The organism is Mesorhizobium sp. BH1-1-4, from assembly GCF_020165665.1.
Lineage (GTDB): Bacteria > Pseudomonadota > Alphaproteobacteria > Rhizobiales > Rhizobiaceae > Mesorhizobium.
Window position 1 is genome coordinate 110577 of record NZ_JAIUIN010000008.1, and the last position, 57329, is coordinate 167905.

The following is a 57329-nucleotide window of genomic DNA, read 5'->3' on the forward strand; positions in this document are numbered from 1 at the left end:
AGGGCACGCGCTACACGGCCACCGCCATCCATCGCGACGAGGCGACCCGCGACAGCCATGAAGAGATGGGTTTCTTGGATGGCTGGGGCACGGTGGCCGATCAGCTTGCGCAATATGTGAAGACGATTTGAGCCGCCGCATGATGGCCGGGTATGGCCCCGGCCATCATGCTTGGTTTGCCGACATGGAGCCCAAAGAGCAGGCTCCCGGCCGGTGAGATTCGCCAGATCAATAGTAAAAACGCTCTTCCGTGATCTTGCCGTTCTTGACCGTGTACAGGCCGACTTCATCCATGGTGACCCGCTCGCCGGTGGCCTTGGGCGTTACGTCGAACTTGAAGCGCACGGCGAACTGGTCGCCGTTGACATAAGGGCCCTCGACCGAGCCACCGTGGACTTCGTGGTTTTCTTGCCACCATTGGCCCTTTTGCTTGAGAGCCTCTTTGCCATGGGCCACGGCCATTGGTCCTTCCATGGCTTCGTAGCTGACGATATCGTCGGCGTTGTACTTCTCGCCAGCACCGGCGTGATCGCCCTGCTGGAGCAGCTCGGTGAAATCCTTGGCAATTTCCGCGATTGGCATGTGTTCCTCCTGTTCAGACGCACTCGAAGTAGGGAAGCGCTTGCCGGTCCGCCAGCTTTGCCCTGATGACAGCTGACAAGGCGTGTCAGGACGATAGATATAGCGTGGCCGTGTGACGACGATTGAGGGAGCGCTGGCGCCGACCTCGGTTGCAGACGCAAGCCAATTCCGCAATGTTAGCGTATGTGCAACCTCTACAACATCACGACCACGCAAGAGGCGATCCGACAATGGACGCGCGCAATGCGCGATACCAGCGGCAACCTTGAACCTTCCATCGATACCTATCCCAATCAACCAGGCGTGGTTGTTCGCAACACTGTGGCTGGGGAGCGTGAACTGGCGAAGCTGCTTTGGGGACTACCAACGCCGCCTGAGCGCATGAAGGGCAAGGCAGACTACGGCACGACCAACGTACGCAATCCTCAATATTCGCACTGGCAACAGTTTGTTGGTGTCGAGAACAGGTGCGTCGTGCCGGTGACAAGCTTTGCCGAGCCCAGCCCCGCACCTAACGACAAAGACCCGGAAACCGGCATCCAGCGCAATTACTGGTTTGCCCGCGATCAAAGCCGGCCGCTGTTCTTTTTTGCCGGTTTCTGGACCCGCTGGCTAGGTGTGCGAAAGGTCAAGGATGGTCCTGGCGACTTCGAACTGTTCGCCTTCATGACGACCAAGCCCAACGCCCTCATCGCGCCAATTCATGGGAAGGCCATGCCGGTAATCCTGACCACGCCGGAAGAGACCGAAGCTTGGCTGACCGCACCTTGGTCGGAGGCACGGCATTTGCAGCGAACAGCACCCGATGACGCTCTGGTGATCGTGGATAAACCTGCAACGCAGATCAAGTTCCCAAAGCAGACGCCAGTTCAAGGATCCCTTTTCTAGGCTTCCTTCAATCGTCGTCTCGCCAGATCACACGGCGAACCATGCGGATTTCGACGAGGCGCCTGACGCGAATCTTCAAGCGTTCAGCGGCACTCGGCAGGACAATGCCCGCGTCAAGCTCGCGACCTTTGCAGCGCTCGCACCGCATATGCCGTTCCACGTCCCAAAAAGGTATGTCACCGACCAGCTTTGCGAGATCGCCGGGCAGATAGTGTCGAGTGATGTTGCAATTCCTGCATCGAACGCGAATTAGCTGCCCGACATCGTGCGCCAAGCGTAGGGTTTGCACATTTCGGCGCGGTCGGGTGCTTAATTCGGGCATCGGACAGACTAGGAATATGTTCCTTGCGGAGTCAATTCACACTTAAGCCCGTGGTCCCTCGGTCCACATATCGATCAAGGCCTGGTCGTTCGCAGCCCTCCAGCAACTTTGCGAGTTTGGAAGAAATTAGCTCGGCAGCATGGGGCAGTTGGCGCCACGGCGCAGGCTGATATGCGCCACATCGCCCGCGCTGAACTGAACGCCCTCGGCCTGGCGCGGCGCGTCGGCCGGCGATTCTACTAATTTTGCGGAAACCCGTCATGATCGCCGAGACCGACGAGCGAGATATGGATGTGGTCTTCCGGAACAAGCCAGCCTTGCAACCCCAGCTCCCGCTCGAGGGCGACAGCCTTGCACGCCAGGGGGCCGGCGATAGCGCTCTCGGCCAGTATGGCGAAGAATATCCGGTCGTCAAAATGTCGCTCGGACTAATCCCATCGGTAAAACATCTGGCCGTTCTTGGCGGTTCCAACGCAGGTTGCCTACTCATCACTACTCTCGATCGGGCAAGTTGCATCCGGTCGAGAAGTATAGAACATAACGGGAACAAATCAAGCAGAAAATAGGCCGGCTTTGGCGAGGTCGCGCATCAGATGGCTGGCGCCGTAAGTCCAGTGGGGGCAGTCAGGCGACAGCCGCACGCGGTTGACCAGCGCGCCGAATTTCTCCGACGAGATGGTGACGATGTCGCCGACCTTGTGCGTAAACCCCTGGCCCTTTTCGCCGCGATCCTTCGACGGCACGAACATCGTGCCGAGATAGAGAGCCAGCCCGTCCGGATACTGGTGATGCGGCCCCATGGCGGCGGCAACCAGTTCCTCCGGCGAGCGGCTGATCTCGGCCATCGAGCTCGCCCCCTCCAGTGAAAACCCATCCTCGCCCTCGACCTTGAGGCGCACGACGGCCTGCTTCACGTCGGTGATGGAGAACGTGTCGTCGAACAGCCGGATGAAAGGGCCAAGCGAGGCCGAGGCATTGTTGTCCTTGGCCTTGCCGAGCAGCAGCGCCGAACGCCCTTCGACATCGCGCAGATTGACGTCGTTGCCGATGGTGGCGCCGACGATCCGGCCGCTCGAGGCGGCGATCATGGCGATCTCCGGCTCCGGATTGTTCCAGGTCGACACCGGATGCAGGCCGACATCGGCGCCGAAGCCGACCGAGGCCATCGGCTGGCACTTGGTGAAGATTTCGGCATCCGGTCCGATGCCCACTTCCAGATATTGCGACCAGGCGCCGCGCGAAATCAGCTTGGCCTTGATCTCCATCGCCTCGGGCGAACCGGGCTTGAGCTTGGACAGGTCATGGCCGATCAGGCCGGCAATGTCGGCGCGGATGGCGTCGGCTTTTTCCGCCGAGCCGCGCGCCTGTTCCTCGATCACCCGTTCGAGCAGGCTGACGACGAAGGTGACGCCCGATGCCTTGATCGCCTGCAGGTCGACCGGGGAAAGGAGAGAGGGTTTTGCGCTGTCGCGCGTGGCTTCGAAACTGTTGGCCGCGATGTCGTCGATCGAACCGATCGGCGTACCCTTGGCCGAGCGCACATGGCCGGCCGGATCGGCCAATTCGCAGACGTCACGCACGGTCGGCGCAGCGCTCGACGTGATGTCGAAGACAGTGCCGTCGCGCACCGTGACCACCACGGGATGAGAGACATCGCCACTCCTGGCGCGGCCGACAAACAGGCCCTCGGTGGGCAGAAGCGTCGGATTGGTCATGGCAGCGGTCCTCTGATCATCGAAAAAATGCGGCTTGCCGGATCGGCGCGGCACTTTCACCGGATTTCGGTCAAAGGTCTATCCCATCGATAGTGGTCCAGAGCTTGGTGCCGCGCTTCGGTCGCCGCCTCGCCGTCAAACATAAATTGGCTTGACAGTTTCACGAATATGAAAAAATCTAACTGGATTTCAAATTTTCAGGCAGGTCATGTCGGCCATCATTTCAGCCCGAACGCCAGAGGCCCGGTCTTCATCGGGTTTCCGGGCTGCCATGTTGCTGCCCGGCGCGCTGGTCACCTTCCTGCTGGTCCTGTTCGCGCTTGGCCTCGTGCTGTTTCTCGCTTTCCGCGGCAATGACGGCTCGCTGCTCGGCGTCGGGCTGACCGGCGAAAACTTCCTCACCGTGGCCACCGATCCGCTCTACTGGACGGTGACATTGCGCTCGCTGGTCATTGCTGGCCTGGTGACGCTGGCCACCGTCGTCACCGCCTATCCCGTCGCTTACTACCTGGCCTTTCACGCCGGCCGCCGGCGCGGTTTGCTGCTGTTCCTGGTGACGCTGCCGTTCTGGACCAGCTATCTCCTGCGCGTCTTCGCCTGGAAGATCGTGCTCGCCTATAACGGTGTCTTGAATTCGGCGCTGATCGAAAGCGGCATCTGGTCCGAGCCGACGCTGGCCTTCCTCAACACCGGCCGCAGTTGTCGTCACGCTCGCCCATGCCTATGCGCCGTTCGCCATCCTGCCGATCTACGTGGCGCTGGACACGATCCCGAAATCCCTGCTCGAGGCCGCTTCCGATCTCGGCGCAAAACCCTTTACCGCGTTCCGCCGCGTCGTATTGCCGAATTCGATGCCAGGGGTGCTGGCCGCTGCCCTCGTCGTCTTCGTGCCGACGGTCGGCGACTATGTCACGCCGGCCATGGTCGGCGGCCCGGCCAGCACCATGATCGGCTCGCTGATCCAGTCGCAGTTCGGCAAGGCCAATGACTGGCCGTTCGGCGCCGCGCTTTCGGTCTGCGTCATGCTGGTGATCCTGCTCGTGGTGCTGGTCGCGCGCGGCGCCGACCGCCGGTTTGGCAGCCGCACATGAACGCAGGGTGCGCCAGCATGAAACGGGATGGCCGCTGGCTCGGCCTCTATGTGCTTGCCTATCTGGTCTTCCTCTATCTGCCGGTGCTGCTGATCCCGCTGTTTTCCTTCAACGATTCCATCCAGGCCGCGTTTCCCCTGCAGGGCTTCACGCTGCAATGGTATGCCACGCTCCATGGCAATCCGGCACTGTCGGGTGCGCTCGTCAACAGTCTCGTCATCGGCGCCATCGCGGCCTCGGGCGCCACGCTGTGCGGCATCACCGTGTCCTACATGGATCTCTATGGCCGCTCGCCGCTTGCCGCCACGATCAGCGCCATCGCACGGCTGCCGATCCTCATTCCCGGCGTCATCGTCGGCATATCGCTGCTGATCCTGGTCAACCTCGTCGGCCTCGGGCCATCGCGTGTCGCCATCGTGCTCGGCCATATACTGGTCGCGCTGCCGACCACCGTTGTCGTCATGCGCAGCCGTTTCGCCGCCATCCCGGAGACCGTTCGCGAGGCGGCGCTCGACCTTGGCGCTTCCGACTGGACGACGTTCCGGCGCGTCATGCTGCCGCTCAGCCTGCCTGCCGTGCTGTCGGCCTTCATGCTCGCCTTCCTGATTTCGTTCGACGAGTTCATCGTCGTCTTCTTCCTCGCGGGCACCGAGCCGACACTGCCGCTCTACATATGGAGCCAGCTGCGCTTCCCCCGCTCGCTGCCGACCGTCATGGCCTTGGGGACGGCGATCCTGGCAGTTTCCTTCATCATCGCCGGCACCGCCGAGATCCTGCGCCATCGCGGGCTTGGCGCCACGCGACGCAATCCAGCCTGAACCAAAACACACAGAGAGGAGAACGAAAATGGCATTCCACCTGAAATCGCTAACCGGACACAAGGCCAGGGCCGGCCTCGCGGCCCTAGCGCTCGCACTGTCGTCGACCGTGGCGCTCGCCGCCGAGAAGCTGCAATACTTCACCTGGTCGGGCTACGAACTGCCCGATTTCAACAAGAGCTTCCTTGCCGCGCACCCCGATGGCGTCGAGGCTTCGATCTTCGGTGACGACGACGATGCCTTCACCAAGGTCAAGGCTGGCTTCCGGCCTGATATCGCCCATCCCTGCTATGACAAGGTGGCGCGCTGGAACAAGGAAGGCCTGCTGCAGCCGATCGACACCAAGCGCATCAAGAACTGGGATTCGATCTTCCCGGTGTTCAAGAACCTGCCAGATCTGCAGGCCGGCGACGGCAAGGTCTGGATGGTGCCGTGGGACTGGGGCAACACCTCGATCCTCTACCGCACCGATCTGGTGAAGAACCCGGAAACCAGTTGGAACCTCCTGTGGGACAAGCAATATGCCGGCCGCATGGCGACCATCGACGCGGTGCACGACACGCCGATCGTCGCCGCGCTTCTGGCCGGCGTGAACCCGTTCGACATGACGGCCGAGCAGATGGACAAGGTGGCGGCGAAACTGCGCGAGCAACGCCCGCTGCTGTCGAGCTACACCACCGACATGACCTCGGTCGAGCAGGCGCTGGCCAGCGGCCAGCTGGTCGCCGCCATGACCTGGAACGCATCGGCCACGTCGCTGAAGAAGCAGGGCGTGCCGGTCGAGTTCATGAAGCCGAAGGAGGGCATGCTGACCTGGGCCTGCGGCTTCGTCATGCTGAAGGACGCCAAGAATGTCGATCTCGCCTACGACTTCATCAACAGCCGGCTGGATGCCGACTCCGGCAAATACCTGATCCAGTCCTATGGCTATGGCAGCTCGCTCTCGACCGCTTTCGCCGGCGTGCCGAAGGACGAGTTGGAAAAGCTGCAACTGCCCTCCGACCCGGAGGTGATGCTGAAAAGCACGATCTTCACCGGCCCGATGAAACAGAATGACGATATGGCGAAGATGTTCGAGAAGGTGAAGGCTGGCGGGTAAGCTGAGACAGAGTCGGGTTAATTGCGGAAGTCGGCGCCGCCCCTCATCGCCCTGCCGGGCACTTCTCCCCGTATAGGACGGGGAGAAGTGGCTGGCCGCAATGTCGGCTCGCTTCTTGCGGCGTTGGCGATTGGCGAAACGAGGGACACAGTGCCCCTCGCCCCGTCACTATGCGGGGAGAGGATGCCGGCAGGCAAGTGAGGGGCAGCGCTGACGTCGCGGCAAGGTTCGGCCCGATTTTGCAGCTGACTTCAGTCAGGCCCGAGCCGCAAATATCGCAACGAGGACTTGCACATGGACATGCTCGACGAAGCCGCCGAAAAACCCAAGGACGACGCCGACATTCGCGTCGGCCGGCGCGTGCGGGCGCTCAGGCTGGAGCGCCGTCTGTCGCTGGCCGATCTCTCGGCAAAAGCCGGCATATCGATCGGCGCGCTTAGTCAGATCGAGCGCGGCATGTCCTCGCTGCGCGTCAAGGTGATCTGGCCGCTGGCGGCTGCCCTCGACATCGAGCCGTCGGCGCTGATCGCCGACGGCAATGACGCTGTCAACGATCTCTATTGCGTGCGCGCCGACAAGCGGCGGTCGATCCCGGTCAAGTCGGAAGGCATCGCCAAGGCGCTGCTGTCGCCGCCCGGCGCCACGCTGACAGGCATGCTGGTGACGGTCGAGGCTGGCGGCGGTACGGCGGAAGCCTATGCGCATGCCGGCCACGAGTTCGGCTTCGTGCTTTCGGGCGAGGTCGAACTGGTGGTGGATTCGACAAAATACGGATTGAAGAGCGGCGACAGTTTTGCCTTCAAGAGCACGCTTTTGCACGCCTTCCGCAATCCCGGCGCGGAGCAGTGCCAGATCCTCTGGGTCAACACGACCAAACCCTCCGAGGTTCGCGATGGCGCTTGATCCCCTCGTGCGGCTGCGGGCGGTGTCGAAAGTATTTCCGGGCGGCATCGTCGGGCTCGATGCCGTCGATCTCGACATCGTCGGCGGCGAATTCCTGACCCTTCTGGGCCCGTCCGGTTGCGGCAAGACCACCAGCCTGCGCGTCATCGCCGGCTTTGAAAGCCCGTCGAGCGGCGAGGTGCTGCTCGACGGCCGCGACATCACCGCGCTCCGGCCATTCGACCGGCCGGTCAACACCGTGTTCCAGGACTATGCCCTGTTTCCCCATATGAACGTTGCCGAAAATGTCGGCTTCGGCCTGTCGCTGCGCAAGCTGACCGGCGGCGAACAGGCAAGGCGCGTCGCCGAGGCTCTCGACATGGTCGGCCTTGCCGACAAGCTGCGCGCCCGCGTCTCCGAATTGTCGGGCGGCCAGCGCCAGCGCGTCGCGCTTGCGCGTGCCATCGTCTGCGAGCCGCGCGTGCTCTTGCTCGACGAGCCGCTGTCGGCGCTCGACGCGCATCTGCGCGAACAGATGCAGGTCGAACTGAAGCGGCTGCAGTCGCGGCTTGGCACCACCTTCGTCATGGTCACCCACGACCAGACCGAGGCGCTGTCGATCTCCGACCGCATCGTTGTCATGAACAAGGGCGGCATCGAGCAGATCGCGCCGCCGGCGACGCTTTACGACCGGCCCGCGACGAAGTTCGTGGCAAGTTTCATCGGCACCATGAACCTGCTGCAGTCGCGCTTTGTCGGCCGCGATGGCGAGCGCCTGAGGTTCACCGCCGGCGCCCTGCCGCTGGAAGCTGTTCCCGACACCGCCGATCAGCCCCAGGAGGGCGAGGTCCGCACCATAGGCGTGCGCCCCGAGGATCTGCTGGCGGCCGCCGAGGCCGCGCCCGGCACGGCGCCGGCGCGGGTCAACAGCATCGTCTTCCATGGCCGCACGTTGCGCCTGCATGCCGAATTGGGGCAAGGCATGCCCGTCGTCATCGACGCGCCGCGCCAGGCCGAGGGCGTTCAGTTCAGCGCGGGCGACGTGGCGCATATCAGCCTGCGCCGTGGCGCCAACTGCCCCATGCTGCCCAGCTAACTGCCGAAAGCATAGGGATCGCACCTGCTCTAAGCGGTTCTTCGGGGGCTTTCGCCCCAGGTGACCGCCCAAACATGATCGGGACAGTCCGCCGGGCTGAGCCTCGGCGACAATCATCCGACCGCCCGGGAAAAATCATCCCAACTGATGCGATCTGATGGGGTCGTTGATGGCGTCGCGTCAGGCGCCAACTACATCTGCAGATGGAGGCTTGCCATTCGTCGAAAAAGGGGATGCTCTTGAGGCTCCGAGCGGCGCTGGCAAAAGACGCGGGTCCGGCCGAAGCCGGAACAAGGGACGGATCATCTTCAACCGGGAGGAAATCAAATGCTGACAAGACTGAGACTTGTGCTCTACGGCCTGCTTATCGCGCTGACCGTCATTCCGGCAGCCGCGCAGGCCAAGACGTTCTACTGGATCTCACATGGCGGGCCGGCCGACCCGGTCTGGACCTACTTCCTTGCCGGCGCCAAGCAATGGGCCAAGGACACCGGCAACACCGTCAACACCTCGTTCCACAATGGCGACGTCGCCTCGCAGCAGGAAGCGGTTCGCGCCGCCCTCTCCGCCAAGGCCGACGGCATCGTCACCACCAGCCCCGATCCGGGCAGCCTTGTCGAGATCGTCAAGGAAGCGCGCGCGGCCAACATCCCGATCATCAACTTCAACACGCCCGATCCCAAGGCCAATTTCAACGCCTATGTCGGCGGCGACAACGTCACCTTCGGCAAGCACTGGGCGCAGTATCTGGTCGACAAGGGCCTGGTGAAGAAGGGCGATTTCGTCTGGATGCCGGTCGAAATCCCCGGCGCCACCTACGGCGTGCAGGAAGAGGAAGGCATCAAGAGCGTCTTTGGACCGCTCGGCATCACCTATGAAGTGACCGAGGCGACGCTCGACCAGGCCGAGGTGATCAACCGCATGGTCGACTACCTCACCGCCCACAAGGGCAAGGTCAACGCCATCATCGGCCTCGGCGACCTCGTCACCGGTTCGATCAAGCGTGTCTTCGACCAGGTCGGCGTCAAGCCGGGCGAAATCCCGGTCGTCGGCTGGGGCAACTCGCTCGACACCACCCAGGAAGTGCTGAACGGCTATGTCAATGCCGGCCAGTGGCAGGATCCGCAGGCGACCAGCTATGTCGCGTTGTCGCTCGCCAACATGGCGGCCAGCGGCATTCCTCCGGGCTTCAACGTCATCACCGGCGCGCTCTACGAGAAGGACACCGCGGCGGTCTACGACAAGATCCTGTCCGGCAAGTAATCCGCGATCCCTGGCGCCGCGCATTTTGGCGTGGCGCCAGACATCTCCCTGCGCCGCGACATGTCCGCCCGATGCGGTGGAGAGTGCGGCCCGCTCCAACCATGTCGCGGGTTCCCAGTGGAAAATCATTCGCCCATCCAACGCCTGATCGCGCGGCCGGAATTCGGACCCTTCGTGCTGCTCATCGCCGAGATCGCCGTTTTCTGGGGTTTCAACCACGACTTCCTGTCGCCGCAGAACATCTCCAACACGCTGGCCTTCACCGTCGAACTCGGCCTGATCGCGCTGGCGATGACGCTGCTGATGACGTCGGGCGAATTCGACCTTTCGGTTGGGTCCCTGTTCGGCTTCTCGCCGGTGCTGATGTGGACGCTGTTCAATGCCGGCGTCACCTCGCTGGAAATGGGCTTCGTCGTCGCGCTGCTGGTTGCGGCCTTGATCGGCCTGGTCAATGGCTGGTTCGTCACGCAGCTCAAGATCCCTTCCTTCCTGGTGACGCTCGGCATGCTGTTGGTGGTGCGCGGCAGTGCGCTTTTCATCACCGACGGATTTCCGCAGCGCACCTGGAGCGCCGAGGGCAGCTGGCTGGCGGAGGCGCTGGTCGGCGACTTCTTCATCGGGCCCTTCCGCATCTACATGTCACTGTTCTGGTTCATCGCCGCGGCGATCGCGCTCGGCTATGTCCTGACGCAAAGCCGGACCGGCAACTGGATCCAGGCGGCCGGCGGCAATCCCAACGCGGCGCGCGCCCGCGGTGTCAACGTCAACCGCGTCAAGGTCGGCCTGTTCGTCCTGTCGTCGGTCATGGCCTCGCTTGCCGGCGTCATCTCCTCGCTGCGCACGTCCGCCGCCAACCCCAACAGCGGCACCGGTTACGAGCTCGAGGTGATCGCCATGGTGGTGATCGGCGGCACGGCGCTGACCGGCGGGCGCGGCACCATCATCGGCACCGTGCTCGGCATCCTGATCCTGCGCGTGATGCGCAACGGCATCGTGCTGATCGGCGTGCCCGGGCTTGCCTACAACATCTTCATCGGCGCCATCATCCTTGGCATGATGGCGTTGCATTCATGGCTGGAACGCCGGCACCAGGCGGGGACTTGAACCATGGCCGAGCCATTGATCCGCATGCACAACATCCGCAAGTCCTATGGCCGCGTACAGGCGCTGGTGGATGCCAATTTCCATGTCAACGAGCGGGAGATCGTCGGCCTGCTGGGCGACAATGGCGCCGGCAAATCGACGTTGATCAAGGTCCTCTCCGGCGCCGTGCCGCTGACCAGCGGCGACATCTTCATCCGCGGCAAGAAGGTCACCTTGCGCAGCACTAGCGACGCCATCGCCCATGGCATCGAGACCATCTACCAGGACTCCGCCCTGGTCACGCAATTGTCGATCGCGCGCAACCTGTTCCTGGGACGTGAGCCGATCAAGCCGCCGCGCTTCCTCAACCGCATGGACCAGGAGGCGATGAACACGGTCGCCCGCGACCTGCTCAAGCAGGTCGGCATTTCCAAGAACATCCCGCCGACGACGCCGATCGGCTCGCTCTCCGGCGGCGAGCGCCAGGCGGTGGCGATCGCGCGCGCCATGCATTTCGACAGCGACCTGATCATCCTCGACGAGCCGACCAACAATCTCGGCGTCGCCGAAACGCAAGGGGTGCTGAGCTTCGTGCGCAACGCGCGTGATTCCGGCCATTCCTGCATCTTCATCGCGCACAACATCCACCATGTCTTCCAGGTGGTCGACCGCATCGTCGTCATGCGCAGGGGTAAGGTGGTCGCCGACGACATCGATCCGAAGACGACGACCGTGACGGAAGTCGAGCGCATCATCACCGGCATGTCGGACAAGGACATTCGCGACGCCCTCGCCGACGGCAAGCCGGGGCACTGAGGGAGCATCGACGCATAGGGTCGCGGCATGAAGGCCACCGTCTCCGACATCGCCAGGAATTGCGGGCTGTCGACCGCGACGGTCGACAGGGTGCTCAACAATCGGCCCGGAGCGAGCGCGGCCAACCGGCAACGTGTCATGGAGGCCGCCAAGCAGCTCGGCTATCTGCCGGTCGCCGACCAGGTAACGCTGCCCTCGAAGCCCGCAAACCTCGAATTCTTCCTGCCGATCGGCTCCAACGCCTTCATGCACGATCTGGCGAAGCACATCGAGGACTACGCCTCACGCCTGCCGCTTGTGGCGTCCTGCCGGATCCACAATCTAGCCGGCATCTCGCCCAATGCCCTGCAGACGGCGGTCGAAAAACTGTCGCTGCGGGCCAATGGCGTCGGTGTCATCGCCGTCGATCATCCCAGGACACGCAACATCCTGCGCGACGTGGTCGAGGCCGGCATCCGCCTGGTGACGCTGGTGTCCGATATTCCGACAGCGCCGCGCTCCGCCTATGTCGGCATCGACAACCGCGTGGCGGGACGGACGGCGGCGCTTTTGATGGGACGCTTCCTCGGCGGCCGCGAGGGGCGGCTGGCGATGGTGGTCGGCTCGCGCTCCTATCGCGGCCATGAAGAGCGCGAGATGGGATTCCGCTCGGTGCTTGGCGAGGAATTTCCCAACCTCACCGTCAGCAGCGCCGTCGAGATCAATGACGAGCCTGACGCCAGCTATGCGGAGACCATGAAGGCGTTGCGCAACGAACCGGAACTGCTCGGCATCTATTGCGTCGGCGCCGGGCGCTCCGGCATTGCCAAGGCGATCAGGGAAGCAAGGCCCAACCGCAAGCCGGTGTTCATCTGCCACGACCTGACCAGGGAAACGCGCGGCTATCTCGTCGACGACCTCGCCGACGTCGTCATCGACCAGAACGCCAGGCTGATCGCGGAACAGTCGGTCATCCAGCTGCTCGGCTCGATCGCATCGTCGGCGCCCTACCTGACGCGCAAATTCATCGAGCCGCGACTGATTTTCAGGGAAAATGTGCCGGCCCAGTGAGACCGGGTGGCCTGGGCAGAGCCGCGTTTCCCATATTTGTATGATAATTGGCACGGCAAATCTGCACAGCAGCTATGCACAATTCATTGTTGCCGAATCATTGGGCAACTCGTAGGTTCTGGTTGTCGGCCATCTACTCCTCCCAGATGCGATGCCGACGCTGAATGGGGTGCACCTCCTCCCGCGCCACATTCGAAATCGAGCCCGCTGCCACCTCCTCCCGGCAGCGGGCTTTTTTCGTCTGGGCATAATCACGAGCGCCGCCGGCACATAGCTCCGCCAGTCCTCGACCACGGGATCGCGCGGCCGTCGGCAGTCGGGCAAATATCAGCCTGCCGCGGTTCCCCTGAAGGAAACGATCAGCCCTTCGGCCATACGCACGAACTGCGTGCTCGGACCCTCGGCACCGACGGTCTGCACGCTGACCCGCGCGCCCTCGAACAGCAGCGACAGCGTATCGGCGAGAAGTTCGGCCTGGCTGATGCCGGCATCCCGGCAGAGGCCGACCAGGCGTTCGCGCTGGGCTTCCTTGAGTTCCTTGATCACGCGCCTTGCCGGATGATCGGGCTCGGTCAGTTCGGCGGCGGCATTGGCCATGTCGCAGCCACGGCCGTCGGTGTTGAGCATGGCGGCGGCCTTGCGGACCCAGGCATGAAGTTGAGCGAGTTTGTCGCCCGGATGCTCGGCCTCGAACGCCTCCCACATCGAGCCAGCCTTCAACGCGTTGGCACGCAGGCATTCGACGATCAGTTCGTCCTTGGACTCAAAGTGACGATAGAGCGTCATCTTGTTCGTGCCGGCGGCCTCGGTGATGGCGTCGACGCCGACGCCCTTGATGCCGTGCTTGTGGAACATGTCGCGTGCCGTCTCCAGGATCCGATCCCGGGGACGAGAGCGCTCCACGACGCCGTCTGTCATCATGATCTCCTTTCGTTTCCAAAAAACCCTCGGCCACCTCTTGACTAGGGTGTTACCGGTCTGTAACTTCCAGCATGTTACTTACTGGTAACACCTATAGCGTCCGTCGTCAATAACAAGGTCGTGAACTGGTCCTACCAGATCGAGATGGACGAAAAGATTGCCAATCATGCGGCCTCGGCCGGTGACGAGATGAAAAACGGTTCGCGAGCATGGGCTGCGAATCGACAGACAAGGAGCCGGCCAATGCCACAGCGCCGCGATCTTACCATAGATGAGGCCGTCCGGGATCCGATGATCCGGCTGGTCATGAAAGCAGATGGGGTCGACCCCCGCGCCTTCGAGAAAATGTTGCGCTCGCTCGCCGATGGGCAGCGTCGCGAAGTGCCGTTGCTGCGTTCACGGGAAGTCTCCCGTGACGGGCAGGGCCAGTTGTCCAGGGTCGCCAGCGCCTTCGGGCGGGCAAGAGCGGCCGGAGAGGCGTGCGTGTCGTGGTAAACTTCTTCATCCATCGTCCGATCTTCGCCTCGGCGATCGCCATCATCATGGTGCTCGCCGGGACGATTTGTTATTTCCTGCTGCCCGTCTCGCAGTTTCCCGACATCACGCCGCCCCAAGTCGTGGTCAGCGCCCACTATCCAGGCGCCAGCGCGCAAGTGGTGGCCGATACGGTGACAACGCCGCTGGAGCAGCAGATCAACGGCGTGCAGGGCATGACCTACATGTCGTCGACAAGCTCCAATGACGGCTCGTCGACCATCACCATCACCTTCGATGTCGGCTATTCCTTGAGCACCGCCGCCGTCGACGTCCAGAACCGCGTCTCGCAGGCCGCCTCCTCGCTGCCGGCGATCGTCAACCAGGGCGGCGTGACGATCAAGAAGCAGAACCCGAACTTCGTTCTCATCGTCAACCTGACCTCGCCGGACCATTCCGTCGATCCGGTGGCACTCTCCAACCTTGCCTATCTGCAGGTGGTGGATCCGCTGAAGCGACTGCCGGGCGTCGGCGACGTGCAGATCTTCGGCGAACGGCGCTATTCGATGCGCGTCTGGCTCGATCCCGACAAGCTCGCCAATCTCGGCATCACAGCCGTCGATGTGCAAAATGCCATCGCCGAGCAGAACGTCCAGGTGGCGGCCGGCAAGATCGGCCAGTCGCCGGCGCCTGCCGGCACCGCCTTCGAAATGCAGGTCAATGCCGTCGGGCGGTTGAGCGACCCCAAGGAATTCGGCGACATCGTCGTGCGTGCCAACACCGATACGGGTTCGCTGGTACGGTTGCGCGACGTCGCCCGTATCGAACTCGGCGCGCTGCAATATTCGTCGTCGGCCTTCTTCGGCAAGGACCCGACCGTGGTGCTCGCCGTCTATCAGATGCCCGGCTCCAACGCGCTCGATCTGCAGCAGCGCGTCAAGGACAAGATGCAGGAACTGTCGGCGCGTTTTCCCAAGGGCGTCGACTATGCGATGCACTACGATACGACGCGCTTCGTCTCGGCCTCGATGCATGACGTGCTGATCACGCTCGGCGAAGCCCTGGTGCTCGTCGTGGCGGTGGTGTTCATCTTCCTGCAGAGCTGGCGCACGACCATCATCCCGACCATCGCCATCCCGGTGTCGCTGGTGGCGACGCTGGTCGTCATGGAGATGATGGGTTTCTCGCTCAACATGCTCTCGCTGCTTGGCATGGTGCTGGCGATCGGCCTTGTCGTCGACGACGCCATCGTCGTGGTCGAGAATGTCGAACGACAGCTCGAGGCCGGACTGAAACCACTGGCGGCGACAAAAGCCGCCATGGCCGAAGTCACCGGTCCGATCATCGCCACGACAGCGGTGCTGATGGCCGTGTTCGTGCCGGTTGCCTTCATTCCCGGTGTTTCCGGAAAGCTCTACAACCAGTTCGCGCTGACGGTGGCGATCTCCGTCGGCATCTCGGCCTTCAATTCGCTGACGCTCAGCCCGGCGCTGAGTGCCGCCTTCCTGCGCCATCGCGGCGAGACGCAGTTTGTTCTGTTCCGCTGGTTCAATACGGGCTTCGACAGGCTGTCACATGCCTACGCCCATGGCGTGCGCTTTCTCATCCGGCTGCGCTGGATCATGCTCGGCCTGTTCGCGGCCGGCCTGGTCGCCACCTACTTCGTCTGGCAAAAGCTGCCCTCGACCTTCCTTCCGGTCGAGGACCAGGGTTATTTCTTCGTCGTCATCCAGTTGCCGGACGGCGCCTCGCTGGAGCGCACCGATGCGGTGGCCCAGAAGGCGCGCGATATCCTGCAGGCGACGCCCGGTGTCGACATCGTCGGCTCGATCAGCGGCCTGAACTTCCTGACCAGCGCGGCGCAGTCGAACTCGGCGGTCGAGTTCGCCATTCTCAAGCCATGGGAGGAGCGTGGTCCCGACCAGAGCGCATCGAAGCTCGTCGCCGACGTGCGCGGCAAGCTGATGCAGATTCCGGAAGCCTTCGCGCTCTCCTTCGATCCGCCTTCCATCCCCGGCATCGGCACCACGGGCGGCTTCGAATTCGTTGTCGAGGACCTTACCGGCCGCGGCAGCACGGCCCTCAACGACGCCACGCAAGCGGTGATCGCCGAGGCGCGCAAGCAACCGGAAATCAATCCGCAGCAGCTGTTCTCGCCGTTCTCGACCTCGACGCCGCAGTTCAACTACGATCTCGACCGTGCCAAGGCGAAGCTGCTCGGCCTCAACCTGCCCGACGTCTTCAACACGCTGCAGATCTATCTCGGCTCGCTCTACGTGAACGACTTCAACCTGTTCGGCCGCACCTTCCGGGTGACCATCCAGGCCGACAAGGATTCACGCGCGGGTGCCGCCGATATCTCACGGCTCTATGTACGCAATGCTTCCGGAGGAATGGTGCCGCTCAGCACGCTGGGCAAGCTGGTTCCGTTCGTCGGCCCGGAAACCGTGCCGCACTACAACAACAACGCCTCGGCCACCATCAATGGCGGCGCCGCGCCCGGTTATTCGTCCGGACAGGCGGTCGCCGCGATGGAACGGGCCGCCGCCACCGCACTGCCCAGGGATTTCGGCTTCGAATGGACCGGCATCACCTTCCAGGAGCTCAAGGCGGGCTCGATCGCGTCGGTTGTCTTCGGCCTCGCCATCGTCTTCGTCTTCCTGATCCTGGCGGCGCAGTATGAGAGCTGGGCGATGCCGTTCATGGTGCTCCTGGCGGTGCCGCTCGCCCTGTTCGGCGCGTTCGCCGCGCTTTGGGTACGCGGCATGCAGATCGACGTCTATTCGCAGATCGGCTTCGTCATGCTGATCGGCCTGGCGGCCAAGAACGCCATCCTGATCGTCGAGTTCGCACGACGGCGGCGCGAAGAAGGCCTCAGCATCGTCGAGGCGTCGATGGAAGCCGCGCGGCTGAGGCTGCGGCCGATCCTGATGACCGCGTTTGCTTTCATCCTCGGCGTGGTGCCGCTGATGATCGCCACCGGCGCGGGTGCGGCAAGCCGTCAGTCGATCGGCACCACCGTGTTTGGCGGCATGGTGGCGGCGACCATACTGTCGCTGGTGTTCGTGCCGGTCTTCTACGCGGTTATCGAACAGCTGCGCGAACGGCGCGGCGGCGACGAGCCCGCTTCTCAACATACTGAACCAACTGCCGAAACCGCCTTCCCTCCCCTGGCGCAAGCGGCTGAATAAGATTGGAGAATCACTATGCGTAAATGGAAAATCGCGTTGGGAACGGCTGTCGCGCTGGGTGCGATCTCGGTGGCCAGCGTCCACCTGCTCGACATGGGCAATCTCAGACTTAGCGCCGGCACGGCCGGAGCGGCGACGCCGGCTCCAGCCGCGTTCGTGATGCCGGTGCCGGTGGCGAGCGTCGTCAAGAAGACGATCCCGATCTACCTCGACTACGCCGCGCGGACCGAGCCGATCCGCAGCATCACGCTGCAGGCGCGCGTCCCCGGCTACCTGCAGGAACAGACGGCGCAAGATGGCGCCGATGTGCGGCAGGGCGACATGCTCTACAAGATCTCGCCCGATGACTTCCAGGCGGCGCTCGACCAGGCGAAGGCACAGGTTCAGCGCGATACGGCGACGCTCGATTATGCGCGTTCCAATCTCGGCCGCGGTACCGAGCTCGCCAAGAGCGGTTACCTGGACAAGGACAGCTTCGACCAGCGCACCTCGACCTTGCGCGAGGCGCAGGCGTCGCTGGCGCTCAACCAGGCTGCCGTGCGCACTGCCGAACTCAATCTGAGCTACGCTGAAATCCACGCGCCGTTCCCCGGACGCCTGGGCCGCAACCAGGCTTCGGTTGGAACGCTGGTCAGCGTTGCCGGCACCGTGCTCAACACACTGGTGCAGCTCGACCCGATCTACGTCACCTTCAATCCGAGCGAGACGGATCTGGCTCAGATCGAAGAGGCGCGCGCCGCCGGTCCGATCGAGGTCGAGGTCCTGCTTCCGGGTGAAACCGAAGCCCACCAAAAGGGCGAACTTACCTTCATGGACAACACGGTCGATCACTCGACCGGGACGATCACCGTACGCGCCACCATCGGCAACGCCAAGTTCACACTCTTGCCCGGCCAGTATGTCCGCGTGCGGCTGCACGTCAAACAACAGCCCGATGCGCTGATGGTGCCGCAGGTCGCACTGGGCTCGAGCCAGCTCGGCAAATATGTCTATGTCGTCGGCAAGGGCAATACGGTCGACCAGCGGCTGGTTTCGCTGGGGCCGACCAATGGCGACATGATCGCCATCCTCAGCGGCGTCGCCGAAGGCGACCAAGTGATCACAGGCAATCTGCAGAAGATCGGCCCCGGAATGCCGATCTCGCCTCTCCCACAGAAACCGGCCACCTGACTCCCCCGCAGGCCCGGTTTCCGCGCGGCGCCCTCGACCTTTTCTCAGGTCGCGGGCGCCGTTTTCACGAGCAGGCCAAGCAGAGCGGCGACGTCGGCACGGTCGGCCTTTGCCGGCGGCATGAAGGCGCAATAGGGATGCCCCAGGCGCACCGAGACGGAAGAGAGCGCAATCAGCCGGCCCGCATCCAGATCGGCCTGGGCCATCACCCGCTGCCCAAGGGCAATGCCTAGGCCCAGCCGCGCCGAGGCCACCGCCAAGCTTGACAGGCCGACGCGGCGCCCCTGCGACGGGTCGGGCCACCGGTTGGATCCGGATGCCGCGAACCAATCGGCCCAGCTCGGGTGCGAGGCATAGTTCGGTCCCCAGTTGGTGTGGATGAACAGGCTCTCATGCAAATCGGTAAGAGCCGCATCGCCTTTGCCGTGCCGATGCCAGAATTCCGGCGCGCAGACCGGCAGCACATCGTCATGGACGAGGCGGACCATCCGCAGGCCGGGATAGTGATAGTCGCCATAGCTGATGCGCAGGTCGACGTTCTGGCGCATCAGGTCGACCGGGTCATCCTCGGCGCGCACGTCGATCGCCATGTGCGGGAAGGCATCCAGGAGGAGAGCCAGCCTCGGCGCCAGCCATAGCTCGGCCAGCGAGAACGGCACGCTGACGACAAGCCGCGTCCTCAGGCCGCCTTCAAGCATGCGCTGGCCGATGGCGGCAATGTCGCCAAGCGCCCGCGCCGTCTGCGGATAGATGGCGTGGCCGGCGTCGGTCAGCGCGATGCGATTGCCCGTGCGCACGAACAGCTGCTTGCCGAACCAGTTTTCGAGATTGCGTATCTGCTGGCTGACCGCCGCCGAGGAGACGCCAAGCTCGCTCGCGGCCAAGGTGAAGCTGCCGGCGCGGGCGGCGACCTCGAAGGCCTTGATCGCATTCAATGGCGGCAGCCGGTCCATATCAGGCCTTCAGAAGTTTTTCTTGGCCAATCCTAATAATTTTATCCGTTGAGAGAAAGAATTTTTGCCGTCTTCTGTGCCCAGCCTTTGGGCCCCGACTGGAGCACACGCCATGAAAGACATTCTCGACCTCGACCGCTATCCGCTCGACCGCGAAGGCAGCCCCGAATGGGATCGCCTCGTCGAGCAGTCCATCGCGGCGCTCGCAGCCGATGGCATGTTCAATCTCGAAGGCTTTTTGCGACCCGGCGTCGCCGAACAGGCGGTGCGGGAAATCAAGCCGGTCATGGACACGCGGTCGCATGTCCACAAGCGCATGCACAACATCTACTTCAAGCCCAGCATTCCCGAATTGGCGCCAGACCACCCCGCGCTGCGCAAGGTGGAAACCATCAGCCACACCGTCTGTGCCGACCAGATTCCCGGCAGCACGGTGATGGCGATCTACGAGTACCAACCGCTGGTGCGTTTCCTCGCCGCGACGACGGGCAAGGCGAAGCTGCATGTCATGCAGGATCCGCTGGCACGGACGAATGTGATGGCCTACCGCGCCGGCGAAGCGCTGAACTGGCACTTCGACCGCTCGGAATTCACCACCACGCTGCTCCTGCAACAGGCGGAGCGCGGCGGCGATCTCGAATACCGCACCGATCTCAGATCGGATGAGGATCCAAACTACGATGGCGTCGCCAGGCTGCTCGAAGGGCGTGACCCCGAAGCCAGGGTCCTGCGCATGAGGCCCGGCACCCTGAACGTGTTTCGCGGCAAGAACACCGCGCACCGCGTCACCACGGTCGGAGGCGAACGCGAACGGATGATCGCGGTGTTCTCCTACTATGAGAAGCCGGGCGTGATGTTCAGCGCGGAAGAGCGTGTCGGGTTCTACGGCCGCGCGGCTTGACCAGCCCGACGGCATCCGACGGGCTGCCCGGTGACGATGAAAATCCAAAAAACCCCTTGTTAGATTGTCGACAATCTGATTGTCTTGTCTTCTGGTCTCGCTGGAGTGGGTCGGATGGTGAAGACGGAATTCAGCCCGATTGCCGATACGACGCGCCGCGCCGAGATCGTCGCGCTGTTGCGGCGCGCGATCCTGACCGGACAATTGGAGCCCGGACAGAAACTCAACGAGCTCCGGATTTCCGAACAGATGCGGGTCAGCCGCGCGCCGCTGCGCGAGGCGATGCGCGAGTTGGTGCAGGAGGGCATCCTGACCAGCATCCCCTATGCCGGCACCTTCGTCATCAATGTCACGGCCAAGGACATCGACGATGCCTATTCGCTCAACAAGGTGCTGGACGAATTCGCCATCGAACGGATGTGGAAGCTGCGCGACCAGCGTTTCCTGGACGAGCTCGACCGGCGCCACGAGGCGGTGAAGCAGGCGACGCGCGAGCGCGACACCACAAGGCAGATCGAAACCGCGCTGCAACTGCATGGTCTGATCCATGAATGGGCCGACAATTCGGTGCTCCTGGAGACCTGGCAAAGGCTGACCAGCCGCTTGCAGATGTACTTCGCCCTGCACCAGCAGGCGCGCAAGGAAGCCGTGCCGGCCGAAGATGTCCACGAGACCTATGTGGCGCTGCTCAAGGGCCACGACATGCGTGCCGCCCAGCGCCATGCCCGCGAGCATATCGACCTCGATTTCGAAGAGCTTCTTGCCTATGCGCGCGGCCTCGAACGGCGCCCGTCGAAAGGCGCCTGATCCCTCCCTCATCGCGGACAATGGATACCGACGTGCAGATCGAAACCATCAAAGCCTATCATGTCGTGCAGCCCTTCGTGGACGGCCCCTACCGCATGTCCAAGGGACGCGTGGCCGACTGCTTCGACGCAGTGATCGTCTCCATCACCTCCGACAGCGGCGTCACCGGCTGGGGTGAAATGGCGCCGCTCGGCAATTTCTATTCGGCCGCCTTCCCGGCCGGCGCGCGGGCCGGCGTGCCGGAGATCGCGCCGCACCTCATCGGCCAGAACCCGTGCGGGCTGGCCAGCATCGGCCGGCTGATGGACACCGTGTTCAAGGGCCATCCCTATGTCAAATCGGCGCTCGACATGGCCTGCTGGGATCTGGCCGCGCGCGCGGCCGGCGTGCCGCTGGTGACGCTGCTCGGCGGCAAGGAAAGCGACATGGCGGAGACCTACCGGGTCGTCACCCACGGCACACTCGATCAGATGGCGGTTTTGGCCAAGCGGATCATTGCCGAAGGCTGCCGCCGCCTGCAGGTCAAGGTCGGCGGCAATGTGCATGACGATATCGAGCGCGTAACGACGGTGGCCTCGGCTGTGCCGAAAGGCACGGTGATCTTCTGCGACGCCAATGCCGGCTGGACGCCGTATCAGGCGCGGCAGTTCGCCGATGCAACGCGCGGCATCGACTACACGTTCGAGCAGCCCTGTACGACGCTCGACGAGAACATGTCGGTGCGCCGCATGCTCGACAAGCCAATGGTGTTGGATGAATCCGTCACCTCGCTCGGCGAGATGCTGGAAATCCACCGCCGCGGTGCCGCCGATGGATTGACGTTGAAGATTTCGCGACTGGGCGGCGTCACGCAGACACGGCTTATCCGCGACGTCGCCGTCGATCTCGGCTTCATGATCACGGTCGAGGACACCGGTGGCGCGGAGATCGATACGGCCGCGATGGCGCATCTGTCGCTGTCGACGCCGGCGGAGCGCCGGCTGCACGCCATCGCCTTCCACGAATGGGTGACGGTGCGCACGGCCAGGAATGCACCACCGGTGACCGGCAGCCACATGGGCATCCCCGACGGCCCCGGCCTTGGCATCGATGTCGATCCGAGCCTGCTCGGCGAACCCTTCTTCGAGATCGGCCGAACATGAAGATCAAACGCATCAAGGCAACGCCGATCAACTACCGGCTGGAAGCGCCATACGTCTGGGTGTTCGGCGAACTCGACGGTTTTTCACCGACCATTGTCGAAGTCGAGACCGAGGACGGGCTCACCGGCATCGGCGAGGCGCCGACGGCTGGAGCCGCCGCCGTCATCAACGACATTCTGGCACCGAGGCTCGCGGGCCGCGATGCCTTCGACATAGCCGGCGCCGAGGAAGTCTGCCTGCCCTTCTGGAGCGGCGTGCAATCGATCAACGACCGCACGCGCATCATGGCCTTCGGCGCCATCGAAATGGCGCTGTGGGACCTGCGCGGCAAGGCATGGAAGCAGCCGCTCTACCAATTGCTCGGCGGCGCCGTGCGCAAGGACATCCCGTTCACCGACTATTTCTCGCTGCGCGGCGACGGGGCCAAGGTGACGGGTGAGAAGACGCCGGAAGCGGTCGCCGACTACTGTGTCGAACTCCATGAGCGTCACGGCACGACCTTCTTCGAAGGCAAGTTCTCGACACCGGACCCGAAGGTGTCGATGAAGATGGTCGAGCTCATCCGCAAGAAGCTCGGCGACGATGCGATGATCCGCATCGATTCCAACCAGGCCTATTCGCTGGCGACCGCCAGGCAGTTGGCGCGGCCGCTGGAAGAGCTCGGCGTGCGCAACTGGGAAGACCCGGTGGCGACCATCGAGGAGATGCGGGAGCTGCGGCGCCACACCTCGATCCCGTTCTCGACCCACAACATCGATATCGCCCGCGCCACGGAGCTGAAAGTGCCTGACGCCTTTGTCGGCAACCCGACGACGCATGGCGGCATCAATCGCATGCTGCGCTTCGTCGGCGCCTGCGAGCATGCCGGCATCGACTATTGGTGCTACAGCGGCGACACCGGCGTCGGCAGCGCCTGCTACTTGCATCTGTGCGCCGCGCTGGGCTGGATCCGGGAGCCCAACCAGTCGCTGTTTCGCATGCAGCCTATGGATATCATCGAGGAAGGCCCGTTTGCGCCCAGGAACAACACCGTGCCGGTCCCCGAAGGCCACGGCCTCGGCGTGACGCTGTCGCAGGAGCGTCTTGCCGCCTGTCATCGCGATTTCGTCGAAAACGGCCCCTGCAACAAATATCACGATCCGGAAAAACCCGGGACTTACCGCAGACTGCCGCTGAAATAGGAGGGATGTCGAAAAGCAAGCAGGATTTATCGGGAAAAAGGCGACTACGGGTCGCCTGTCCGACAGACAATTCATCAAGAAAATCTGACTTTTCCGTCCCAACGAGCGGATGGACCGGTCGGAGCCGCATGCTACAGTCCATCGACCGATACCGATGAGGCCCGGGGACAGGAGAACTCCACGGAACTCGTCGATTAACTGCACTCGCCAACCACAACAACTGGGGAAAGGGCTTAGACCCATGAAGAATTACCGCATTCTCGATTTGCTGCGGCGTGGCCGCTCGCCGCTCGAAAATCATCTCATCGACGGCCTCGTCGACGGCCGCGTCAGCCGCCGCGACTTCATCCGCCACGGCAGCCTGCTCGGCCTGTCGCTGCCGCTTCTGGGCGGCATCACCACGGCCGCAGGCCTTGGCGCCATGCCGTCGCTCGCCCGCGCCGGGGCGCCTGGCGCCACCATCCGCGTCGGCAGCAGCGTGCCGGCCGCGACGATCGATCCCGTGACCATAGCGGACGCCGGCGGCCTGCTTGTCATGCAGCAGGTAGCTGAATTCCTCTGCGTCGACGGCCCCGACCTCGTGCTCAAGCCGGCACTGGCCGAAAGCTGGAAGCCGAACGACAATGGCACGGTGTGGACCTTCAAGCTGCGCAAGGGCGTGAAATTCCACTCGGGGGGCGAGATGAAGGCCGACGACGTCGTCGCCAGCATCGACCGCCTTGCCGATCCGGCGAATTCGTCCAACGCGCTTTCGGTGTTAACCGGCATCCTGCAGAAGGGCGCCTCCAAGAAGGTCGACGACTATACGGTCGAGTTCCACCTCGATGCGCCGAACGGCAACTTCCCCTACATGCTGTCGTCCGACAACTACAACGCCGTCATCATCCCGGCGACCTACAAGGGCGACTACGAAAAGAGCTTCGACGGCACCGGGCCGTTCAAGATCGAGAAATACACCGCCAAGGTCGGTGCGTCCTTCGTCCGCAACGAGGACTATTGGGGCGAGAAAGCGTTGCCGGATCGCACCGAATTCACCTTCTTCGCCGACATGCAGCCGCAGATCCTGGCGCTGCAGGGCGGGCAGATCGACATCATCAACCAGATGCCGGTTCTGTCGGGCGTGGCGCTGCTCAACGACCCCAATGTCGACATCATCAGCCTGAAGTCGTCCGCCCACCAGCAACTGCATATGCGCTGCGACGACGGCCCGTTGAAGGACGCGCGCGTGCGCCGCGCCATCGCGCTCTGCCTCGACCGCGACAAGCTGGCCGCCGGCCTGATGAAGGGACGCTCGGCGCTCGGCAATGACAGCCCGTTCGCCGCGGTCTATCCCTCGACCGACACAACCATACCGCAGCGCAAGCAGGACATCGCCCAGGCCAAGCAGCTCATGGAAGCAGCCGGCGTCGGCCAGGGCTTCAAGGTGACGCTGACCACCGAGCGCTACCTCGAGATCCCCGAATACGCCCAGCTCATCCAGAACTGGGTCAAGGAGATCGGCGTCGAGCTCGAGCTGAACATTCTCGACCAGGGCGCCTATTACGGCGATGCGGTGTTCGGTAAATCGAACTGGCTGGATTCGGTGATGGGCATCACCGACTACGGCCACCGCGGCGTGCCGAACGTCTACCTTGCCGCGCCGCTGAAGAGCGAAGGCACCTGGAACGCGGCGCACTTCAAGAACAAGGACTACGACGCGCTGGCGACCAGCTATATCGCGGCACTCGACCTCGAGGCGCAGAAGGCCGACGCTGGCAAGATCCAGAAGCTTCTGCTCGAGGAAACGCCTGTCATCTTCGGCTATTTCTACGACTACCTGACGGCGACGGCCAAGGGCGTGACCGGGGTGCAGCCGACAGCGATGTCGCAGCTGTTCCTCGAAAAGGCATCGAAGGCGTAAGTGGGCCGAAACTAGCCCATCCCGCGACGGCCAGCCCCACCGGGGCTGGCCCTTTCGCGGCCGGCCAAGGCAAGGTGCTTCGCACCCGCCTGACGCCGAGCCTCGCAGTGCGGGACGAGCTATCGTTTACCCGTCCCATGGAGTCCGAGACGCTGCTCACCACCATGCATTGGGGGACCTACGAAGTCCGCGCCGAGAACGGCAAGCTTGTCGGCATCGAGCCGTGGAGCGGCGACCCCGATCCTTCGCCGATCGGCAAGTCCATGCTCGACACGGTACAGGGCGATCTGCGCGTGTCCCGCCCGGCCATCAGGCGCGGCTGGCTTGAGGGTGACAGGTCCAAACCCACGGGCAGGCGCGGCGGCGAGGCTTTTGTCGAAATCCCTTGGGAAACCGCGCTCGATATCGTGGCGGCGGAACTGGAGCGTGTCCGCGTCGAGTACGGAAATGCCGCGATCTATGCCGGTTCCTATGGATGGGCGAGCGCGGGGCGATTCCATCACGCGCAAAGCCAGGTCCATCGCTTCCTCAACACGATTGGCGGCTATACGAGCTCGGTGCTCAGCTATTCCTACGGCGCGGCCGAGGTCATCCTGCCGCATGTGCTTGGCGGGACGGACGGCCTGACGGGCAATCATTCCACCTGGGACGGGATCGAACGACATAGCGAACTGATCGTCGCCTTCGGCGGCCTGCCCTGGCGCAACGCGCAGATCCAGGGTGGCGGCGCGGCGCGTCACGAGGCGGCGGCGGCCTTGCGCAACGCGGTCGGCAACGGCGCCCGGCTGATCAATGTTTCACCGGTGCGCGACGACGCGCCGCGCGGCGTCGAGACCGAATGGCTGCGGCTGCGGCCGAACAGCGATACCGCCCTGATGCTGGCCCTTTGTCACGTCCTCATCAGCGAAGGCCGCCATGACGAGGCGTTCCTGGCGCGCTACTGCACGGGCTTCGAGGCGGTGCGGGCCTATGTCCTGGGTGAAACCGACGGCCAGCCGAAGAACCCGGCATGGGCTGGCGCCCTGAGCGGCGTGGCAGAGGACAGGATCGTCGCGCTTGCCAGGGAGATGGCCGCCAAACGCACGATGCTGATGGTCAGCTGGTCGCTGCAGCGCGCCGACCATGGCGAGCAGCCCTACTGGGCGGCGATCACGCTTGCGGCACTGCTCGGACAGATCGGATTGCCGGGTGCCGGATTTGGCTTCGGCTATTCGTCGACAAACGGCGCCGGCAGGCCGGAGATGGGGTTCCACTGGCCGTCCCTGCCGCAAGGCAAGAACCAGGTGCCGGACTTCATTCCGGTCGCGCGCGTGGCCGACATGCTGCTCGACCCGGGCGCCGCTTTCGAATTCAACGGCGCCGCGATGACCTACCCCGACACCAGGCTGGTCTATTGGGCGGGCGGCAATCCATTCCATCACCATCAGGACCTGAACCGCCTGGTCGAGGCGTGGCAACGTCCCGAAACGGTCATCGTCCATGAACCCTTCTGGACGGCGACAGCCCGCCATGCGGACATCGTGCTGCCGGTCACCACGCCGCTGGAGCGAAACGATCTCGCCTTTTCGAACCGGGAAAACCTGGTCGTCGCCATGAAGCGCGCGATCGATCCGGTGGGGGAAGCGCGCGACGATTTTGCCATCTTCGCCGCTCTGTCGGCGCGGCTCGGCACCAGCGAAACCTTCACCGAAGGGCGCGATGCCAGCGAATGGATCCGGCTGCTTTACGAGCAGGCCCGGGGAAATGCCGCTACGGCCGGGGTCAAGATGCCGTCCTTCGACCGTTTCTGGCAGGACGGCCACGCCGATCTCTTGCGCCAGGTCACGTCGCAGACCTTGCTTGGCGCCTTCCGCGCCGACCCGGAGCGGCACCGGCTGGCGACGCCGTCAGGCCGCATAGAACTCTTCTCCGAGACGATCGAAGCCTTCGGCTATGACGACTGCCCTGGCCATGCCGTGTGGCGTGAGCCCCGGGAGTGGCTGGGAAGCGATCTTGCCGGCCGGTTTCCACTGCATCTCTTGTCCCCGCAGCCGGCCGACAAGCTGCACAGCCAGCACGATCATGGCTCGGTCAGCCGCGCCGGCAAGGTGTCGGGCCGCGCACCGCTGTGGATCAATCCGGCGGATGCCGCGGCACGTGGCATCGTGGACGGAGCGGTCGTTCGCGTCTTCAACGAGCGCGGCTCCTGCCTTGCGGGTGCAGTGCTGACGGACGGCTTGATGCCGGGCGTCGTCCAATTGCCCACGGGTGCCTGGTTCGATCCGTCGGAGCCTGGACGGCCGCACAGCCTGGAAAAGCATGGCAATCCGAATGTCCTGACAGCCGACCGCGGCACATCGCGCCTTGCGCAATCGCCGACCTGCAATTCGACGCTTGTCGAGGTGTCGCGATTTGATGGAGCCGTTCCAACGGTGACAGCATTCGATCCACCTGCCACAGTGTGTTTAGCCGACGTGTCCGGCATGTCCGGGCCCCAGCCCCACCATAAGGAGGCCTAGCCATTCTCTCCTTCTTTGCCCGGCGTGTCTCGCTGTCGCTGGTGACGCTGTTCCTGCTCAGCCTGATGGTGTTCCTGGGTGGCCAGGTCCTGCCCGGCAATGTCGGGCGCGCGATCCTGGGCCCGTTCGCCGACCAGCGCGCGGTTGACGCGCTCAATCACACGCTCGGCGTCGATCGCCCGCTTCTCACCCAGTACTGGAGCTGGATTTCCAATTTCGTCCAGGGCGACATGGGCACCTCCTATGTCTTCCGCTCGCCGGTGGCGCCGTTCGTCATCGATGCGCTCGGCAATTCGATGAAGCTGGCGGCCGTCGCCTTCGTGCTGGTGGTGCCGATCGGCATCCTGGGCGGCGTGATCGCCGCGCTCAACCTCAACCGCCCGCTCGACCGCATCATCAGCCTCGGCGGCCTGTCGGTGACGGTGCTGCCGGAATTCGTCACCGGCATCATCCTGATCCTGATCTTCGGTGTATGGCTGCGCTGGCTGCCGATCTCGGCGGCATGGCCGAAGGACGCCGGCTTCCTCACCCAGCTCTACTACCTCATCCTGCCGGCCCTGCCGCTGTTCCTGGTGCTGTTCGGCTATATCGCGCGCATGGCGCGTTCGGGCATGATCGAGGCGCTCGATTCCGACTATACGCGGACCGCAGTGCTGAAAGGGCTGCCGTGGCGCACGGTGATCTGGCGCCATGTGCTGCGCAATGCGCTGCTGCCGACCATCACCGTCATCGCCACCCAGACCGGTTACCTCATCGGCGGTCTCGTCGTCATCGAGACGCTGTTCCGTTACCAGGGCATCGGCTCGCTGATCTTCACTGCCGCGCGCGGCAAGGATTTTCCGATGCTGGAATCAGGCATCCTCACCATCGGCATCGTCTATGCCGTGGCGACATTGGTCGCCGACTTCCTCTATTCCGTGCTCAATCCGCGCATCCGGCTGGGGTCAGACCAATGAGCGCCGTCCAGACCACTTCCCCCCCACAGGACGACACGCGGCGCCGCGGCCCGCTGGCCGAGGTCCTGTTCTCGCTGCTGCGCTCGCGAACGTTCCTCGTCGGCATAGCCATCGTGCTGTTCTGGGTCGTCTGCGCGCTGTTTGGCGAACATTTTGTCCCCTACGATCCGCTCGCCGACGACATCATCAACGCGCTGGCGCCGCCTTCGCGCGAACACTGGTTCGGCACCGACCAGATCGGCCGCGACGTCTTCTCGCGCGTCATCGTCGGCTCGCGCGATATCCTCACCGTCGCGCCGCTGGCGACCTTGCTGGCGACGGTCGCGGGCACCGCGCTCGGCTTGCTCACGGGCTACTTTCGCGGACTGGTCGACGATGTCGTCAGCCGCATCCTGGAAGCCTTCATGGCCATCCCCGTGGTCATCGTGGCGCTGCTCGCCATCGTTGCGCTCGGCACCTCCAAGACCACCGTCATCGTCGTCATCGGCCTCAGCTTCGCGCCGATCATCGCGCGCACCGTGCGCTCGGCGGTGCTGGCCGAGCGCGAACTCGACTATGTCGCGGCCGCACAACTCAGGCATGAGAGCGCGCTGCATACGATGTTCGTCGAGATCCTGCCCAACGTCATCCCACCGATCCTGGTCGAGACCACGGTGCGGCTCGGCTACGCCATCTTCGCCGTCGCCACGCTGTCCTTCATGGGCTTCGGCATCCAGCCGCCGTCTCCGGACTGGGGGCTCTCCATCTCCTCGAATTACGGCATGATCGGCGGCGGCTTCTGGTGGACGGTGCTGTTTGACGCACTCGCCATCGCCTCGCTGGTGATCGGCGTCAATCTGGCCGCCGACGGCGTGCATGGAGCGTTCAATGACTGAACCCGCCAAGGCAAGGAACGCATTGGAACTCAGCGACCTGTCTGTCGCCTACCGCGTCGGCGGCCGCAACCGGGCGGTGCTGCGCAACCTCAGCCTCACCATCGGCCAGGGCGAGGCCTATGGGCTGGTCGGCGAATCCGGCTGCGGCAAGTCGACAGCCGCGCTCGCCGTGGTGCGCTATCTCCCGCGCAACGGCTCGATTACCGGCGGCGCCATCTCGCTCGACGGCCAGGATGTCATGAAGCTCGATGCCGAGGCGCTGCGGCGCGCCCGCGCCGAAAGCGTCTCCATGGTCTATCAGGATCCGGGCAAGGCGCTGAATCCGTCGATCCGCATCGGCCGCCAACTGACCGAGATTTTCGAGCTTGCTGGCGTTTCCGGCCAAGCGGCCACCGACCGCGCGATTGCCATGTTGAACCGCGTGCGCATCTCCGATCCGCCAAGCGTCATGCAGCGCTATCCGCACCAACTCTCCGGCGGCATGCAGCAGCGTGTGGCGATAGCCATGGCGCTGGCCAATGACCCTTCGATGCTGATCCTCGACGAACCGACCACCGGGCTGGACGCGACCGTCGAGGCCGAGGTGCTCGACCTCATCGCGCAGCTGCGGCAGGAACTCTCGGCCTCGATCCTGTTCATCAGCCACAACCTCGCCGTCGTCTCCAACATGTGCGACCGGGTCGGCGTGCTCTATGCCGGCATGCTGGTCGAGGAAGGGCCGACCGACGTCGTCTTCAACGATCCGCGCCACCCTTATACGGTGGCGCTGCTGCGCTGCCTGCCGCGCGGCGGCCAGCGCAAGGACCAGGGCCGGCTCGACACCATCCCCGGCTTCCTGCCCGGCATCGGCACCGTCATCAAGGGCTGCGCCTTCGCCGACCGCTGCGCATTGGCCACCGAGCTCTGCCGCACCGAATTGCCGCCGCTCTACGATCTCACCGACGAGCGCGGGCGGCGGCTGTCGCGCTGCCACTATCACGACCAGGCGCAGGCCCTGCCTCGCGCAACGCCCGCGGACGTGGCCACCGCACCAAAGCCTGCAACGGCGCCGGTGCTGCGCGTCGCCGGGCTGAACAAGACCTATGCCAGCCATGGCTATCCCTTGCGCGCCGTCAAGGACGTATCGCTTGATCTCAGGCCCGGCGAGACGTTGGGGCTGGTCGGGGAATCCGGCTCGGGGAAGACCACTTTCGCCAGGCTCCTGCTCGGCCTGGTGCCACCGGACGCCGGCGGCACCATCGAGCTCGAGGGCAAGGCGCTTGCGCCGAAGCTGGAGAACCGTGGCGACGACCAGGTCAAGGCGATGCAGATCGTCTTCCAGAACCCGGACTCCGCGCTTAACCGTTCGCACTCGATCCGCCACATTCTCGGCCGCGCCTTGAAGCGGCTGGCTGGCCTCTCCGGCAAGGCGCGGGAAGCGCGCCTCGACGACCTCGTCCGCTCGGTGCGGCTCACCGACCGGCATCTCGCGGTCAAGCCGCGCCAGCTGTCGGGCGGGCTGAAGCAACGCGTCGCCATCGCGCGCGCCTTCGCCGGCGATCCGCGCATCGTCGTCTGCGACGAACCGACCTCGGCGCTCGACGTCTCCGTACAGGCGGCGATCCTCAATTTGCTTGCCGACCTGCAGTCGAAGGAAGACGTCAGCTACATCTTCATCTCGCACGACCTCGGCGTGGTGCGTTACCTCTCCGACAAGATCGCCGTGCTCTATCTCGGCCGCATCATGGAGATCGGGCCGTCGGAAGCAGTGTTTTCCGGGCCGCATCACCCCTACACCGAGGCGCTGCTTTCGGCCGTGCCCAGGCTCGACCAGACCGAGACGGCGCGCATCCGGCTCGATGGGGAAATCCCCAGCGCCGTCAACCCGCCCTCGGGCTGCGTCTTCCACACACGCTGCCCGCGCAAGATCGGACCGATCTGCGAACAGCAGGAGCCACCGCTGGCCGAGGCGCAGCCTGGACATTCGATCCGCTGCCACATTCCCTATGCCGAACTGGCGCGGCTGCAGAAGGCAGCCGTGGCCGAACCGGCATAGCGAGACATCGCATGGGTTATCGGATTCGCCTGGCCGGTTACACTTGGCCGGCGGTGCCCAGGGAGCGGTCGCCTTCCGAAAACCCCTGACCTTCCGTCCAGTCCCTGGCCAGTGTGCGCAGCCCGGTCAACGCAACATCGAGCACATCCGAAGAGACCGGGTTCGAGGGATAGGCAAGATAGATCGGCCGCTGGAACACCGGCGTGTTGTCGATGCGTCTCATTTCACCGCGCTCGATATGGCCGCTGACGGCGCTGAGCGGCAGATAGGCGGCGGCGTGCTGCGACAGGACATGCTGCAGGCCGATGAAGACCAGTCCGGCCGAGATGGCCGGTTTGACCATGCCCGCGAAGGCCCGGTCATGCTCGATGCGGAATTCGAGCCCCCAGTCCATCAGGATGTAGTTCTCAGTCCAGGGCCTGGTCTGCGCGGCATGCTGGACGAGCACTACCTGGTCGACGGCGAGCGTCTCATAGACGATGCCAGGATGCGGCCGCGGCAGATAGAGGATGCAAATGTCGAGCAGGCCTTCCGCCAGTTGGTCGATTGCCTGGTCTGGAAAACTTCCTTCCAGCCGCAGCGCCACGTTCGGCCTTCTGGCGCGCATCCACTCGACCCATGGCGAGGTCATACGCTCCCAGAGATAGGCAGGGGCGGTGAAGCGCAGAAGCGTTTCATAGCCATCGGGAACGGCGATGTCCTGCCTCGATTGTTCCCAGGTGCGGGTGATGGAGGAAGCGTGCGGCAGGAACTGCCGGCCGGCCGGCGTCAGCGTGACGCCATCGCGATCCCTGACGAAAAGCCGGCGTCCCAACTGCTCCTCCAGTCCCCTTATCCGGGCGCTGACGGTGGACTGCGCGAGATTGAGCCGATTGGCGGCGACAGTGAAGCTGCCTTGTTCGGCGACCTCGAGGAAGCTGCGCAGGTTTTCGGTATCCATGCATCACTCCTCCATCGAAAATTTCGATGGGCCCTATCAAAAAATATCGCTTTCCGGTCGCGGTCAACAATGCCCTAAATGGCCGATCTCCCAAGGGCAAGCGAGGAATGCAGCCATGCCAAGGCATTTCATGACGATTGACGCCGCCCGCAAAAGCCTGACCGCAATCGAAAATTCCGCTGTCGACGAATTGCTGGCCGGCAGGCTCGACCGGCGCGATTTTCTGCGCCATGGCAGCGTGCTTGGCCTTTCGCTGCCGTTGCTTGGTGGCATTCTGGGAGCGGCTGGTTTCGGCACGCAGAAGGCCCGCGCCGAAGGCAAGCCGGGCGGCACGGTACGCGCCGGTGTGGCGACGCCGGGCGGCGCCATCGACCCCGTCACCTTCTATGACAGCGGCAGCTACCAGCTGGTTTTCCAGACCGCCGAATTCCTCTGCATCACTCAGCCGGACCTGACCCTGAAACCGGTGCTGGCGGAAAGCTGGTCGCCCAACGAAGACGGCAGCGTGTGGACCTTCAAGCTGCGCAAGGGCGTGAAATTCCACAATGGCGAGGACTTCAAGGCCGACGACGTCGTCGCCACCTTCGACCGGTTGGCCGACCCAAACGGCGCATCCAACGCGCTGTCGGTGTTCAAGGGCCTGCTGTCGAAGGGTGGCACCCGGAAAGTTGACGATCATACCGTCGCCTTCCATCTCGACGCGCCGAACGGCAGCTTTCCCTATTCGGTGTCGATCGACAATTACAACGCCGTCATCCTGCCGGCGAGCTACAAGGGCGACTACGAAAAGACCTTCGAGGGCACCGGCCCGTTCCGGATGGAGAGCTATACGCCGAAAGTCGGCGCGACCTTCGTGCGTAATGAGGACTATTGGGGTGAGAAGGCGCTGCCTGACCGGCTCGAGTTCAAGTTCTATGGTGACGTGCAGCCGCGCATCCTGGCGCTGCAGGCCGGAGAGGTCGACATTCTCGACGCCGTGCCGCTCGATGTCAGCCAGGTGGTGCTGAACAGCCCCGACATCACGGTGCTGCGGGTCGCCTCGACGGCGCACCGCCAGCTTCACATGCGCTGCGACATGGCGCCGTTCACCGACAAGCGCGTGCGCCAGGCGCTGGCGCTCAGCATCGACCGCTCCAAGCTGGTCGACGGACTGTGCCGCGGCATGGCGGCGACCGGCAATGACAGCCCGTTCGCGCCGGCTTTCCCGGCCACCGACAAATCGGTGCCGCAGCGCGCGCAGGACATCGCCAAGGCCAAGCAGCTGATGGAGGCCGCGGGTCTGGCCAATGGTTTCGATATCACGCTGACGACGCTGCGCTATTCCGACATTCCAGCCTATGCGCAACTGTTCCAGAATTTCGCCAAGGAGATCGGCGCCCGCGTCTCGCTCAACATCGAGGATCAGGACAAATATTACGGCAAGGCGGTGTTCGGCCAGTCGGATTGGCTGGACAGCCCCTTGGGGATCACCGACTACGCGCATCGCAGCGTGCCGAATGTCTTTTTGAAGAGCCCGCTGGTCAGCGACGGCCCGTGGAACGCGGCGCATTTCAAGAGCCCTGCCTATGATGGCATGGTGACGAGCTATCTCAAGGCGCTCGACATCGGCGCTCAGCGCGCGGCGGCCTCCGACATCCAGAATCTGCTGCTCGACGAGACACCGGTGATCTTCAGCTACTTCCCCGATCTTCTGGTGCCGGTGCGCAAGAATGTCAGCGGCCTGCCGCCGATCGCCGCCGGGCTGCTGCTCGATCGTGTGTCGCTGGGATAGAGGCTGCTGAGATCATGCTCGAACGGGCAGAGGCCAGATCGGACGGTTCCGTGTTTCGGGCGGTGAGGCGGTCCGGCAGCAGGGCCGCGACGAACGATGGGGGGCCATCGTTCCAGCGGCTCGATGCCGGCAACGCCCGCCGCCCGGAAGCCCTCGCCCGCCCTCGGCCCGGCCTCATATCGCCCTAGCCATGCGCCGAAATCCGGCCATGAAAGACAAGAAACGGGAGACTACCATTCGCAAGCCTCATTTGCGCGGTCGCGGACCGCATTTCCCCGTGCTCGACCAGATCGTGCAGTACGAGTTCGAGCCTGGCTATGTCGCCTTCACCATGCCGTCGTTGAAGCGGCTGCGGGTGCAGGTGGGATCGATGACCGTCGCCGACACCACCAGGGCGCTGGTGCTGTACGAATCCGACCATCTGCCGGTCTACTATTTCCCGATCGAGGACGTGCGCGAGGAATTCCTGCTGCCCTCGAAGACGACGACGGAAGATCCATACAAGGGCGTCGCCACGCACTACTCGCTGAATACAGGCATCACCCTGGTCGAGGATGGCGCATGGCGCTATCTCGATCCCGTCAAGGGTTGCCCGCCGATCTCGGGCTACATGTCGTTCGTGTGGAGCAAGATGGGCCATTGGTTCGAGGAGGACGAGGAGATCTTCGTCCACGCCCGCGATCCGTTCCGCCGCGTCGACTGCCTGCCCTCCTCGCGGCGAGTGCAGGTCATCCTCGACGGCGAGCAGGTCGCCGACTCACGGCGTGGCGTGTTCCTGTTCGAGACCGGCCATCCAGTGCGCCACTACCTGCCGATTTCCGACACGCGGCTCGATATGTTTTCGCCAAGCCGCTACATTTCGCGCTGCCCCTACAAGGGCATCTCCAACTACTATCACGTGACGACGGCGAAGAAGCGCCACGAGAACATGGTCTGGTATTATCCCGAACCCGTGCACGAAGCGGAGCGCATCAAGGGCCTGGTCTGCTTCCACCACGAACTGGTCGACAAGATCCTGGTCGACGGCGTCGAAATCCCGAAGGAAGCCACGGCCGCCTCCGACGGATACTTCTGAACGGAATTTACCGGTCAGGCGCGTGGTGGCTTGATCCAGGCATTGGGTAGCGCATACCTTTCCCGAACCCAGGGAGGGGCTATGGATGGATCTTTTCAAACTCGACGGCGATGTCGCGCTGGTCACCGGAGCCGGCAGCGGCATTGGCCGAGCAATCGCGATCGGGCTGGCCGAGGCCGGCGCCGATGTCGCCTGTTTCGGCCATGCGTCGAAGGGCGGGCTGGACGAAACCGCCCACCGGATCACGGCACTCGGCCGCCGCGCGCTGATGCTAACCGGTACGGTGACGTCGGAGGACGATCTGGCTGCCGCCATCGATCGCGTGGAAGCCGAACTCGGTGCTTTGACGGTTGCCGTCAACAATGCCGGGATTGCCGGCTCCGAACCGGCGGAGACACTGTCGCTGGAGACGTGGCGGAAGGTGCACGAAGTCAATGTCGCCGGCGTGTTCCTGTCCTGCCAGGCCGAGGCGCGCAAGATGCTGGCGCGCGGCAAGGGGTCGATCATCAACATCGCCTCGATGTCGGGCACCATCGTCAATCGCGGGCTGACGCAGGCGCACTACAATTCCTCGAAGGCGGCCGTCATTCATATGTCGAAGAGCCTCGCCATGGAGTGGGCCGGTCGTGGGCTGCGCGTCAACGTCGTCAGCCCCGGTTACACGCTGACGCCGATGAACAAGCGGCCGGAGGTGGCCGAACAGATAAAGATCTTCAAGCGCGACACGCCGATGGGACGCATGGCGGCGCCAGAGGAGATGGTCGGACCGACCGTGTTCCTGGCCAGCCGTGCCTCGAGCTTCGTCACCGGCCTCGACCTGATCGTCGATGGCGGCTACGTCTGCTGGTAACAGGGATGCGAGCCATGTCCCGCCGGTGTCGGCCCACTTGGCCCGCAGTCTCAAATTACGGCGCGAACGTAGCGTTAGTCGTTGCGCGGCATGAACGTTGGTATATATAATTTCATCCCATGAAACGGCCTTGGCGAGATGGGGCTTGCCAAGCCGCTGGCCGGAAGCACTTCCGCCGGAATGCTCGGGATCATGGGACCTTGATGGCTCGCACCTTGCAGGGCGCCGCAGGACTGGCAATCGATCCGCGGATGATCGCTATCGCGGCGATCCATCGGCCATGAGACTGGCCGCCCAGGCAGCATCCGTCATCACCGAAATCGAGCATCAACACGCCCGTGCCGTGCCTGGCGGCGCCCGGGCGACAACAGCCTTGCGCAACAGCCAGCCTTTCCAACACAATCAAGAAAAGACCCAAGAAGGGAACGACCAGTAACCGTCACAGCTTGAAGGAGAACCAAGCAATGCCATTTCGCAGTGTGATTTCGAAATTCTCAATGGGAGCATTGGCGCTTGCCGCGGTAAGTGTCATGACGCCGACAGCGCAGGCAGCGGCGCCTGAATCCAACGACCCGATCAAGATTGCCTTGTTCGACTGGACCAGCGTCAACCTCAACGCCAAGATTCTCGGCGGCATCCTGGAAAAGCTCGGCTACACCGTCGAATATCCGACCGCCGATTATCTCTCCAGCCTGACCACCGGCCTCACCAATGGCGACATCGATGTCGGCCTGGAGTTCTGGGACACCACCGCCGGCGAGGCAATGAAAGCCTCCGACGCCACTGGCCAGACCGAGCGGCTTGGCAAGCTCGGTCCGAAAGCCAAGGAAGAATGGTGGTTTCCCGAATATATGAAGGAAAAGTGCCCCGGCCTGCCCAATTGGGAAGCCCTGAAGGACCCGAAATGCGCTGAGGCCTTCTCGACCGCCGAGACGGCGCCGAAAGGGCGTTATCTCGGCGGGCCGGTGACCTGGGAAGGCTTTGACGACGAGCGTGTAGCGGCCCTGAAACTGCCCTTCACCGTGATCCATGCCGGCACCGACGCGGCGATGTTCGCCGAACTCGATTCCGCCTATCAGCGCAAGGCGCCGATCATGCTGTGGATCTACTCGCCGCATTGGGCGCCTGCAAAATACAAGGGCGAATGGGTGCAGTTCCCCGAATACACGCCCGAATGCTACAACGACCCGAAATGGGGCGTGAATCCCGACGCCAAATATGACTGCGGCAAGCCGCATGGCGAGATCTGGAAATACTCCTGGAACGGCATGAAGGACAAATGGCCTGTCGCCTACAAGGTGGCCAAGGCCTACACGGTCGACACCGACGAACTCAACAAGATGAGCGGCGAGATCGACCTCGACGGCAAGACGCCGGAAGACGTCGCCGCCGCCTGGATCGCCGCCCATGAGGCAGACTGGAAAGCCTGGGCGCAGTGATCGCTCCGACTGGAAAACGCGAGACCCGGCTGTTGGCCAGCCGGGTCTCAACTCTTGATGTTCCAGAAGGACGACTGAATGACGGAAGCGATTGAACAGCGGGCGGTGCAACCGGGCACGGACGCCCGCCCTGTCAAACTTGCCTGCCGCAATGTGTGGAAGCTGTTCGGAGCGAACGCCGCCAATTTCATCCGCGAGCGCGATGGCAAGGCCAGCATGGCGGATGTGACCGCGGCCGGTCTGGTCGGGGCCGTGCGCGCCGTCGATCTCGAAATCCGCCAGGGCGAGATATTCATCATCATGGGTCTCTCCGGCTCCGGCAAGTCGACGCTGGTGCGTTGCATGTCGCGGCTAGTCGAGCCGACGCATGGCAAGGTCGAGTTCGAAGGCAAGGATCTGCTGAAGATTTCCGATGCCGCGCTGATCGAGCTCAGGCGTCACCGCATGGGCATGGTGTTCCAGAATTTTGCCTTGCTGCCGCATCTCAATGTGCTCGACAACATCGCCTTCCCGCTCAGCATCCAGGGACAGGACCGTTCGACACGCGAGGCGCGCGCCCGGGAAGTCATCGAACTCGTCGGCCTGCGCGGGCGCGAGCATTTCTATCCGCGCGAATTGTCGGGCGGCCAGCAGCAGCGTGTCGGCATCGCCCGCAGCCTCGCCACCAAGCCGGAAATCTGGTTTCTCGACGAGCCGTTCTCGGCGCTCGATCCATTGATCCGGCGCGAGATGCAGGATGAGTTGATGCGGCTGCAGACCATGCTGCACAAGACCATCGTTTTCATCACTCATGATTTCGACGAGGCGATCAGGCTGGCCGACCGCATCGCCATCATGAAGGACGGCGAGGTCATCCAGATCGGCACGCCGGAGGAGCTGGTGGTGAATCCGGCGACCGACTATGTCGCCGAATTCACCCGCGACGTCGACCGCGCCAAGGTGATTTCGGCGCGCAGCCTGATGCGCACCTGCGACGGCGCCGAGCATGGCGGCACGGTGGCGCCCGAGGCCAAGATATCAAGTTTTTCCGCCAGCATCGTTGCCGCCGGCAAACCATTCGCCGTAGTCAACGGCAGCGGTAGGCCGATCGGCGAGGTGACGCCACAAGCCGTGATCGGGCTGCTGGCCGGCATCGACAAGCCAAGAGCCGGCGCATGACGGTGACGGCAAGCGCCAGCCAGGCAAGGCCGCCGGTTCAGCGTTGGCTGCTGATCTGGATCCTGGCACTGGCCGCCGTGCTGGTGGTGTTCATGCTGCAGGACAGGCTGCCCTGGGCTGTCAACTATCCGGCCGAGGCTGTCGTGCCTGTCGCCGACTGGGTCAGCGCGCTGATGGGCTGGATCAAGTCGAACCTGTCGTGGCTGACGCGTTCGATCACCACGGTGCTCGGCGTGCCGCTCGATTTCGCGCTCAATCTCTTGGCCAAGAATTTCAAGTTCGGCCATGGCGTGGACGCCTATGTCTTGCCGCGCCTGTCCTGGGTCGGCGTCTGCGCCGTCGCGTTCCTCGCCGGGCATGCCGTGGGCGGCCGAAAGCTGAGCCTGCTGGTCGGCGGCTGTTTCCTCTACATCGCGCTGTTCGGCCAATGGACCAGCGCCATGCTGACGCTGGCGCTGATCTCGATCGCGGTGCCGTTCTGTATTCTCACCGGGCTGTTCGCCGGCATCTGGGCATGGCGCAAGCCATGGGCGGAGCGGCTCATCGTCTCCCCTGCCCTCGACTTGATGCAGACGATCCCGACCTTCGCCTATCTCATCCCGATGCTGCTCCTGTTCGGCAACAGCCCGGTCTCGGCGATGATCGCCACCGCCATCTTCGCCACGCCGCCAATGGTGCGGGCAACCATGCTCGGCCTCAACCGCGTACCGTTGGAGATCGGCGAATTCAGCGACATGGCAGGCTGCACCGCGCGCCAGAAACTGTGGCGCGTCCTGTTGCCGTCGGCGCGGCCGACACTGATGGTCGGCGTCAACCAGGTGATCATGCTGGCGCTCAACATGGTCATCATCGCCTCGATGATCGGCGCAGGCGGGCTCGGCTATGACGTGCTTCTGGCGCTGCGTGCGCTGAAGGTCGGCGAAGCCATGGAAGCGGGCCTCGCCATCGTCGCACTGGCCATCGCGCTCGACCGGCTGAGCCAGGCCATGGCGCACAAGCAGGCCAAGGGCCATCTCCATCAGCAGGCAAACAGGGGCTTGTGGCGGCGCTATCCCAATCTGACGCTGGCCATTGCGATCCTTGCCGTCACCACGCTGCTTGGCCTGTTCGTGCCGGCCTTCGCGGCGGTGCCGAAGGCGGTCACCTTCACCACCGCGCCGCTGTGGAAGGCGGCGGTGAACTGGGTGACGATCAACTTCTTCGACGTCATCGAAGCCTTTCGCGTCGCGCTGATCCTCAACGTGCTCAACCCGGTACGCGCCTTTTGCGAGGGCTTTCCGTGGCTGGGCGCGGTGTTCCTGCTCGGCCTTGCCGGCTACCAGCTCTCAGGCTTGCGGCTGGCCGCACTTGTCGCGGCACTCACCGCCTTCTGCGCCGTCACCGGGCTCTGGGAAAAGACCATGGCGACGGTCTATCTCTGCGGCATCTCGGCCTTCATCGCTTGCCTGATCGGCATCCCGATCGGACTCGCGGCAGCGCGCAGCGATCGTTTCGAGAAGATAATCACGCCCGTCATCGACACGCTGCAGGTGCTGCCGTCCTTCTGCTTCATCATTCCCGTGGTCATGCTGTTCCGGGTTGGCGACGTCACAGCCATGATCGCCACGGTCGCCTTCGCCGTGGTGCCGGCCATCCGCTACACCAACCACGGCATCCGGCAGGTGCCGCCGGCGCTGATCGAGGCGGCGAAGGTGTCCGGCTGCACGCCGCGCCAGACCTTCTTTCGGGTGCAGCTGCCGCTGGCGCTTCCAGAGATCATGCTGGGTGTGAACCAGACCATCCTGATGGCGCTGGCGATGGTCATCATCTGCGCCATGGTCGGCACGCGCGATCTCGGTCAGGAAGTGTTCATCGCGCTGTCGAAAGCCGATTCCGGCCGCGGCATCGTCGCCGGCCTGGCCATCGCCTTCATCGGCATCGTCGCCGACCGGCTGTGCAGCGCATGGACAGCGAAGGCCAGGGCAAGATTGGGGTAATCCTGAAGATGCGCCGCGGCTATTCCGCCGCGACGCTTTTCACTTCGAGGTAACTTTCCATCGAATCGTCCAGCGCCTGCAGCCACGGCGTGTGGTGCAGCGGCGCCATGGTGCCCGTCATCAGCGAACGGTAGGAATGGTCGCGGAAGCTCATTATGTCTTCCGCCTTGTGGTGCTCCCACTCCATGAAGGTCTGGTTGACCGCCTCGACGTCGAAGCCGGGATAGTCGGTCTGGTCCATCAATTCCTTGGTGTAGTCGCCCTGGAACCAGATCATCTGCTCGGCGTCTTCCAGCGTCTCTTCCCTCGCCCGCCATTTGGCGCCGTGCGCCGCCATCGCCTCGGCGGAGGGCAATTTGATGCGGCCCATGATGACATCGCGCGCGAACCAGGCCTGCGCGTCGAACATGTTGAACGTGTAGAACTGGTCCTGCATGCCGATATAGGACAGTTTTGGGTTGTTCTCCCAGACGACGCCTTCATAGAGGTCCAGCGGCCACATCCGGTTGGCGGTCTTGAGCTTTAGATCGTCGGTCAGGAACGGGAAGGAATGGAGATAGCCGGTGCACAGGATGATGGCGTCGACGTCCTTGGTGGTGCCGTCCTTGAAATGCGCCGTCTTGCCGACGACTTTCTGCAGCAGCGGCACCTCTTTCCAGTTCTCCGGCCATTTGAAGCCCATCGGCTTCGAGCGGTAGCTGGAGGTGATGGATTTGGCGCCGTATTTATAGCATTGCGAGCCGATGTCCTCGGCCGAATAGGAACGGCCGATGATCAGGATGTCCTTGCCCTTGAATTCCATCGCGTCGCGGAAATCGTGGCTGTGCAGGATACGGCCGTTGAAGGTCGAGAAGCCCTCGAAATAGGGCACGTTGGGCACCGAAAAATGCCCGGAGGCGACGACGACATTGTCGAACTCTTCGGAATAGGTGACGTCGTTGCCGCGGTCATGCGCGGTGACGGTGAACTTCTTGGTCTCGTCCGAGAAGGTGACCATGCGCACCGGGCTGTTGAACCGCACCCATTCGCGTAGGCCCGATTTCTCGACGCGGCCCTTGATATAGTCCCACAGCACGGCGCGCGGCGGATAGGAACCTATCGGCCGGCCGAAATGCTCCTCGAACGTGTAGTCGGCGAATTCCAGGCACTCCTTCGGTCCGTTCGACCAGAGGTAGCGGTACATCGAGCCGTGCACGGGATCGCCATGCTCGTCGAGGCCGGTGCGCCAGGTGTAGTTCCACAGGCCGCCCCAGTCCGACTGTTTCTCGAAACAGACGATCTCGGGAATGTCGGCGCCCTTGTCGGCGGCCGATTTGAAGGCCCTGAGCTGTGCCAGGCCGGACGGTCCGGCTCCGATGACGGCAACGCGAGTTTTCATTTCCGGGCCTCCACTTTTTTGATTTCCCCAGCGAAACAAATTTCACTGACAGGACAATAATTGGCCCTTGCGTGCTGTCAACAGCCAACTGCGGGAACGCGTTTGTGTACAACGGATTCCTGGCGAAAAACCGACGAAGGCAGCGCTCCAACGACCGGCGCGCCCGACAGAAGATGGCTTGCCGTCGCCATTGCGCTCCTGTATCGGCAGCGAATAAGTTCACCTAGGGTGAAATAAATATTCGAGGGCTCGGACAGACATGGCGAAGACAGATTCCGGTTCCAAGACTGCTCCCGCATCCGCGAAAGCAAAGCCGCAGCCGAAGGTTTCGGCCGATGGAAAGACCATCCGCGCACCGCTAACGCAGAACCCGCACGCCATTCGCGATACCCGCGAAAAAGTGCTGGAGGTCGCGATCGGCCGCGAGGTTCGGGCGTTCAGAAAGAAGCTCGGCATCACCGTCGCCGATCTGGCTGTCGCCACCGACATTTCGCTGGGCATGCTGTCGAAGATCGAGAACGGCATCACCTCGCCGTCGCTGACCACCTTGCAGGCACTGTCGCGGGCGCTCGGCGTTCCGGTCACCGCCTTCTTCCGCCGCTTCGAGGAAGAGCGCAGCGCTGTCTTCGTCAAGGCCGGCCAAGGTCTTGATGTCGAACGCCGCGGCACGCGCGCCGGCCATCAGTACAATCTGCTCGGCCATATCGGGTCAAACACCAGCGGCGTCGTGGTCGAGCCCTATCTGATCACGCTGACCGAGGATTCGGACGTGTTCCCGACCTTCCAGCACGAGGGCATGGAGTTCCTCTACATGCTGGAAGGCGAGGTCGTTTACCGGCACGGCAGCAACCTCTACCCGATGAAGCCAGGCGACAGCCTGTTCTTCGACGCCGACGCGCCGCATGGACCGGAAGAGCTGACGCGGCTGCCGATGCGGTATCTGTCGATTATCTGTTATCCGCAGAATAGCGCTGGGTAGGCGGGCCGCCGCTGCTCCCTCACCCGGATTGCCAAGACCGAATTGCAAAGAGCAATTCGGGGCAATCCGACCTCTCCCCGAGGGGAGAGGAGCTGGCTCCAGCTTTGGCGATCTCTTCTCCCCTCGGGGAGAAGGTCGCCGCGTAGCGGCCGGATGAGGGGGCCTGCCTTAGTCCGGCCCAAACCCCGGTGACGTCGCACTGCCATCATCGAGCTTCGACAGCCACTCCACCAGCGTGGGACGAAAACGCGTCAGGCCCTTGTAGGTGGCGAGTTCCTCCGGCAGGTCGCGTATGACGCGATGCAGGCGCCGCGCCCATTTCGGCTGCGTCACCAGCTCGTCCATCTTGATCAGGTAGCAGCGGATCGGGAAGACGATCCCGTTGGAGCGCGGCAGCCGCCAGAAGCTCTGCAGCTCGACGCGCAAATGCACCTTGTCGCCGACATTCTCGGGCGTCACGGTCGTGCGGTCCGGACCCCATTTGTGGTAGTTTTCGGGGCTGGTATCGAGGCGCGGATTGATGGTCATCGTCCAGTTCAGGCGCCGTGCCGGCTTGCCTTGCTGGATGTTGGTGAGGAATTTCAGCGCCCTGACGAAAATCCCCTTCTCATGCGCCAGCGGCACCGGCGCGTGCCATTCGAAGAAATTCATGCCGATGTCGAAATCGAGCGACCAGTCGGCCTGGGTGGTGACCATGCCGGCGTCCATCCACAGATTGCCGTCGCGCTGATCGAGGATGCAGAAATCGCCTTGGCTTTGCCGGGTGATATACTCCATCGGCCCGTAGGGCAGCGTCGAGGTGTCGCCGAAGGTGAAGGTATCGTCGATGCCCAGCGGCCGGTTGATCCAGCGCCAGCGGTCGCCGTTTCGCTCCAGCGTGAAATGCTCGGGGTATCCCAGCGCTTGCTGCTCCATCAAGAGTTCCAGCAGGTCCCAGCCGGCCAAGGTCATGTGCGGCAATGACTGGCAACGCAGCGGATCCTCGGCCAGCACCAAAGCGCGGTCCTGCATCTCGGCGACATAGTGCTCGTCGACGTCGATCAGGTTCTCCAGCACCGAGCCCTTCGGACCGACGACATGCGGCTCGATGTTGACCGCGTACATGTAGCTGTCTTCGTGGAACGGGAACGGGAACCGCCTGATGTGCTCCGGGCTGTTCCTGAAGGTGAAGTCGTCGCGGAAGGTTTCCTTGCGAAAGGTGATACCCAAGCTCGCCTCCTATCTTTCCAGGACCAATGATTTGCCCTCGAAGCGCGACACGCACGGCATGATCTTCCTGCCGGAACGGTGCTCTTCCTCGCTCAGCCAATGGTCGTTGTGGATGAACTTGCCGTCGCACGAGATGACGTTGGTCTCGCACTGGCCGCAGACGCCGCCCCGGCAGAGATAGGGCGGATCGACGCCGGCGGCCTCGATGGCTTCCAACAGGCTCTGCTGCTCGCCGACTCGGATGGTCTTGCCGCTGACGGCCAGCGTCACGTCGAACGGCAGGCCGGGCTGCGGCGCCGCGAAATGCTCGAAATGTACGGTCTCCGGCGGCCAGCCCAGGCTTGCTGCGCGGTCGCGCACCCAGTTGATCATGCCGGCCGGGCCGCAGACATAGAGATGCGTGCCGAGCGGCTGCGACGACAGGAGCCGGTCGAGTTCGATGCGCTCCTCAAGGTCATCGTGATAGAGCCGGACCCGACGGCCGTAGCGTTCCCTGAGTACGTCGGCATAGGTGCCGAGCGAGGCGGTGCGGCAGGTGTAGTGCAGTTCGAAATTGCCGCCTTCGCCCGCCAGTTGCGCGGTCTGCGCCATGAACGGCGTGATGCCGATGCCGCCGGCCAGCATCAAATGTTTCTTCGCCCTGAGATCGAGCGAGAAAAGATTGACCGGATAGCTGATCACCATCTCCAGGCCCGGCTTGACCGAATTGTGCATGAACAGCGAGCCGCCGCGGCCGACATCGTCGCGGCGCACCGAAATGGTGTATTCGCGCGTGTCGAGGGGCGAGCCCATCAACGAATAGGGATTGAGCCTGGTGCGCTCGCCGTCGCGCATCTCGACCACGACATGAGCGCCGCCGGAAAATGTTGGCAAAAGCTCGCCGTCGCGCCTGCGGAAATGAAAGCGGGTGACCAGCTCGTTGACCGGAACGACATCGCTGACGACGACATCGAGCTTGGTGGTGCCGGTGCTCATGGGAAGGCCTCCTCCATGGGAGGAATCTCGGAGCGATCCTCGGCATTGATGCAGACGCCCTGGAAGGCCGCGAGGCGCCGGGAATAGTGATCGCGCACCAACAGCAGCAGGCCACAATGCGAGCAGGTTGCCGGCTGCGTCGTCACGTTTTCGGTGATGCCCTTGCAGTGGACACACTGCATGCGCCGCGCCAGCGAGCCGCGATGTTCGGTCTGCATGGAGGTGTGGTCGATGCCGGCTTCGAGCGCAACCTGCATCGCCTGCCCGATCAGTCCCTCGGTGCCTGCGAGATAGAGGCGCAAGCCCATATGGGCGTTGGTCAGCGTCTGCTTCAGACGCGGCAGCAGGCTGGCGAAGGATGGCGCGATGTGAAATTGCGCCGGCTTCAGCGCTTCGAGGGCGGCTACATATTTGCCGTCAGGACCGGGAATGAAGACGATTTCGGCCCCTTCAAAGAACCCGGAAGGGGCCTTGGCGGCCATGTCGGCAATCGCCAGCGCGCCTTCGGCGTCGGCGATAAACAGATGATGCTTGCCAGGCTGCGGAGAGAGAGTTCCGTAAATGGGCCGGCTGATGATGGTCTTGGCTGCCATTCGCTGCTTCGTGCCTTGAAACCCTTCGCTGTCGATTATGCCTCAGCCTTTCGCCGTGCGCTTGGTCTTCTTGGGATCGTCGAACGGCAAGGGCTGCGCCGTCGCTTTGATCGACCCGCTCTTGTTGCGGATTTCGAGCTTGGTGTCCTTGACAGCGCATTCGACATCGAGGCGGGCGATGCCCATCGATTTCTTGACCAGCGGCGAATACATGGCGCAGGTCACCACGCCGACCTTTTTGCCGTCGCGATAGACCGGCGCGCCTTCATCGGCTGGCTCCTTGCCGTCGAGCAACACGCCAAAGATTTTGAAGCGCTCCTTGCCCTTCAGGCGATAGTGCTCCTCGGCGCCGCGAAAACCGGTCTTGCCGGGGCTGACGGTGAAGTCGAGGCCAAGCTCCCACAGCGTGTCGCCAGGGCCTTCATTCTCGAACGGATACTTTTGGGAATTGTCGTATGGATAGAACAGCAGGTAGCTTTCGACGCGCAGCATGTCGAGCGTGGTGAAGCGGCAGGGGATGATGCCGGCGCTCTTGCCCTCGTCGAGGATCCTGTCCCAGATCGCGCCGGCATCCTGGCCACGGCAGAAAATCTCGTAGCCGCGCTCGCCGGTATAGCCGGTGCGCGAGATCATGACGGGGAAGCCGAACAGCTGCGTCTGCATATGGTGGAAATAGTTGAGGTCGCGGATGCCGGGCACGTGCTTGGCCAGATAGTCGACGGCCGTTGGCCCCTGCAGCGACAAATCGTGCAGATTGTCGTCGAAGCGCAGCGACACGTCCCGGCCCATCGCCGCCCGCTGCAGTTCCTCATGGCCGGTGCCCGAGCCGTGCACCACCATCCACGCATTCGGCCCCGTGCGGTAGAGGATGCAGTCGTCGGTGAATTTTCCCGCTTCGTTCAGCATGCAGGCATAGGCCGATTTGCCGGGATAGATCTTTTCGACGTCGCGTGTTGTGGCGAGGTCGATGAGATGCGAGGCGTGCGGTCCTGTGATGTGCACCTTCTTCAGGCCGGAAACATCCATCAGCCCGGCCTTGGTGCGGATGGCGACATATTCTTCATCGGCATCCTTGTCGTAGGTCCAGGCGGTGCCCATACCGCTCCAGTCTTCGAGTTTCGACCCCAGGGCGCGATGGCGATCCGCCAGGGTTGAAAATCTCCAGGATGCCGTCATCCGCTCGTCCTCCGTTCGAAAATGCTGCTGTTCCCTGCTCCTTTGCCCGAGGGCGGAGCTTTGGACGGAATATTGACCGCAAACGCGGGAAGCCTGCAATCCCCTTGAAGCAAATAATTTCATTGTCAGGCAAAATTGTTCACTCGAAGCGAGCGGTTAACCCCGAGTAAATTCGTCTTGACAAGTTCGGGATTCGGGCGGAGCTTATGAAAAAAATTTTACTCTCTTGAAAGAGAGCGGCGGGCGGTCAATTCGGAACCGGGCGTCGGCAAAGAAGGGGAAAACCGATGTCAGACCTGCAGCAGCGCATCGAGGCGCTGTACCGTTCCGACGTGCGCGGCTCCGCGCTCCTGATCATCTGCCTGTGGGCGACGATCCTCTTCGTCCTCTTCATGACGTGGCCCTATATCCCGCATAGCGGCATCAAGGCCGTCGTGGCGATCGCCGCGGCCTTGGTGCTGATCTTCAACACCGCGGCCATCCTGGCGATGGTCAAGCACTACAAGGAAGACAAGGACTTCATCTACGGGCTCGACATCAAGAACGCCGACGCATCCCGCAATCGCAAGGCCTGAGGAGCACAGACATGCCGCGTTATACGCCGCCGGAGCAAAGCAAGGCCGGGCAGGTTTTCGATATTGCCGTTGTCGTGGTCGCCATCTTCGTGGCGCTGTGGCTGCCGCTGAAAATGGGATTGGCCGGGGCGGCGAAGTCCATCGACGCGCTCGATGCCAAGACCTGGGAAGCCCTTGGCCAGAACCCGACAATGGCCTCGATCTGGGAGAAGCTCGGCTACACGCCGGAGACCGCGCATGACATCATCCAGAACCGGTTCCACTACATCATCGACTGGCCGACACTGATCATCATGGCGGCCGTGCTGATCGGCTATTTCGTCTTCCTGTTCCGGGCATCCGACCGCGAATATCGAGACGTCATCAAAGAAAAGTTCGACGACAAATAAGGTTCGACGAAGAATTTGGGGACACGATCATGTGGGTGGCACTGTCTTACGCATGCTGGGGCATTTCGATCGTGCTCGCGCTGTGGATGCTCTACGATTGGTTCAAGGTCGATACAAACTACTCCGAGGACGTTCTGACCTCGTCGCGTGAAGGCGAGCTTGAAGCCGCTTCCGAAAAACACCGGATCTGAGTGGGGATTGATCGATGACGGTCGCGCTTGAAAACACCACCACCACAATTCACGGCGACCGGGTATCGCTGCTTCGGGTGCTTGGCCCGGCCCATGTCTGGGCGCTTGGTGTCGGCATCGTCCTGGTCGGCGAGTTCACCGGCTGGAATTTCTCGGCCGACAAGGGCGGCGCGCTGGCGGCGCTGATCGTCTGTTGGATCGTCGGGCTGCTCTACACCTCGGTCGCCATGATCGATTCCGAGGTCACCTCGACCGTCGCCGCCGCCGGCGGCCAATACGCACAGGCCAAGCACATTGTCGGGCCGCTGATGGCGTTCAATGTCGCGCTCTTCCTGGTGTTTGCCTACACCATGCTTGAAGTGTCCGACGCCATCCTGCTCGGCGACACTATCGTCGCCAAGGCTGGCGTCGAAGGGCTCACCCACAATTCCTTCATCGCCGCCACCATCGTGGTGCTGGCGTGGCTCAACTATCGCGGCGTGTTGATGACGCTCAACGTCAACTTCGTCATCACGGCAATCGCCTACGTCTCGATCGTCATCCTCTTCTTTTCGGTCAGCCCGTGGACGCAAGGGGCGGTGCTGAAGCTCAACGAACTCGTGACGCCGGGAAATGCGCTGCCCTATGGCTGGATCGGCGTCATCGCCGCCTTCCAGTTTGGCATCTGGTACTATCTCGGCATCGAAGGCACGACGCAGGCGGCCGAGGAAGTGCGTTCGCCGGCCCGCTCCCTGCCCTACGGGACCATGGCCGGCATGATCACGCTGCTGATCGCAGCCGCCATGACCTGGTATGTCTGCGCCTCGCTGATGCCCTGGGAATATCTCGGCATCACCTATTATCCGCTGTGGGACGCCGGCAAGCTGACCGGCAGCCCGCTGCTGGAAAATCTTCTGTTCGTCGCCACCTTGCTGGCCGCACTCGCCTCGGCCAATGGCTGCATCAATGACGCCGCGCGCGCCTGGTTCTCGCTCGGCCGCGACCGCTATCTGCCAAGCTGGTTCTCGGCGGTGCATCCGAAATACCGCACGCCCTACCGCTCGATCCTGTTCCTGCTGCCGATCGCGCTCGCCTTCGCCTTCATCGCCGACCTCAACCAGGCGATCACCTTCTCGATCCTGTCGGGCGTGCTGCAGTACACTTTCATGAGCATCAACATCATGATGTTCAGGAAGAAGTGGCCGCTGGGCTCGATCCGCCGCGGCTATACGCACCCCTTCCATCCGCTGCCGGCGATCGTGCTGTTCTGCTTGTGCGTGGTGACCTTCTTCGCCATCTTCCTCGGCTTCGGCTCGCAGCTGATCGCGATGACCATCTTCTATTTCCTGATTTCCGTGTGGTTCCACTTCTACCGCTACAAATTCGTGCGGCGTGGCGACCAGTTCACCATGCCGTGGCCGAAACCGCAGGGCTATTGATCGGAGCAAAGGAAGCTCACCCGAAGCAGGGCGAGCCATCGTGAGGTGCGTGACGTGACATCCATATTGCTTGTCGGGGCGATTGCCCTGGCTCTCGTCTTCCACCTCGCCTTCATGGCGCGTGCCAATCACAACAAAGCGCTGGCCGCGCTGGCTTTCGATACGGCCAGCATCCGCGCCGTCATTGTGGACGCTGCCAATGTCTCCAATGGCACCGCGGGTGTTTTGACCTGGGAAGGCTCCTGGAACAGCCGTCGGGTGCAAGTGCGCACCATCGTCGACACGCTGGCGACGCGAAAGCTGCCGACGCGCTGGCTTTCCGTCTCGATCACCGAAAAGGTTGCCGTGCCTGCCACTTTCGACATGATGATGCGGCCGGGCTCGCCGACCACATTCTCCAATTTCGACCATCTTGCGCACACGCTGCCGAAGGCGCCGGGCTTTCCCGCCGAGGCGGTGCTGCGGACCGACCACAGGGGCACGCGTTTTCCGCAGGGCATCATCACCGGTCATCTCGAACTATTTTCGGATGGCCGCGCCAAGGAGTTGCTGATCACACCCAAGGGCGTACGCATGGTCTGGCTGCTGGCCGAGGCCGAACGGGCACGCTACGGTGTCTTCCGGCAAGCCGCGTTCGGCGACACACGGATCGATGCGATGCTGATCGAGCGGCTGCTCGTATCGCTGTCCGAGCTGCGCGACGCCATCAACCGAAGCGAACGGCAGGCCGCATGAGCACTTCAAACACTTCGCCGGCGCCAGTGAGCCCTTATCTCGTCCTGGGCGCGGCAATCGCGCTGCCGGGCAGCGGTCATGTCATTCTTGGCGTGCCCGTGCGCGGATTGCAGTTCCTTTTCTTCATGGTCATCCTGGCCTGGGTAACCGCCAAGATCTCGCCGCCGGATGCCAGCTTCGTCGGCCGGCACGCCGGCGGCTTCCTCATCTATGCGCTGTCGATCCTCGACGCCTACAAGCTCGCCCGTATCCGTACCGCCAAATGGGCTCATAATGCCCGACCGGGGAGCGACGACATGCAGAGCGGCATCGAGCCACATACGTAACCAGAGGAAAATTTTTTTCATACCATTGAATTCAAGGATTTCATTCGGTACATCATCTCATGGTCACAAACGTCGGGAGGCTGACATGTGCGGAATCGTTGGACTTTTCCTGAAGGACAAGACGCTGGAGCCGAAGCTCGGCGCGATGCTGTCGGAGATGCTCGTATCGCTCAGCGATCGCGGGCCGGACAGCGCCGGCATCGCCATCTATGGCGCGACATCAGGCAACGAAGCCAAGATCACCATCCAGTCGCCGAAGCCTGACCGCGATTTTCGCGGGCTGGACGCCGAACTCGCCAAGGCTCTCGGAGCGCCGGTGAGCATTGCGGTGAAATCGACACATGCGGTGGTCAGGACCACGCCCGACAAGGTCGACGCGGCGCGTGAGGCCCTTCAGTCGCTTCGTCCCGACGTGCGCATCATGGGCGCCGGTGAAGCGGTGGAAATCTACAAGGAAGTCGGCCTTCCCGAAGCCGTCGTCGACCGCTTCGAGGTGCGCAAGATGACCGGCACGCATGGCATCGGCCATACCCGCATGGCGACGGAATCGGCGGTGACGACGATGGGCGCGCATCCGTTTTCGACCGGCGGCGACCAGTGCCTGGTGCACAATGGTTCGCTGTCCAACCACAACAATGTGCGGCGCGAACTGGTGCGCGAAGGCATGAAGTTCGAGACCGAGAACGATACCGAGGTGGCGGCCGCCTATCTGTCCTCGCAGATGGCGCATGGCAAGAACCTCGGCGAAGCGCTCGAAGGCACGCTGTCGGACCTCGACGGCTTCTTCACCTTCGTCGTCGGCACCAAGAACGGCTTCGGCGTGGTGCGCGACCCGATCGCCTGCAAGCCCGCCGTGATGGCCGAAACCGACCAGTATGTCGCCTTCGGCTCGGAATATCGCGCGCTGACCAAACTACCCGGCATCGACAATGCGCGGGTCTGGGAACCGGAGCCCGCAACCGTTTATTTCTGGGAGCATTGAGTTCATGCCGGCAACCTCCAAGGCAACGCGCGAAAGCCATGCGCGCGTCTTCGACCTCGACGTCCAGTCGTTGCGCGAACTCAACCAGGCGCTGCACCAGCTCACCCCCGGTTCCAACGAGACAGCGTGGGAAGTGCTCAACCCGAAAGGCAACCACTCCGTCGCTGTCGGCGTCGACCAGCCTGTCAGCATCGATGTGCGCGGCAGCGTCGGCTACTATTGCGGCGGCATGAATTCAGGCAGCGCGATCACCGTGCACGGCTCGGCCGGACCCGGCGTCGGCGAAAACATGATGGCGGGCTCGATAACGGTGAAAGGCGACGCCAGCCAGTATGCCGGCGCCACCGGCAAGGGCGGCCTGCTGGTCATCGAGGGCAATGCGTCTTCGCGCTGCGGCATCTCGATGAAGGGCATCGACATCGTCGTGCACGGCAATATCGGCCACATGTCGGCCTTCATGGCGCAGTCCGGCAACCTCGTGGTGCTGGGCGATGCCGGTGATGCGCTCGGTGATTCCATCTACGAGGCGCGGCTCTTCGTACGCGGCAAGGTCGACAGCCTGGGCGCCGACTGCATCGTCAAGGAGATGCGGCCCGAGCACCTGGAATTGCTGCAGGGCCTGCTCGACCGCGCCGGCGTGACCGGCGTCAAGCCGTCGGAGTTCAAGCGCTACGGCTCGGCGCGCACGCTCTACAATTTCAATATCGACAACGCCGACGCGTATTGAGGCAAGATGACGTACCGCAACCCGCCGACGACACCGCGCAAATCCGCGACCTTCGACGACTACACGCTTTCCGAAATCCGCCGCGCCGCGGCGACCGGCATCTATGATATCCGTGGCGCCGGCGCCAAGCGCAAGCTGCCGCATTTCGACGATCTCCTGTTCCTCGGCGCCTCGATCTCGCGCTATCCGCTGGAAGGCTATCGCGAGCGTTGCGACACCTCGGTGGTACTGGGCTCGCGCCACGCCAAGAAGCCGATCGAGCTGAAGATCCCGATCACCATCGCCGGCATGAGCTTCGGCTCGCTGTCTGGCCCGGCCAAGGAAGCGCTTGGGCGCGGCGCGACGCTGTCGGGCACCTCGACCACGACCGGCGATGGCGGCATGACCGAGGAAGAGCGCGGCCATTCCAAGCAACTGGTCTATCAATACCTGCCATCGCGCTACGGCATGAACCTGCGCGACCTGCGCCGCGCCGATGCCATCGAAGTCGTCGTCGGCCAGGGCGCCAAGCCGGGCGGCGGCGGCATGCTGCTCGGCCAGAAGATCTCCGACCGCGTCGCCGAGATGCGGACGCTGCCGAAAGGCATCGACCAGCGTTCGGCCTCGCGCCACCCCGACTGGACCGGCCCGGACGATCTCGAGATCAAGATCCTCGAGCTGCGCGAAATCACCGACTGGGAAAAGCCGATCTACGTCAAGGTCGGCGGCGCCCGCCCCTATTACGATACAGCCCTCGCGGTTAAGGCCGGCGCCGACGTCGTCGTCGTTGACGGCATGCAGGGCGGCACGGCGGCGACGCAGGAAGTGTTCATCGAAAATGTCGGCCAGCCGACGCTCGCCTGCATCCGGCCGGCCGTGCAGGCGCTGCAGGATCTCGGCATGCATCGCAAGGTGCAGCTCATCGTCTCCGGCGGCATCCGCAACGGCGCCGATGTCGCCAAGGCGCTGGCGCTCGGCGTCGACGCGGTCTCGATCGGCACGGCGGCCCTGGTGGCGCTCGGCGATAACGACCCCCGCTGGGAGGCGGAGTATAACGAGCTTGGCACCACCTCTGGCGCCTATGACGATTGGCACGAGGGCAAAGACCCGGCCGGCATCACCACCCAGGATCCCGAGTTGATGAAGCGGGTCGACCCGATCGCGGCTGGACGGCGGCTCGCCAACTACCTCAAGGTGATGACGCTCGAAGCTCAAACCATTGCCCGCGCGTGCGGCAAGAACAGCCTGCACAATCTCGAACCCGAGGACCTCGTCGCCCTCACGATCGAGGCAGCCGCCATGGCCGGCGTGCCGCTGGCCGGCACCAACTGGATACCGGGAAAAAACACCTTCTAAGCCTTCAGCAGACATAAGCGAGGAACTATAATGGGGAACGATCTCGCCGCTTTCGCCAAGAAGAACGGCGTAAAGTATTTCATGATTTCCTACACCGACCTGTTCGGTGGCCAGCGCGCCAAGCTGGTGCCCGCGCAGGCGATATCGGACATGCAGAAAGATGGCGCCGGCTTTGCCGGCTTCGCCACCTGGCTCGATCTTACACCGGCGCATCCCGACATGCTGGCGGTTCCGGATCCGGATTCGGTGATCCAGCTGCCATGGAAGCCCGAGGTTGCCTGGGTCGCCGCCAATTGCATCATGGACGACAAGGGGGTCGACCAGGCACCCCGCAACACGCTGAACAGGCTGATCGCCGAGGCCGCCAGCGAAGGCATGCACGTCAAGACCGGCGTCGAGGCCGAGTTCTTCCTGATCTCGCCCGACGGCAAGGCGATCTCCGACGAGTACGATACGGCGTCAAAACCCTGCTACGACCAGCAAGCGGTGATGCGCCGCTACGACGTGATCGCCGAAATCTGCGACCATATGCTGGCGCTGGGCTGGGGGCCGTATCAGAACGACCATGAGGACGCCAACGGCCAGTTCGAGATGAACTGGAACTTCGACGACGCGCTGGCGACCGCCGACAAGCATTCCTTCTTCAAATTCATGGTCAAGTCGGTCGCCGAGAAGCACGGCCTGCGCGCCACCTTCATGCCAAAACCCTTCCAGGGCCTGACCGGCAATGGCTGCCACGCCCATATTTCGGTGTGGGACAAGTCAGGCAAGACCAACGTCTTCGCCGACAAGTCGATGGAGCTTGGCCTGTCGGCCAAGGGCAGGAACTTCCTCGGCGGCATCATGAAACATGCCTCGGCGCTGGCCGCGATCACCAACCCGACGGTCAATTCCTACAAGCGCATCAACGCGCCGCGCACCATCTCGGGCGCGACCTGGGCGCCGAACACGGTGACCTGGACGGGCAACAACCGCACCCACATGGTGCGCGTGCCCGGCCCCGGCCGTTTCGAACTTCGCCTGCCCGACGGTGCGGTCAACCCGTATCTGTTGCAGGCCGTGATCATCGCCGCCGGCCTCGACGGCATCCGCTCGCAGGCCGATCCGGGCAAGCGCTACGACATCGACATGTACCAGCACGGGCATACGGTGAAGGGTGCGCCGAAACTGCCGCTCAACCTGCTCGACGCGCTACGCGAGTTCGACAAGGATAAATCGCTCAAGGCGGCGCTGGGTGAGGAATTCTCGTCGGCCTACCTAAAGCTGAAGCACCAGGAATGGAATTCCTATGCTTCGCACTTCACGCAATGGGAGCGCGACCACACGCTGGACATTTGATCGTCTTTAGCGGTGCGAGCGACCTCGGAATGAACTGATGAAATACTCGATCTTCTCGCTCGCACGCGCCGCCCTTTCAGGCCACAAGAACTGGCAGCGCACATGGCGCGACGCCACACCGAAGGACCGCTACGACGTGATGATCATCGGTGGCGGCGGCCATGGGCTGGCCACCGCCTGGTTCCTGGCCAGCGAATACGGCATCAGGAATGTCGCCGTGGTGGAAAAGGGCTGGATCGGCTCCGGCAATGCCGGCCGCAACACCACCATCATCCGCTCCAATTACGGCCTGCCCGGCAATACCGGCTTCTACGAATTGTCGATGAAGCTGTGGGAGCGGATGGAGCAGGATCTGAACTACAACGCGATGGTGAGCCAGCGCGGCGTTCTCAATCTCTACCATTCCGACGCGCAGCGCGATGCTTATGCGCGGCGCGGCAACACGATGCGCATCAACGGCATCGATGCCGAACTGCTCGACCAGGCAGCGCTGAAGAAGATGCTGCCGTTCCTGAACTTCGACCATGCGCGCTTCCCCGTGCAAGGCGGGCTCTTGCAGCGGCGCGGCGGCACGGCGCGCCACGACGCGGTGGCCTGGGGCTACGCCCACGCCGCCAGCGAACTTGGCGTCGACATCATCCAGAATTGTGAAGTGACCGGCTTTGTCAGGGACGCCAATGGCAAGGTGACCGGCGTCGAGACCTCGCGCGGCAGGATCGGTGCCGGCAAGGTCGGCATGGCGGTCGCGGGGTCGTCGTCGCGCGTCGCTGATATGGCGGGCCTGCGCCTGCCGATCGAGAGCCATGTGCTGCAGGCCTTCGTCTCCGAGGCGATCAAGCCGCTTATTCCAGGCGTCATGACATTTGGCGCTGGACATTTCTATGTCAGCCAGTCGGACAAGGGCGGCCTCGTCTTCGGCGGCGACATCGACGGCTACAATTCCTACGCCCAGCGCGGCAATCTTCCTGTGATGGAAGATGTCTGCGAGGGCGGCATGGCGATCATCCCGATGATCGGCCGCGTGCGGCTGTTGCGCCAGTGGGGCGGCATCATGGACATGTCGATGGACGGCTCGCCGATCATCGACAAGACGCCGGTCGACGGGCTCTACCTCAATGCCGGCTGGTGCTATGGCGGCTTCAAGGCGACGCCGGGTTCGGGCCTCGTCTTCGCCCACCTGATCGCGCGCGACGAATCGCACAAGGAGGCCGCCCGCTTCCGCCTCGACCGGTTCCGGACCGGCGCCATGATCGACGAAAAGGGCCAGGGCGCCCAACCGAACCTGCACTGAAGACGGCTGGAACCATGCGCATTACCTGTCCCTTCTGCGGCGAACGCGAACTTGGCGAATTCACCTATCTCGGCGACGCCAAGCCCGCGCGGCCGGCACCTGGAGCGTCGGAAGACGAGGTCTACGATTACGTCTATCTGCGCGACAATATCGCCGGCGTGATGGACGAGAGTTGGTATCATGGCGGCGGCTGCCGGGCCTGGCTGAAGGTCACCCGCAACACGCTGACACACGAGATTTCGGCGGTTGAACCGGCGCCGGGTGCCGGGGCGAGGCAGGTTGCGAAATGACTTATTCTGTCCAGGTCAGCGCCGCCCCTCACCTGCCTGCCGGCATCCTCTCCCCGTATAGAGACGGGGAGAGGGGCGCCCTAATCAACGGTTTCGCCAATCATCAGCGTTGCAAGAAGGGCGCCGCAGCCGCGGCCAGCCTCCTTCTCCCCGTCACTATACGGGGAGAAGTGCCCGGCAGGGCGATGAGGGGCAGCGCTGGCTTCTCAAAAGACGTCGAATTGATGGAAGGCCTTACATCGTGAGCCAGTCCCATCGCCTTGCATCGGGCGGTCTCGTCGACCGTGCGGCGCCACTGAATTTCAGCTTCGACGGCAAGAGCTTCTCCGGTTTCAAGGGCGATACGCTTGCCTCGGCATTGGTCGCCAACGGCGTCAAGCTGGTCGGCCGTTCGTTCAAATACCATCGCCCGCGCGGCATCCTGACGGCGGGCTCGGAAGAGCCCAACGCGCTGGTCGAGCTGCGCACCGGCGCGCGGCGCGAGGCCAACACCAAGGCCACCAC

Annotated in this window: 54 protein-coding genes and 1 pseudogene (2 of these 55 cut by a window edge); 45 read left to right on the plus strand and 10 right to left on the minus strand. The window is 63.4% G+C overall.

Translation table 11 applies throughout. From position 1 onward, the window contains the following. A protein-coding gene (locus LB569_RS16460; RefSeq protein ID WP_224693211.1) for an SRPBCC family protein crosses the window boundary here: on the plus strand, positions 1-131 show its end. It extends 349 nt beyond the left edge of the window; 131 of the gene's 480 nt are visible here — the last part of the coding sequence; the start codon falls outside the window, past its left edge; its stop codon occupies positions 129-131. Positions 132-228: 97 nt separating this feature from the next. On the opposite strand, the gene LB569_RS16465 is transcribed toward LB569_RS16460, so the two are convergent. Beyond that, positions 229-582: a nuclear transport factor 2 family protein gene (locus LB569_RS16465; RefSeq protein WP_224538046.1), complete on the minus strand. Its 354-nt coding sequence runs from the start codon at positions 580-582 to the stop codon at positions 229-231. A gap of 183 nt (positions 583-765) precedes the next feature. Here LB569_RS16465 and LB569_RS16470 point away from each other — a divergent pair, with 183 nt between their 5' ends. After that, positions 766-1470: an SOS response-associated peptidase gene (locus LB569_RS16470; RefSeq protein ID WP_224693212.1), complete on the plus strand. Its 705-nt coding sequence runs from the start codon at positions 766-768 to the stop codon at positions 1468-1470. A 582-nt stretch (positions 1471-2052) separates the two neighbouring features. Then, complete coding sequence (locus LB569_RS16475) at positions 2053-2358, plus strand: hypothetical protein (RefSeq protein WP_224693213.1); 306 nt, start codon at positions 2053-2055, stop codon at positions 2356-2358. Here LB569_RS16475 and LB569_RS16480 read toward each other — a convergent pair. Further along, on the minus strand, positions 2344-3507 hold the full coding sequence (locus LB569_RS16480; protein ID WP_224693214.1) for a fumarylacetoacetate hydrolase family protein: 1164 nt from the start codon (positions 3505-3507) through the stop codon (positions 2344-2346). The genes LB569_RS16475 and LB569_RS16480 overlap by 15 nt on opposite strands. 208 nt (positions 3508-3715) lie before the next feature. Between LB569_RS16480 and LB569_RS16485 the strand changes: the two are divergent. The 9 genes and pseudogenes from LB569_RS16485 to LB569_RS16525 all read left to right on the plus strand — a co-directional run bounded on the left by LB569_RS16485 (position 3716) and on the right by LB569_RS16525 (position 12705). Then, a pseudogene (locus LB569_RS16485) lies at positions 3716-4598 on the plus strand (ABC transporter permease). Positions 4599-4615: 17 nt separating this feature from the next. Beyond that, positions 4616-5416, plus strand: coding sequence for an ABC transporter permease (locus LB569_RS16490; protein WP_224693215.1), 801 nt, complete (start codon positions 4616-4618; stop codon positions 5414-5416). Between the two features lie 28 nt (positions 5417-5444). Continuing rightward, positions 5445-6515, plus strand: a complete 1071-nt coding sequence (locus LB569_RS16495; RefSeq protein WP_224693216.1) for an ABC transporter substrate-binding protein — start codon at positions 5445-5447, stop codon at positions 6513-6515. Between the two features lie 294 nt (positions 6516-6809). After that, entirely contained in the window at positions 6810-7418 is a 609-nt protein-coding gene (locus tag LB569_RS16500) for a cupin domain-containing protein (RefSeq protein WP_224693217.1), read from the plus strand. Then, the gene (locus tag LB569_RS16505) at positions 7408-8493 is read left to right on the plus strand and encodes an ABC transporter ATP-binding protein (protein WP_140705710.1); all 1086 of its coding nucleotides are present in this window, start codon (positions 7408-7410) and stop codon (positions 8491-8493) included. The genes LB569_RS16500 and LB569_RS16505 overlap by 11 nt, the downstream gene beginning before the upstream one ends. A 327-nt stretch (positions 8494-8820) precedes the next feature. Then, complete coding sequence (locus LB569_RS16510; protein ID WP_140705709.1) at positions 8821-9756, plus strand: substrate-binding domain-containing protein; 936 nt, start codon at positions 8821-8823, stop codon at positions 9754-9756. A 117-nt stretch (positions 9757-9873) separates the two neighbouring features. Beyond that, the gene (locus tag LB569_RS16515) at positions 9874-10860 is read left to right on the plus strand and encodes an ABC transporter permease (protein ID WP_224693218.1); all 987 of its coding nucleotides are present in this window, start codon (positions 9874-9876) and stop codon (positions 10858-10860) included. A gap of 3 nt (positions 10861-10863) precedes the next feature. Beyond that, positions 10864-11655, plus strand: a complete 792-nt coding sequence (locus LB569_RS16520; protein ID WP_140705707.1) for an ATP-binding cassette domain-containing protein — start codon at positions 10864-10866, stop codon at positions 11653-11655. 27 nt (positions 11656-11682) lie between these two features. Beyond that, positions 11683-12705, plus strand: coding sequence for a LacI family DNA-binding transcriptional regulator (locus tag LB569_RS16525; protein ID WP_224693219.1), 1023 nt, complete (start codon positions 11683-11685; stop codon positions 12703-12705). Positions 12706-13032: 327 nt separating this feature from the next. Here LB569_RS16525 and LB569_RS16530 read toward each other — a convergent pair whose 3' ends face one another. Next, the gene (locus LB569_RS16530; RefSeq protein ID WP_224693294.1) at positions 13033-13623 is read right to left on the minus strand and encodes a TetR/AcrR family transcriptional regulator; all 591 of its coding nucleotides are present in this window, start codon (positions 13621-13623) and stop codon (positions 13033-13035) included. A gap of 123 nt (positions 13624-13746) precedes the next feature. Here LB569_RS16530 and LB569_RS16535 point away from each other — a divergent pair, with 123 nt between their 5' ends. The 3 genes from LB569_RS16535 to LB569_RS16545 are packed head-to-tail and all read left to right on the plus strand — an operon-like array spanning position 13747 to position 18461. Beyond that, positions 13747-14121, plus strand: coding sequence for a hypothetical protein (locus LB569_RS16535; protein WP_224693220.1), 375 nt, complete (start codon positions 13747-13749; stop codon positions 14119-14121). Next, entirely contained in the window at positions 14115-17291 is a 3177-nt protein-coding gene (locus tag LB569_RS16540) for an efflux RND transporter permease subunit (protein WP_140705920.1), read from the plus strand. Before LB569_RS16535 ends, LB569_RS16540 begins: the two co-directional genes overlap by 7 nt. Positions 17292-17306: 15 nt before the next feature. Beyond that, entirely contained in the window at positions 17307-18461 is a 1155-nt protein-coding gene (locus tag LB569_RS16545) for an efflux RND transporter periplasmic adaptor subunit (RefSeq protein WP_224693221.1), read from the plus strand. 44 nt (positions 18462-18505) lie between these two features. Here the strand turns inward: LB569_RS16545 and LB569_RS16550 are convergent, their stop codons facing one another. Continuing rightward, complete coding sequence (locus tag LB569_RS16550; protein WP_224693222.1) at positions 18506-19414, minus strand: LysR substrate-binding domain-containing protein; 909 nt, start codon at positions 19412-19414, stop codon at positions 18506-18508. A 112-nt stretch (positions 19415-19526) separates the two neighbouring features. On the opposite strand from LB569_RS16550, the gene LB569_RS16555 reads away from it, so the two are divergent. From LB569_RS16555 to LB569_RS16595, 9 genes are all read left to right on the plus strand, one after another. Further along, complete coding sequence (locus LB569_RS16555; RefSeq protein ID WP_224693223.1) at positions 19527-20315, plus strand: 2OG-Fe(II) oxygenase; 789 nt, start codon at positions 19527-19529, stop codon at positions 20313-20315. Between the two features lie 114 nt (positions 20316-20429). Further along, a complete protein-coding gene (locus LB569_RS16560; RefSeq protein ID WP_140705702.1) occupies positions 20430-21122 on the plus strand; it encodes a GntR family transcriptional regulator in 693 nt (230 codons plus the stop codon). A gap of 32 nt (positions 21123-21154) precedes the next feature. Further along, positions 21155-22264: a mandelate racemase/muconate lactonizing enzyme family protein gene (locus LB569_RS16565; RefSeq protein WP_224693224.1), complete on the plus strand. Its 1110-nt coding sequence runs from the start codon at positions 21155-21157 to the stop codon at positions 22262-22264. Then, on the plus strand, positions 22261-23445 hold the full coding sequence (locus LB569_RS16570) for a mandelate racemase/muconate lactonizing enzyme family protein (protein WP_224693225.1): 1185 nt from the start codon (positions 22261-22263) through the stop codon (positions 23443-23445). Before LB569_RS16565 ends, LB569_RS16570 begins: the two co-directional genes overlap by 4 nt. Before the next feature lie 241 nt (positions 23446-23686). Then, positions 23687-25345 carry an ABC transporter substrate-binding protein gene (locus LB569_RS16575; protein WP_224693226.1) on the plus strand — a complete coding sequence of 553 codons (1659 nt, stop codon included), beginning with the start codon at positions 23687-23689 and terminating at the stop codon, positions 25343-25345. A gap of 137 nt (positions 25346-25482) precedes the next feature. Then, positions 25483-27843, plus strand: coding sequence for a molybdopterin guanine dinucleotide-containing S/N-oxide reductase (locus tag LB569_RS16580; protein ID WP_224693295.1), 2361 nt, complete (start codon positions 25483-25485; stop codon positions 27841-27843). 2 nt (positions 27844-27845) lie between these two features. Further along, entirely contained in the window at positions 27846-28799 is a 954-nt protein-coding gene (locus LB569_RS16585; protein WP_224693296.1) for an ABC transporter permease, read from the plus strand. After that, positions 28796-29674 (plus strand): ABC transporter permease, encoded by an 879-nt coding sequence (locus LB569_RS16590; protein ID WP_224693227.1) that lies wholly within the window; start codon positions 28796-28798, stop codon positions 29672-29674. The genes LB569_RS16585 and LB569_RS16590 overlap by 4 nt, the downstream gene beginning before the upstream one ends. Further along, complete coding sequence (locus LB569_RS16595; RefSeq protein WP_224693228.1) at positions 29667-31709, plus strand: ABC transporter ATP-binding protein; 2043 nt, start codon at positions 29667-29669, stop codon at positions 31707-31709. The genes LB569_RS16590 and LB569_RS16595 overlap by 8 nt, the downstream gene beginning before the upstream one ends. A gap of 37 nt (positions 31710-31746) precedes the next feature. On the opposite strand, the gene LB569_RS16600 is transcribed toward LB569_RS16595, so the two are convergent. Next, positions 31747-32649, minus strand: a complete 903-nt coding sequence (locus LB569_RS16600) for a LysR family transcriptional regulator (RefSeq protein ID WP_224693229.1) — start codon at positions 32647-32649, stop codon at positions 31747-31749. A gap of 115 nt (positions 32650-32764) precedes the next feature. Between LB569_RS16600 and LB569_RS16605 the strand changes: the two genes are divergently transcribed. The 7 genes from LB569_RS16605 to LB569_RS16635 all read left to right on the plus strand — a co-directional run bounded on the left by LB569_RS16605 (position 32765) and on the right by LB569_RS16635 (position 40918). Then, entirely contained in the window at positions 32765-34420 is a 1656-nt protein-coding gene (locus LB569_RS16605) for an ABC transporter substrate-binding protein (RefSeq protein WP_224693230.1), read from the plus strand. 208 nt (positions 34421-34628) lie between these two features. After that, positions 34629-35495: a DUF427 domain-containing protein gene (locus LB569_RS16610; protein WP_224538093.1), complete on the plus strand. Its 867-nt coding sequence runs from the start codon at positions 34629-34631 to the stop codon at positions 35493-35495. Between the two features lie 85 nt (positions 35496-35580). Further along, on the plus strand, positions 35581-36345 hold the full coding sequence (locus tag LB569_RS16615; RefSeq protein ID WP_224693231.1) for an SDR family oxidoreductase: 765 nt from the start codon (positions 35581-35583) through the stop codon (positions 36343-36345). A gap of 280 nt (positions 36346-36625) precedes the next feature. Then, positions 36626-36781, plus strand: a complete 156-nt coding sequence (locus LB569_RS16620) for a hypothetical protein (RefSeq protein WP_210242271.1) — start codon at positions 36626-36628, stop codon at positions 36779-36781. A 28-nt stretch (positions 36782-36809) separates the two neighbouring features. Then, entirely contained in the window at positions 36810-37784 is a 975-nt protein-coding gene (locus tag LB569_RS16625) for an ABC transporter substrate-binding protein (protein WP_224693232.1), read from the plus strand. Between the two features lie 78 nt (positions 37785-37862). After that, the gene (locus LB569_RS16630) at positions 37863-38942 is read left to right on the plus strand and encodes a glycine betaine/L-proline ABC transporter ATP-binding protein (protein ID WP_224693233.1); all 1080 of its coding nucleotides are present in this window, start codon (positions 37863-37865) and stop codon (positions 38940-38942) included. Next, positions 38939-40918 (plus strand): ABC transporter permease, encoded by a 1980-nt coding sequence (locus LB569_RS16635; protein WP_224693234.1) that lies wholly within the window; start codon positions 38939-38941, stop codon positions 40916-40918. The genes LB569_RS16630 and LB569_RS16635 overlap by 4 nt, the downstream gene beginning before the upstream one ends. A gap of 19 nt (positions 40919-40937) precedes the next feature. Here the strand turns inward: LB569_RS16635 and LB569_RS16640 are convergent, their stop codons facing one another. Next, entirely contained in the window at positions 40938-42296 is a 1359-nt protein-coding gene (locus tag LB569_RS16640) for an NAD(P)-binding domain-containing protein (RefSeq protein WP_224693235.1), read from the minus strand. Between the two features lie 259 nt (positions 42297-42555). Here LB569_RS16640 and LB569_RS16645 point away from each other — a divergent pair, with 259 nt between their 5' ends. Then, the gene (locus tag LB569_RS16645; protein WP_224693236.1) at positions 42556-43275 is read left to right on the plus strand and encodes a helix-turn-helix domain-containing protein; all 720 of its coding nucleotides are present in this window, start codon (positions 42556-42558) and stop codon (positions 43273-43275) included. 168 nt (positions 43276-43443) lie between these two features. Here LB569_RS16645 and LB569_RS16650 read toward each other — a convergent pair whose 3' ends face one another. Genes LB569_RS16650 through LB569_RS16665 form a run of 4 tightly spaced genes read right to left on the minus strand, consistent with a single transcriptional unit; the run spans position 43444 to position 47228 of the window. After that, a complete protein-coding gene (locus LB569_RS16650) occupies positions 43444-44484 on the minus strand; it encodes a heme-dependent oxidative N-demethylase family protein (RefSeq protein ID WP_224693237.1) in 1041 nt (346 codons plus the stop codon). 9 nt (positions 44485-44493) lie between these two features. Beyond that, complete coding sequence (locus tag LB569_RS16655; RefSeq protein ID WP_224693238.1) at positions 44494-45459, minus strand: PDR/VanB family oxidoreductase; 966 nt, start codon at positions 45457-45459, stop codon at positions 44494-44496. Beyond that, entirely contained in the window at positions 45456-46052 is a 597-nt protein-coding gene (locus LB569_RS16660) for a dimethylamine monooxygenase subunit DmmA family protein (protein ID WP_224693239.1), read from the minus strand. The genes LB569_RS16655 and LB569_RS16660 overlap by 4 nt, the downstream gene beginning before the upstream one ends. 42 nt (positions 46053-46094) lie before the next feature. Then, positions 46095-47228: an aminomethyltransferase family protein gene (locus LB569_RS16665; RefSeq protein WP_224693240.1), complete on the minus strand. Its 1134-nt coding sequence runs from the start codon at positions 47226-47228 to the stop codon at positions 46095-46097. 287 nt (positions 47229-47515) lie between these two features. Here LB569_RS16665 and LB569_RS16670 point away from each other — a divergent pair, with 287 nt between their 5' ends. The 13 genes from LB569_RS16670 to LB569_RS16730 form a co-directional block, all read left to right on the plus strand. After that, positions 47516-47803 (plus strand): hypothetical protein, encoded by a 288-nt coding sequence (locus tag LB569_RS16670; protein WP_140705666.1) that lies wholly within the window; start codon positions 47516-47518, stop codon positions 47801-47803. Positions 47804-47814: 11 nt separating this feature from the next. Next, positions 47815-48192, plus strand: coding sequence for a hypothetical protein (locus tag LB569_RS16675; RefSeq protein ID WP_140705664.1), 378 nt, complete (start codon positions 47815-47817; stop codon positions 48190-48192). 29 nt (positions 48193-48221) lie between these two features. Next, positions 48222-48383 (plus strand): hypothetical protein, encoded by a 162-nt coding sequence (locus tag LB569_RS16680; protein WP_015318908.1) that lies wholly within the window; start codon positions 48222-48224, stop codon positions 48381-48383. A 14-nt stretch (positions 48384-48397) separates the two neighbouring features. After that, positions 48398-49801, plus strand: a complete 1404-nt coding sequence (locus LB569_RS16685) for an APC family permease (RefSeq protein WP_140705662.1) — start codon at positions 48398-48400, stop codon at positions 49799-49801. A gap of 45 nt (positions 49802-49846) precedes the next feature. Then, complete coding sequence (locus LB569_RS16690; protein ID WP_181173669.1) at positions 49847-50536, plus strand: hypothetical protein; 690 nt, start codon at positions 49847-49849, stop codon at positions 50534-50536. Further along, positions 50533-50862 (plus strand): hypothetical protein, encoded by a 330-nt coding sequence (locus tag LB569_RS16695; protein WP_140705661.1) that lies wholly within the window; start codon positions 50533-50535, stop codon positions 50860-50862. The genes LB569_RS16690 and LB569_RS16695 overlap by 4 nt, the downstream gene beginning before the upstream one ends. A gap of 85 nt (positions 50863-50947) precedes the next feature. Next, entirely contained in the window at positions 50948-51844 is an 897-nt protein-coding gene (locus LB569_RS16700; protein ID WP_140705659.1) for a class II glutamine amidotransferase, read from the plus strand. Positions 51845-51848: 4 nt separating this feature from the next. Continuing rightward, the gene (locus tag LB569_RS16705) at positions 51849-52571 is read left to right on the plus strand and encodes a GXGXG domain-containing protein (protein WP_140705657.1); all 723 of its coding nucleotides are present in this window, start codon (positions 51849-51851) and stop codon (positions 52569-52571) included. 6 nt (positions 52572-52577) lie between these two features. Continuing rightward, positions 52578-53906, plus strand: coding sequence for an FMN-binding glutamate synthase family protein (locus LB569_RS16710; protein WP_140733753.1), 1329 nt, complete (start codon positions 52578-52580; stop codon positions 53904-53906). Positions 53907-53936: 30 nt separating this feature from the next. Continuing rightward, complete coding sequence (gene glnT / locus LB569_RS16715) at positions 53937-55244, plus strand: type III glutamate--ammonia ligase (RefSeq protein ID WP_140705653.1); 1308 nt, start codon at positions 53937-53939, stop codon at positions 55242-55244. A 37-nt stretch (positions 55245-55281) separates the two neighbouring features. Further along, positions 55282-56535 (plus strand): sarcosine oxidase subunit beta family protein, encoded by a 1254-nt coding sequence (locus tag LB569_RS16720; protein WP_224693241.1) that lies wholly within the window; start codon positions 55282-55284, stop codon positions 56533-56535. 14 nt (positions 56536-56549) lie between these two features. Continuing rightward, positions 56550-56825 (plus strand): sarcosine oxidase subunit delta, encoded by a 276-nt coding sequence (locus tag LB569_RS16725; protein WP_140705649.1) that lies wholly within the window; start codon positions 56550-56552, stop codon positions 56823-56825. A gap of 238 nt (positions 56826-57063) precedes the next feature. Continuing rightward, positions 57064-57329 carry the 5' end (the start) of a sarcosine oxidase subunit alpha gene (locus tag LB569_RS16730; RefSeq protein ID WP_224693297.1) on the plus strand. The gene runs 2713 nt beyond the window's last position, so only the first 266 of its 2979 coding nucleotides appear in the window; its start codon is at positions 57064-57066; its stop codon lies off the right edge, out of view.

Excerpts from the sequence above, each read along its gene's own strand:
- LB569_RS16465 (WP_224538046.1), bottom strand. The coding sequence starts at position 582 with ATGCCAATCGCGGAAATTGCCAAGGATTTCACCGAGCTGCTCCAGCAG.
- LB569_RS16470 (WP_224693212.1), top strand. The coding sequence starts at position 766 with ATGTGCAACCTCTACAACATCACGACCACGCAAGAGGCGATCCGACAA.
- LB569_RS16475 (WP_224693213.1), top strand. The coding sequence starts at position 2,053 with ATGATCGCCGAGACCGACGAGCGAGATATGGATGTGGTCTTCCGGAAC.
- LB569_RS16480 (WP_224693214.1), bottom strand. The coding sequence starts at position 3,507 with ATGACCAATCCGACGCTTCTGCCCACCGAGGGCCTGTTTGTCGGCCGC.
- LB569_RS16490 (WP_224693215.1), top strand. The coding sequence starts at position 4,616 with ATGAAACGGGATGGCCGCTGGCTCGGCCTCTATGTGCTTGCCTATCTG.
- LB569_RS16495 (WP_224693216.1), top strand. The coding sequence starts at position 5,445 with ATGGCATTCCACCTGAAATCGCTAACCGGACACAAGGCCAGGGCCGGC.
- LB569_RS16500 (WP_224693217.1), top strand. The coding sequence starts at position 6,810 with ATGGACATGCTCGACGAAGCCGCCGAAAAACCCAAGGACGACGCCGAC.
- LB569_RS16505 (WP_140705710.1), top strand. The coding sequence starts at position 7,408 with ATGGCGCTTGATCCCCTCGTGCGGCTGCGGGCGGTGTCGAAAGTATTT.
- LB569_RS16510 (WP_140705709.1), top strand. The coding sequence starts at position 8,821 with ATGCTGACAAGACTGAGACTTGTGCTCTACGGCCTGCTTATCGCGCTG.
- LB569_RS16520 (WP_140705707.1), top strand. The coding sequence starts at position 10,864 with ATGGCCGAGCCATTGATCCGCATGCACAACATCCGCAAGTCCTATGGC.
- LB569_RS16525 (WP_224693219.1), top strand. The coding sequence starts at position 11,683 with ATGAAGGCCACCGTCTCCGACATCGCCAGGAATTGCGGGCTGTCGACC.
- LB569_RS16530 (WP_224693294.1), bottom strand. The coding sequence starts at position 13,623 with ATGACAGACGGCGTCGTGGAGCGCTCTCGTCCCCGGGATCGGATCCTG.
- LB569_RS16545 (WP_224693221.1), top strand. The coding sequence starts at position 17,307 with ATGCGTAAATGGAAAATCGCGTTGGGAACGGCTGTCGCGCTGGGTGCG.
- LB569_RS16550 (WP_224693222.1), bottom strand. The coding sequence starts at position 19,414 with ATGGACCGGCTGCCGCCATTGAATGCGATCAAGGCCTTCGAGGTCGCC.
- LB569_RS16555 (WP_224693223.1), top strand. The coding sequence starts at position 19,527 with ATGAAAGACATTCTCGACCTCGACCGCTATCCGCTCGACCGCGAAGGC.
- LB569_RS16560 (WP_140705702.1), top strand. The coding sequence starts at position 20,430 with ATGGTGAAGACGGAATTCAGCCCGATTGCCGATACGACGCGCCGCGCC.
- LB569_RS16570 (WP_224693225.1), top strand. The coding sequence starts at position 22,261 with ATGAAGATCAAACGCATCAAGGCAACGCCGATCAACTACCGGCTGGAA.
- LB569_RS16575 (WP_224693226.1), top strand. The coding sequence starts at position 23,687 with ATGAAGAATTACCGCATTCTCGATTTGCTGCGGCGTGGCCGCTCGCCG.
- LB569_RS16580 (WP_224693295.1), top strand. The coding sequence starts at position 25,483 with ATGGAGTCCGAGACGCTGCTCACCACCATGCATTGGGGGACCTACGAA.
- LB569_RS16590 (WP_224693227.1), top strand. The coding sequence starts at position 28,796 with ATGAGCGCCGTCCAGACCACTTCCCCCCCACAGGACGACACGCGGCGC.
- LB569_RS16595 (WP_224693228.1), top strand. The coding sequence starts at position 29,667 with ATGACTGAACCCGCCAAGGCAAGGAACGCATTGGAACTCAGCGACCTG.
- LB569_RS16600 (WP_224693229.1), bottom strand. The coding sequence starts at position 32,649 with ATGGATACCGAAAACCTGCGCAGCTTCCTCGAGGTCGCCGAACAAGGC.
- LB569_RS16605 (WP_224693230.1), top strand. The coding sequence starts at position 32,765 with ATGCCAAGGCATTTCATGACGATTGACGCCGCCCGCAAAAGCCTGACC.
- LB569_RS16610 (WP_224538093.1), top strand. The coding sequence starts at position 34,629 with ATGAAAGACAAGAAACGGGAGACTACCATTCGCAAGCCTCATTTGCGC.
- LB569_RS16615 (WP_224693231.1), top strand. The coding sequence starts at position 35,581 with ATGGATCTTTTCAAACTCGACGGCGATGTCGCGCTGGTCACCGGAGCC.
- LB569_RS16620 (WP_210242271.1), top strand. The coding sequence starts at position 36,626 with ATGAGACTGGCCGCCCAGGCAGCATCCGTCATCACCGAAATCGAGCAT.
- LB569_RS16625 (WP_224693232.1), top strand. The coding sequence starts at position 36,810 with ATGCCATTTCGCAGTGTGATTTCGAAATTCTCAATGGGAGCATTGGCG.
- LB569_RS16630 (WP_224693233.1), top strand. The coding sequence starts at position 37,863 with ATGACGGAAGCGATTGAACAGCGGGCGGTGCAACCGGGCACGGACGCC.
- LB569_RS16635 (WP_224693234.1), top strand. The coding sequence starts at position 38,939 with ATGACGGTGACGGCAAGCGCCAGCCAGGCAAGGCCGCCGGTTCAGCGT.
- LB569_RS16640 (WP_224693235.1), bottom strand. The coding sequence starts at position 42,296 with ATGAAAACTCGCGTTGCCGTCATCGGAGCCGGACCGTCCGGCCTGGCA.
- LB569_RS16645 (WP_224693236.1), top strand. The coding sequence starts at position 42,556 with ATGGCGAAGACAGATTCCGGTTCCAAGACTGCTCCCGCATCCGCGAAA.
- LB569_RS16655 (WP_224693238.1), bottom strand. The coding sequence starts at position 45,459 with ATGAGCACCGGCACCACCAAGCTCGATGTCGTCGTCAGCGATGTCGTT.
- LB569_RS16660 (WP_224693239.1), bottom strand. The coding sequence starts at position 46,052 with ATGGCAGCCAAGACCATCATCAGCCGGCCCATTTACGGAACTCTCTCT.
- LB569_RS16665 (WP_224693240.1), bottom strand. The coding sequence starts at position 47,228 with ATGACGGCATCCTGGAGATTTTCAACCCTGGCGGATCGCCATCGCGCC.
- LB569_RS16670 (WP_140705666.1), top strand. The coding sequence starts at position 47,516 with ATGTCAGACCTGCAGCAGCGCATCGAGGCGCTGTACCGTTCCGACGTG.
- LB569_RS16675 (WP_140705664.1), top strand. The coding sequence starts at position 47,815 with ATGCCGCGTTATACGCCGCCGGAGCAAAGCAAGGCCGGGCAGGTTTTC.
- LB569_RS16680 (WP_015318908.1), top strand. The coding sequence starts at position 48,222 with ATGTGGGTGGCACTGTCTTACGCATGCTGGGGCATTTCGATCGTGCTC.
- LB569_RS16685 (WP_140705662.1), top strand. The coding sequence starts at position 48,398 with ATGACGGTCGCGCTTGAAAACACCACCACCACAATTCACGGCGACCGG.
- LB569_RS16695 (WP_140705661.1), top strand. The coding sequence starts at position 50,533 with ATGAGCACTTCAAACACTTCGCCGGCGCCAGTGAGCCCTTATCTCGTC.
- LB569_RS16700 (WP_140705659.1), top strand. The coding sequence starts at position 50,948 with ATGTGCGGAATCGTTGGACTTTTCCTGAAGGACAAGACGCTGGAGCCG.
- LB569_RS16705 (WP_140705657.1), top strand. The coding sequence starts at position 51,849 with ATGCCGGCAACCTCCAAGGCAACGCGCGAAAGCCATGCGCGCGTCTTC.
- LB569_RS16710 (WP_140733753.1), top strand. The coding sequence starts at position 52,578 with ATGACGTACCGCAACCCGCCGACGACACCGCGCAAATCCGCGACCTTC.
- glnT (WP_140705653.1), top strand. The coding sequence starts at position 53,937 with ATGGGGAACGATCTCGCCGCTTTCGCCAAGAAGAACGGCGTAAAGTAT.
- LB569_RS16720 (WP_224693241.1), top strand. The coding sequence starts at position 55,282 with ATGAAATACTCGATCTTCTCGCTCGCACGCGCCGCCCTTTCAGGCCAC.
- LB569_RS16725 (WP_140705649.1), top strand. The coding sequence starts at position 56,550 with ATGCGCATTACCTGTCCCTTCTGCGGCGAACGCGAACTTGGCGAATTC.